We start from the raw sequence: 57,671 nt of genomic DNA on the forward strand, positions 1-57,671 counted from the left end.
CTTACACCACCAGATTGATGCTCAACTTTATATTCTGCGTAATTATGGATATCACTAAAGCCTAATGTACCTGTATCTAACTGATTATTTTTTGCATCAGCTTTACTGCTGATCACCGCGCCATCAAGTTGGGTATGTTTACCCACGGTAAGATCAAATCCTTGATTGCCTGCAAATAAGCCGGTTTGTTCTTCCACTGAACGGTATTTACTGTCCATTTTATCGCGACTAAACGAGATATTGGCTGAACCTCCCGGTGTGCCCATCACATTGACACTACCACCCACACTTTCGCTCGATTGCTTCGATTTGTAGTCATCAATGGATTGCTGGCTTTCAAGATGTAAATCCCCACCCACTTTCGCAATAACTTTATCACCTTGAGCTTGTGCACCTTTTAGGGTTGTATCTTGACCACTTTGTAAGGTGAGAGTTTGCCCTGCATTTAGCGTCGTATTGGTATAATAGGTGTGATCGCCCTCTTCAAATCCCTTACCTCGGCTACCATTGGCATTAATGTTAACGCCAACACCGCCAGAGCCTACCGTTACACCAACGCCAACAGACGCACTTTTACTTTCGTTTTTGCTGTCTGTTGTTTCTTGGTTTTGTGCTGACTGTAAAGTGATATCGCGGGTAGCTATCAACGAGAGATCGTTGCCAGCTTGCAGTTCACTGCCCGTAACAGTGATATCGCCTGTTTCTTTACCTGTTGCGGTGATAGAGAGGTTTTCACCTGCACTTAAACTACTGCCTTGAGCAATATTTCGTTGGTGTATGGTTTCTGATTCAGACGAGCTTTTACCATAAGAAACATTAGCGCCAATTAACGTTGTGCTTTCATTATCTGTACCTGATTGGGCATTATCTAACGCCACAGCCCCCACTGCTTGAGCCCCCGAAAGCCCAGCTTTGATACTTTGTAAGGTACTAATTTGGCTATCGTCAGTTTCTTTGGCAGCTTTGTATCCCGCAATAGCGCCATTGATAGCACTTCCTGCCGTACCGCTTAGGGCAACCGTCACACCACTTTGTTTACTTTTAGTTCGACTTAATTCGGTATAGCTATTTTCAGAAGAAGAAATATCAACAGAATCCCCAGTAAGAGATATCTCCTTTTTGGCAATCATTTCGCTGCCATCTATAGTGAGATTATCACCCGAATTTATGCGAATATTGCCCTCGGTACTGCCGATTACACTGCCTTTATAAGTAATCGCATCACTGTTATTCAGTTGTTCAAAAGTTGATTTTCCGACGGTAAAACCAATACCGCCAGTACCACCAATCCCTGATTTTTTGATCTTTTCTTCATAAGATTGGAACTCTAATTCTTGTGCCGTTGTTAGTGATAATTGATTACCTGCATCAAGATTAATATCTTGTGTTGCTATAATTTCACTGCCTTGTGCCGTTAAATTATTGCCTGCAGAAACCGAAATTTCATTCCCTTTTAATAGAGAGCCTGTTGCTTGTTTATTATGAATTTCAGCATGTGTCGTGCGTGTTTCCGATGAACCAAACGATTTGTCTTTTGTGACACTATGGGCAATTTGATCAATTGAGGAGTAACCACTATTTAGAGAAATATCATTACCTGCATGTAATCCTAACAGTCCTGTGGCTTGAATATCTGTTGCTGTAAGATGAATATCCTTACCCGATTGCAATGTAATATCACCCGCATAAAGGCGAGAGCCTATCTCTTCTTGCGTCGTTTTATGCAGATAGTTTTTACTATCCCAATCTATATTTTCTTGGCGAACCGTATTGATAGTTCCTAACTCAATATTTTCACCTGCATTTAATAAAACTCGACTATTACCACCGGCTAAAATATCTGTTGCCGTCAGTTCTAAGTTACGTGTTGCCTTTAATGCAATTTCGCCATCAGGCTCAGTTAAATAAATGGCAGCACCACGATTTATCCATTGATTAGTCTCATCACCCTTTGTTGTTGCAGTACTAATAAGAGAATCACCGGCTTGCAAATTAACGCGACTCTGCCCTGCAATTTGGCCACCCTCATTTTTAATATCATGCAACGCTGTTAAATCAACGGTCTTTCCTTTTATAAGACCTTGGTTTATTAAATTATCTGTTGATACTTGTAATCCATTTTTACTTAAAATAGTACCTTGGTTTTTCAGCTCTGGAATATTATTTAAAATAACTTCACTACCTGAAAGCAATGCGCCACTATTTTGCAAATCACCAGGTAATACTCTGGCATAAACTTGTGGCACCAACACTTTTTCAACGGAACCATTAGGTAAAGTGATTTCCCTGCTGGTTAATAGCACCATATCAGCCGTGATCATTGCCATTTGTTCTGGTGTTAGTGTTACACCCGGTTTAATACCAAACTCTTCACTAAAACGAATACCTGCATCCATCAATGCATGATATTGCTGCTCATTATCATTATGCCCATCTAAATATTGATTACCCGTTAATTGGATAATTTGATCGCGTACTATGCGTTGTTCATAGAAACCATCACCAATACGTTTATGTGTATTATTGTGATCAACAGATAATGCATTCTGCATATAATCTGAGCTTAACCACTCTCTTTTATTGGTAAAACGAGAGTCTGTTTCAACAATATATTGACTATCCGTTCCTTTATTTAAGTTAAATAAACGATTCTCAGGTAATTTCAATATTGGTGCTACTGTTTGAATATTAACCTCAATAGTTTTATTTTCTGTTGGTTTATCTAATTGAGGTACTGTAATAATTTTACCGATAGGCTGTTGCACTAAAGGCTGTTTATCTACATGTTTTATTTCAGGTAGGATTAAATTTGGCTGATTAATTTCAGTCTGTTTAATTTCAGTAATAGAGACTTCATCACCTACTTTTAAAGCTTTATTTTCAGCTGTTTTTTGCTCAATAGTTCCATCAAGTTTTTTTGTCTCTATCTTCCCTGATAAGATAAAATCATTTTGTTCAGTCAATAAATTATCTTGATGTTGTGTTAACGACAATTCATTAGCTAATTTCTCGGTACTTTTATCTAAGGTAATAGAAGCAATATTTTCAGTATGAACATCAATACTCTTTTCTTTAATAGTTAGAAGACCAAGCCTTGGCTTAGCTGATATAATAACTTCATCAGTTTTACTTGCTTCTGGACGTTTATCTGACGTTTGATTACTGTTTTCTTTATATTCTAATAAGCCCAATGGCAAATCAGTAACCACTTCAAACGGCCCATATTGAGAATGTGAAGTAGAGCTACTTTTTTTCTTACCTCCTCTACGCTTACCTGGGCGTTTATGCTTTATTGCTGTACCTTCATGGTATTCAATATGTTGCCCAGCAGTTTCTTGATTATTAATATGCATTCCATCAATAATCAGTTTTCCGCCAGCAATAATATGGCTATCTATATTATTTAAATTATCACCTTTTAGTATAATATCTTTGCCCGCTAATATTAATGCGGGATCACGGTGTAATAATTTAGATTCTTCTGTAACGATATTATATTTAAATTCATAAAAATCTTTATATTGTCTACCATTAACATGTAATAAATGTTCACGCGTATTGATGTTGTACCAAATTTTTTCATCATCAGCGTCAAATTTATCACTACTGTAATCAACACCAAATTGATACATTGGAATTTCAGACACTTTTTCAGGATCACTTATTTTTAAATAGAGATCACGATTATTAATTTCTGAAATATGGGCAAACAAATTCCCATTTGCTTCAATTGATGCACTTTCATTATTAAGGACATCAGCAGCGATACTTTCTGGCAGATTTTCGGTATCAAAACCAGCAATTGCCATATCATCGCCACTATAAATCAGGGCATGATTACGATTATTTATCGTATTACTGAAAAGTTGTAAATTTTCACGAGATGCTAATACTGGCGCAATCTCATCAAGTTTCGCACTATTATCAAATTGCTGACTTTTTATATAAATATTATCGCCATATATACGACCACCAACTTGGTTATAGATTGTCGTTGCAATTAAGGAAAGTTTTCCCCCGAAGGCATCAATCAATCCTGTATTGTGCAGATTGTCTGATACTGTAATCGCTAGATTTTTAGCACTCACTTCACCATTACGTTTTTCATACTCATCAACACTTCTTGCAATACGTGCTGTAATGAGCTCATTATTTTTTACAGGTTCATAATTAGTAAAGCTTGTTGCTTTCAGTGAAAGTTGCTCACCTGCATAAATAAATCCACGATTATCAATTCGTTGTTCTGAAGAAAATATTAATGAATCTTGGGCTTTAATTGTGGCATTTTCATCTAATACAAAAGCATTCTTGAGCTGAATTTCACTGTTACCTCCCGAGATAACGTCACCATCGCCGGTTAAATTTTCAGCCCATAAACGAAGCAGTGACGTTGTAGCTAACAGCCCTTTTTTATTATCAATGGCTAAGTTATTTTTTGGTGATCCACCTATAGTTAATTCATTTGCAGAAATCAAACCACTTTGATTATTTAGTTTTTCTGCTGGTATTAATTTTAATAATTCACTCGCCTGAATAACACCTTGATGGTTAAGAAGTTCATTAGTTGAAATATGAATATTACTTGCCTTTAGTCCTAATTCATCATTTTGAGTTTGTTGGTTATCTAGTTTCTGAGCATTGAGGACTAACAAACCTTGAGATTGAACTTGCCCTAATTGGTTATTAAAACCTTGCTCCAACGTAATATTGGTATTATTTCCGCTAACAATACTTCCGTCTTTATTATTTACACTATTTCCTTGAATAAAAAGATCTTTTTTAGATAACAACGTTCCTTGTTGATTATCTAATACTTGTTTATTTAATTGAATATTAAGCTTTTCAATTGCTTGAATATGGCCTTTTTGATTATTTAAGCTACCAATATTTAATTGTGTTTCCGTACCACTAATTACGTTACCTTTAGTATTAATTAGTATTTTTTTATTTGTATTTACTGATAGCTGATTATCGGACTGTAATAATCCTTCTGTATTATCTAATTTTTGAGCACTAATTTTTAAAGTCGATTTTGCATATAATGTACCTTGATTATTCTGTAAATCAGCACTATTAATCGTTACCGCATTATTTGCAGTAATGCTACCGTATTGATTATCTAATATGCCGCTTTTTAGCCAAATATTATTAGAAGAAACTAAATTACCTTCACGATTATTGAATAGAGAATCACCATGATTTATTTTTAATAAACCCAAAGATGAGACTTTTCCTTGAAAATTATTTAGTTGGGAAGTTGTTAAATCTGTTTTTCCCCCAACAGTGACTACCCCCTGTTGGTTATTGATTTTTTCAAGGCTAGTTAGATCTAAATTTCCGACTACTGAAATTAATCCTTCCTGATTATTAAGTTGTTTAACTTTCAGGTTAAGATCATCTTTAGCAACAATACCTGAAGTTGCTTTATTATCAGTATTCTTTAATTCGCCATCAGCATAAATTGTTAATGCTTTTTCCGCATAAATCAGACCTTGATTATTATTAACATCTTTTGTTTGTAATTTCAGCTTATCACTATTACTTGCAATAGTGCCTTTTGTGTTATCGAGTTGTTTTGCTGTAATATCAGCATATTGATCAGATGCAATCTTTCCAAAGTGATTAATCAAATCACCACTATTTATAACCAGTTTAGCTAAGGTACTTATTGTTCCATTTTGGTTATTAATTTTTTGTTGTTGTGCTTTAATGATTAAGTCATTTTTCGCAGTAATTACACCTTTCTTGTTTTCAATTTCTGCTGTGGTCAGATTTAACTTACCATATTGACTACCAAGCTGTGCTTGGTTATTAATCAATTTACCACTTGTGATATTAACGTTATCGTCCGAAACTAATCGTCCTTGAGTATTAATTATATCACCCGTTTTTAGTATCAACGGACCTTTACTAATAATACCTTTAGTCAAGGTTTGGCTATTATCTAATTGATTACTTTGAGTATCTAACGAGAAAGAGCCTGCCGAATAAAGTGTCCCTTTTTGATTGTTTAGTGCTTGTGTTACTAATTTAAGGCCATTAGATTGACTGGCAATTTCGCCATTTTGATTATTTAATCCAAAACTATTAAGTAATAGTGATTTTGCAGAAAATAGATATCCAGACTGGTTATTTAATTTTCCCGTATATAAATTAAGTGTACCTTGGCTAATCACACCTGCATTAGATAAAGAGTTACTATTATCAAATTCATTATCATGAGTGGTAATAGTTAGATTATTATTAGCACTAATTAATCCATTTTGATTATTAATAGCCAGACTTTCAATAGAAACACTCTCTTGCAAGCTCCCTATTTTTCCTTTTTTATTATTAATATCTTGAGTAAAAAGGGATTGCTTTGCTGTCGATATTATTTTTCCATCTTCATTAATAAGATCACCTACATGGATCGTTAACTCTCCTTTGCTAACAATACCGCCATTCTCTTTTGTGTGACTATTATCAAAATGTTGATCATGGGTGTTAATTTCTACATTTTTTATTCCCGTGATTAAGCCTGAATTATTGATTATTTCACCACTATTGATAGTGATATTGTCAGACTGGCTAACTATTACACCCTGCTGATTATCTATTTTCTGTTTGTGGGTATTAATATCCAATAAGGAAAAAGCACTTATTAATCCTGAAGAATTAAATAATGATTGACTGTTTACTATTAATTTTTCAGCTTGGCTTGCTATTGTGCCTTGCTGATTATTAATTTCATTCAAAGATAGCTGATTATCTTTTTTGGCAATCAAACGACCCTGTTGATTATCAAAATTTTTCGCTGTAATTTCAATATTACCATGGCTAATAATACCTAGCTCATCAACTGTTTCATTATTACTGAGTGACTCTTTTAGTATTATTTTGAGTTCTTCTGATGCGTAAACTAATCCTTTGTTATTATTAAGCTGATTTCCTGTTAAGGTTAGATTATTTTGTAAACTAGCAAGTTTTCCTTGTTCACTATTTAATATATTAAAAGTTATCTTTGCTAAGCCTTCAGCACTTAAGTTACCTTGCACATTAAAAATATTACCTGCATTTAATAATAAATTTCCTTTGGTCAAGATCCCCTTATTATTCTTAGTATCGCTGTTATCAATATCATGATCTTGAGTATTAATAAGCATATTATTAAGAGAATAAATCAACCCAGATATATTATTTATAGCAGTTGAGTCTACCGTTAACATGCCATTATCAGCAGATATAATTCCATTATTATTAATTATTTTTTGCTGATGAGTATCAATATTCAGGTCAGTTTTAGCAATTAAATGACCTTTTTCATTATTTAATTCACCACTTTTTAAAATGATATTTTTTTGACTAACAATACCACCACTTTGGCTAGTATCAGTATTATTAATACCATATTTATTGGTATCTAATTCTAAAGTACTTTGTGCTGATATAACACCATAACGGTTATCAATTTTATAGGTATTTAGTGTTACTGATGATTTTTCACTCCCTAAACGCCCTTTGTAGTTAATTAAATCACCCTGAGATAAAATACCGACACTATTTTTCCCAATAATTTCGCCTAATGTATTATTAAATTGGCCATCATTTTCAATCCTAACACTATCACGTCCTTCTATTTTTCCTTCTGTATTATCTATATTATTATCGGAGGTTACCGTGATAGCTTTATTTGAGGAAATCTGCCCCCGAGCATTATTTAAGCTGTTTGTCGTTATATCTAAAGAATGAGTGCTGGATATTTGACCTTGTTGGTTATTTAAATCTCCATCACTCGTAATATTAATTGTATTTTTACCAACTAATTTACCTTTAGTATTATCTATTGCACCGCTTTCAATCGTAAGGTTATGCTTACTAAAAATTTGGCTACTATTTTGTTGGCTTTGATTACTTAAATGTTCACCTTGTGTATTAATAGTAATATCATAAGCACTGATTGAGCCATCATCATTATTTATTGCTTTACTAGTAATAGATAAATTATTATTTAGACTACCTAAAATTCCTTGTTTATTAATAAGATCATTACTTTCTAATATTAATTTTTCACCAGAAACAATACGCCCTTTGGTGCTATCAATATTTCCACTAGTAATAGTTAATAACCCTTGTGCTTCAATACCTTGGTCGTTCTCTTTCGTAAAGTGATTGGTCAATTTATCACTTAACGTTAATAGCAAATTTTTAGAAGAAAAGAGATGGCCTTGAGTGTTATCTAACGATAATCCTTTAAATGTTAAACTCGATAATTCACTAACAATTTTACCTGTATTGTTTTTTACAGTTTGGGTTGTTAAATTTATAGCTTGCTTAGCAAGCATTTGTCCTTGTTGATTATCAAGCTCTCCACTCTCTAGTGTTAATTTTCCTTGACTAACAATACCACCACTCTTTTTTGTCTCACGATTATTGATTATTTGCTGATGGCTATTAATTGTTAAATCTTTACCTGTAATAATTAACCCTTGTTGATTATTAATTTCACCCGTTTTTAAATCTGCACCTTCAGTTAAACTTATTTTCCCTAATTGGTTAATCAAGGTAAATTTACCTGTGTTCAGATCTAACGTTTGTCCATCAATAATACCTTGCCCGTTATCTAGCCCTTCTGTTGTTAACAATACGGTTTTTCCGCCAATATCACCTTTATAGTTATCTAAAACACCCGTATTTAATTTTAGTTTTTGACTGGCCTGAATACCTTGATTATCTTGTGTATCCCGATTAATAAGCTTTTGTTTATTAGTATTTATTGTAATATTTAATGCGTGTATTAATCCTGAAGTATTATTCCAGCCTTGAGTCTCAGCAGTAAAATTCGCCTTAGTTGCTATTTGACCTTTTAGGTTATTGACTGTTTTTCCTTGTAAGTCAATTGTTTTTCTGGCATTAATAACGCCTTGAATATTATTAATATTTCCTGTTAGTAAATTTAATGCAATACGGCTAATTATGCCGCCTGAATGCTGGGTATTTTGATTATTTAATGTATATCCTTTGGTATCAATCCACATGTTACTTTCAGATTGGATACTACCTTCACTATTATCGATACCTTTTGCTGTAAAATGGAGCGTATCTTGAGCAAGAATAATGCCTTTTTTATTATTCGCCTCGTTACTCAACATTATATTTAATGTATTCGCACCAATTTCACCTTGCTGATTGTTCAATCGACCTGCTTGGATTTGACTATCTTCAGACGTAATAATCTTACCTGAATGATTATTCAGCTCATTCATTAAGGTAAGTGAAATATTTTTTTCAGCCTGTACAAGACCTTTTGAATTATCTAATTGACCTGCATCGATTTTATTCTGAGCAGTTGCAATTAATTTACCTTCAGTATTGATCAAGTCTTGTTGCGTTGTTATAGCAAGATCATTATTTAATGTTCTGATTTCGCCTTGATTATTATTAATTATACTTGCTTTAAGCGTTAACTGATCTTGAGTCTGGATTTTACCTTGTTGATTACTGAGTGTTTGTTTAACTGTAATAAATGTTGTCTTATCTCCTGTTTGCTTTAAGGTCGCATTATCATGATTCAGATTAGTTGCAGTAATAGTTATATTATCAGCCTGCGTTGTTGCTTTTTCTAAATCAAGCAGTTGACCTTGTAAAGATAAGTCTCCTGCTGATAATAATGTTCCCTCTCTTCCAGAAAGATGCTGGGTTTCTATAGCTAATAACCCTTGTTTGGGTAAAGAAATAATACCTTGCTGGTTATTCAGTTCGGTTGTTTTTACTATTAATTGATTACCTAAACTTTGAATATTTCCTTTTTGGTTTTTTAATATTTGGTTGTTAAAAGTCAGCACACCTCGTGCGTTAATTTCACCTTGTTGATTATTTAACTCATTTGCATTGAAAGATAATTCACGAGAGCCTGTTTGTGTAATTTTCCCCTTGGTATTATCAATCAATTGAGGTGCTGTAAGTGAAACCGTCTCACCTTTAATTTCACCGTGGCGATTTGAGATATAAGTACCCGCATCAAGCACTATATTTTCAGCATTAACCTGAGCTGAGTCAGAAGTTACGTGGCCTTCTGCCGCTTTTACTTGCAGTGATTTACCCTGAGTATGACTATTTGAAAGATCAATACTCTTAGCATTAAAAGCAATATTACTACTACTTAAATGTTGGCCCGCAGAATTTAATTCGTCCTTTATATTTAATGTCAACGTTGCAGGTTTTGAGATATTACTTTTATTATCAACGCCAGCACCTAACTGGCTTTTTTTCTCTGCTAAATAATTTTTAGCATCAATCTGAATATTTTCTTGTGCAAGAAATTTACCTGCTTCCGCTTGAGAAACAGTTCCTTTTGCATCAACTTGAATATTATTTTTAGCTTGTAACGTACCACTATTTGCTAAATGGTTTTCAACAGTAACATTTAGGTTTTGCTTACCAACGATAGATCCCTGATTGTTAAGGCTCGTTGTTTTTATATCTAATTCTGAATAAGATTGGATTTTACCACTATTAACTAACTGCCCATTTTCATTAAGAGTTAAACCACCAATATCAGCACCAATTTCTCCAGCATTATGTACACCTACACCATGCTCAGTACCAACAAGCTTTATTTTATTGGCATACATACCCCCAACCAGTGCAACATCGATTGCATAGTCAGTTTGTTTTTCAGCTTTATCATCTTGATTTACAATATTACCTTCGTTATCTAATATATTTTTCCCTGTCGTAATTTCTAATTTATTAGCTTGAAGACGTGAGTTTACTTCTACTGCTCGCGCTAAAATACGCGTGTAATCACTCGCTGTATCATTTAATCCATTTCCTGAAATAACAATTTTACCATTGTTAATTTCATATCCAGTGATTGCACCATCTTGCGTTAGTGCATTACCTGCAACTAATGTGGTATTTACTGCATTAATAAAGCCACAACCTTGGCAACTGATCCCTGCTGGGTTTGCAATAATAATTTCAGCACGTTGGCCTGCAACCTCAATAAAACCATTTAATTGGCTCGGATTTTGGCTATTAATTTCATTTAAAATAACTTTAGCTTCACCATTAACGAGCCAAGGATTGCCTGTTATCATTCCTGCTAACTGAGTTTGCGTATCTTGCAAACTGTTATTTAAAATTGCGCCCTTATTATCGACATCAAATTGTGTAAATTGGTTACGAGAAACACCATGTTGATTCGGTTGCTGAATGTTAACTTGAGCAAGCCCATTACTTGTTTGTAATACCGTTGCTTGTTGATTTTGGGGCGCATGTTGATCAGCAATAATTTGACTTGCTTGTGCTGAAAAACTCACTAATCCCTGCATTAACAGTAAAATAAAGGCCACACTATTAAGTGATGTACGAATAGGCGATGAAATAATATTATTTCGTTTATTATTTTCACCACTTGATTTAGTTAATTCAGAAACGACAACCATTAACTGTCGTGTACGATTATAAATAACGCGATAACATAATTTATTCATGTGTTAGATCCTTGCCATCAAGACAACAAAATTTTATTTGATTATTATTTTTTATTTAATATTTGAGTTAATTCTGTATTTAATAATTAAAATTAATACTAAATCCCAAATTAACATGATCCGTTTTAAAGCCATCAGGTTTAGATAATGGCGTGCCAATAAATGAATCATATTTTATTGTGGATGAAAATAACGAACCTTTTATACCCACAACACCACCAGCAAGATGTTTACCTAATAATCGAGGATTATCCGTATTTGTTTTTAACTCACCATAGTCCGCACCAAGGTAAATAAACTGTTCTGTTGCAGGATATCGCCAACTCAATGTATTTTGTAAAAACCAACCTTCATTTGCACTTAGCGTTCTTTCACCATCAAATCCACGAATAGACCAACGATTACCAATTGCAAATTGATCAATGGGGGTTAATGCATCGTGAGTCATTTGTTTGCGATAGCTTGCTTGGTATTTAAATTGCTGTTGGGCAATAGATATTGGAATATCTAATTCAGCTCGCCACGTTAAAATATTCGCTTTATCTGTTGCATAGTAATTATCAAGATACTTTTCTTCGTAAGCCGCCATTGAACCAAACCAGCGAGTTCCTTTTTGGTAATTTATACTACCGTCCAAAGTCCCAAAGCTAAAATATTGACGATGAGAGAGATTCACTAGCCAATGGCTCACTCGTCGGCGTTGTATTTCAATTTCGGTATTATCAATATAATTTCGTAATACTTTGGCTTGAACACCATAACGTAATGTTGTTTTACTATTTTGATTACGAAAGAGAATGTATGACACACCTGCATTAACGCTATCACTTTCTCCTGAATAGAGAATATCTTTAATGTGACCAGCTACTGTCTGAGAGTAATCATATTTAGAGACGTTAATATCGAATAACCAATAGCCCAAAGGCACTGAATAATGCGCCATAATATTTTGATTATTCTTACTACCAACAAAGTCTAAATCACGTTCTGTTGATAAATAGAACAAATCACTCAGCGCTAAAGGATTATCTAGTGCGAACATTAAACCACCTTGATAACGCCCTGTTGCAGGTGATCCGGCATCATTTATCCACAATGAAGTATGCCAGAAACGAGATTGTTTTCGTTTTATCACAATGTCGCTTTCGCCTGCATTTTCACCTGGCTTAATTTCCATTTCTGCACTAACAACCGGTAATCGTTGCAGATTTTCTAACCCTTGTTCAATATCTCGTAAATCAAGTAGTTGTTTTTTATGTGCAGGCATACTGGTATACAGCAAGGCGTATTTATCAGAGTCATCTGTAAACTTAACATTGCGAATAATGCCGGGAACTATTGTTAGATATAAAGTTCCGCGACTAATATCTTGTTCAGGTACAACAATACGCGTGGTGATCCACCCATGCATTAATAGCCGATTTTGCATACGAGTCACTAAAGCGTTTATTCCTTTTACCCCCAAACATTGTCCTATAAATTCAGTTTTTAAAAGGGATAAATTAACCCAATGGGGAATAACTTCGGCATTTGTTATTTCAATGTGCTCTATTTGGAAACAAAGCTTTTCTTCTGTCTTATTCTCTGTTTCTTCATATTTGCCAATATCAAAATATATATTAGGTATTTCAGGTGTTAATTGTTGGTAAAGCGCTTCTTGTTGGCTTTGATTATGCTGTTGTTGCTGATTAAAGATTTCAGTCGCTTTTTCAGAAGCATCTGCTGAAGATATGGGAATATTAAATAGCGTAAAAAACACCCATAAATTTAAAAAGAGTATAATTTTTTTCATATTGCGCAATAAATAGAGTGTGTGATTTTAATTGTATTTAAGATACATCTAATCTTTAGCATTATTAATATTAAAATATATAAAGTAAATATCAAAAAACGAATAACAAATAAAATACCGCAACTTTGACAATATAAAGATTAAAAAAATCAACTTATGTTAAAAAATTAGCCTTATATAATCAAAGAAATCACTTAATAAATTAATTAATATTAATCTTAATTAATTATAAAAATTAAAATAAATTGCACTTTAAATTAAATCATAGCCTTTTATTTAGTTTAAATAACTTGAATTGAAATAATTTATTTATTATTGAAATGTCTATTCGAGTTAAAATAAACTCTTAGCTTAAATCAATAGAAATAAAAACATCTTCCATAAAAAAGTGGACCTTAAGGTCCACTTTTATTTTTCTTTTCTAACTTTGTGATTTTTATCCACGGACAAAAATATTCACATCTACTTTTCCGCGGTATTCACCTGCTTTTGTCCCATCTGGTTTGCAAAGAGCCCATTTGATACCAAATATATCAGGTTGATTATTCCCCATATTGGTTCCACTTAGCTCAATATCAGTATTATTGAACTTTAATAAGTTGTTATTATTTTCATCAGCACATTTTAAGTTCGGTGTTGAAGTTTGCTTATAAGGTAATCCTATAACCCAAGGCTTTTTGTTAGATACAGTACCATTAATAGGAGCTAAGACTAATTTATTTACATTACTTGGATCTAAACTTCCCTCTTTAATCACCGCTGACATATTTACAGGGTTACCTGTACCACCACAGGATAATGTAAATACAGAGTCTTTAATGACTTCATTTGTAAATGTCATATTTTCATTAATTTGTTGATTAGATACCCCAGTAACAGCACAAGAACGTTTTACTGTTACATCTGCAATTACGTTAACTTGTGCAAAAAAGTCACCATTAGCACTCCGACCAAAACTACCTACATAAAAAGGAGTGCCTTTATACGTTAACTTACCTGGCGTTAAATTAGCATCAATATAAACAGGAAATGAACTTGGTGTTGTGACACTAACAACTTTTGAGCCACCACCAGGAACTGCTGTCGTTGCATAATTATGTGGCACAAAACATACATTAATGCTAGATGATTCTTCATCAACAAGATTAGTGTTCACCTGAAAAAATTGTCCAGAATAAGCACTTTGATAATTAGAACTAAAATTAGATAAACTGACATTGAAGTTAAATTGTGGTGTTACATAAACTGCCGTATTTGTATTATTGGCATGCGTTAATTTTAGACCGTATTTATTAGTTTGCCCTGGAATTTTAGAGACAAATGTAGCATCACATCTCGTTTTTGACTGACTTAAAGAAATAATCGCATACTTAGTATCCCAAGAAGAGTTACTGCTAGTATCATAAACAGGACTCCCAGGAAAACTACTAGTCCCAGTCAATGTACCATTTATATATTGAACTTGAGTGGGGCTAATATTCATATCAATTACCCCAGTTAAGTTTAATGTCATAGCACCCCTATCTGTTCCAGCTAAAACATTAAATGACGAAGTCATTAATACTGAAGTTAGTGATGCCATCATTAAATTACGCATTTTCATTGTTATGCATCCACCTATAAAATAAGGATTATTTTTTATTGGCAAGAAAGAGATAAAATTCTTATTGGTTGCTTACTATTGACTTCAATATCGCTTAAGCCATTATATGAAACGTTGCAACTTTGCTGGTTTTTATTACCCCATTTCACTAACAGTGTGCCATTATCAGGAAGTCCACTCATATAAAGCTGGCCATTTTCACCAACAATACCTGTATTCAAATCATTAGGATTATCAGCATCAATTAACGTAGCAATAGCGCCAAATGGGACAACACTTTTATTCTGAGAAAGATTTAAAATAGCCTGGAAACCAATCTTTGTTTTAAAGGTAACCTTAACAATAGCGCCTTTTGTCGGAACTACATTTTGAGATGTGGATTGTAGAGTCGTATTATCAGGCAATGTATTTACATTTAATGCAATTGTGTTTTGGCGATATTCTGTAAGATACGGTGATAACGCATATCCCTGTCCATTAATCGCACCATTTCCTGAACTTAATTCAGTGCCTTTTGCTCCAGGTGCTTCAACAATGGCCATACTATTGCCCATACTTCTACCTAGCAATAAACCACCTGAATGTAAAAGTAAACCACCATTCATGCTGCCATTAACATTATAATAGTCACTTGAATAATTATAATTTAGAGAGGATGTACCGTAGTTACCTGAATAATTAGCATATGCTGAGCCATTATTAGATTGGCCTTGGTTAGCCCAAGATTGAGAAATACCATAAGATAAGGAGTTATCAAATGCACTACCAGATAATCCGACTTGCTGGTTAGTTCTTCCATTATTATCATGGTTTATCATGTAAGTACTATTAAAATTGCTGAGCGCAGGCGAATTACTAAACACACTAAATGGAACGCTCACATTAAAACTAATTTGCCTATTTTCAGGCCAGCTATCATCTGATTTTATTCTATCAATACTGTAATTAACGCCAAAGTTAATACCACGAATATTGCCATTATATCCTGTCGTAAGTTGAGTAACATTCTTATCTTGTTCCCAATAATTATAACGGCTACCAGATAAATAAATACTACCGTACTGACCTAATGATTGTGATAATGACGTTGTAAAACGACTTTTTTCTCGTTCACCTAACCACGGTGAAGTACCTTCTTTTAACCGATAATCTTCCGTATTAAATTGATTAAAATCGTAATAATCTTTAGTTGAAAAACGTAATGCCGTTAAGTCAACAGAGGTTCCTGTCGTGGTCATATTCTTAGAATAGCGAAATCGATAAGATTGCCCATTTTGGGAGCCAATTGTATTAAAGTCAGCATGAGCATGTGTGATATCTGTAGACAGAGCCCCCCAATTACCTAATGAAATTCCTATCCCAGAAGAAATAGCGTAATAATCTTTCGCACCTAATAACCCACCATAAAGAGTAACATCATGAGGTAAACCATAAATACCACTGGCAAGTAGAAAATCTGCTTTTTTAGAACCAACCGTTGTGCCACCATCAAATCGTCCAGTACTAATTTCATATTTCCAACCACCCGGTCTTAGCATTACGGGTAATGATGAAAAAGCAACTGTAAATGTCCTTTCTGAACCATCTTCTTCTTTCACTGTGACATCCAAGTTCCCTCCTGAGCCACTCGCGTAAAGATCAGTTATTTTAAATGCGCCGGGTGCAACATAAGTTTGATAAATAACATTCCCATTTTGTCGGATAGTAATTTGGGCATTAGATTGAGCAATCCCACTCACATCTGGAGCAAAACCTTGTTGACTCGCTGGCAACATCTGTTCGTTAGAAACTAAACGCATACCTTTCATTGGTATACTATCAAAGACATCATTTCCGGTTGTAGTTTCACCAATAATAAATTCCGATCGTAAAGAATAAAGATTACGAGAAAGATATGTATTAGAAAATTTATTACTATTATTACTTTGAGTCTCTACATTATTTGAATTTCGGGTATACGTCTGTGTCATTGTCGAACGTAAACGCCAATCATAAAGATTAAAACCAGCTCTTAGTTGAGCAAAGAAATTATCATTTTTTTGTTTTCCATTATTATTAACTTTATCAAAATGGCTATCGTTAGAAGAATGTCCTCCACTAAACATATAATTGATAAACATGGCAGAAACACCACTATCAAAAGAGGCGGGATCAATATAGCCAACAACATCATTGGACATAACAATTTGAGGAAAACTAGTGATTAGTTTTAATTCTGCTAAATTTACTTTTATTAATGCATCAGGAATATATTCATTAATATCATAAATCACTTGATCGCTTTTTAACATATTTAACTTAGGTATCACCTTCGTATTAACACCTAATTCATCTAATAACTCTCGTGTTATTTCAGGCACTACTTTATTATTAGGCCCTTTTACCAAATTAATAATGAACTCACCATTATTATTACTATTGACATAAACTAATAAAGATATTTTACCTTCAGGTAACGCATCTTTTTGTGAAAATTGGCTTAAATCAATTTCATTTGCAGATGCACCTAATTGCCCATCAAGTAATGCAGGATCAAAATAATCCTCTGCAAAAGAATTAAATGAGAACAAAATAAGTGATGTAAAAAAACTGTATCTAAACATTGTCATTGATTTATTCATTTTTACACTCTTAACCTTTAGCTTTATAAAAACATATATTTTTATAAATTTATTAATTTACTGTTTTCATTTTTTCATCTAATGGGAACATAAACTCATCTAATACTTGCCAATGAATAGATGTAACATTTTTTTTATTAAAAAATAAGTATTCTTGTGTACCAAATGGAGGTACATTTTTCGATAACTCTTGCAGCTCGATCTCTTTTCCATTTATTTTTATTGTGTTAAAAGCCAAATAAATAGGTGAATCATTTTTAGCAATTATCTTATTACCATCAATTGATAATGATAATTTTTTTTCTGCATCTTTTATTTTTATACCTTCAAGAGATTTTGGCCGATAATAGACTTTAAAGTTTAATGCTCTAATAAAGTTCATCTGCACATTTGGAGTTTCTTCAGATGTGGATGGTATTAATCGAAATTGAGAAATATAAACACTCTCTCTATCTGTTGGTAATGCACTTTCTGAGCCAGTAAACTTAATTACCCACTCATAGTATTCTTCAGGTTCTATTTTTTGTAACAGAGGAGTTAAAATAAAAGGAGGGTTTTCTTTTTTATCAATTAATTGTAAACCCGTGGATTCATCTAACCATCTCATACTCGCTTGAACGAGATACGCTTTTTTTTCATTATTTCTTAAGCCGATAGAAATGCTTTTACTACCTTCATTATATGTCATTCTTTGTAATGAAAATTCAAATGCATTATTAGCAGACCATGCTAATTGGCAATAAAAAAAACCTAATATCAAAGTAGTAATAGAAAAAACACGACTATTTAAAACATTCATTTCATTAGTCCTTATATTTGAATTCTTTTGATAATTCACCATAGTCGTTAATTACATGCCAACTAGCTTCTTTTATTGATAACTCTACCAATTCAGCTTTGCTATAAGGTGCTAACAAGAGAGTTTTATTATATTTTTCATTATTAACTTTAATTGATGTTAATGTCATATAATATGGCGTTGGGTTATCTAAAAACCACTTTCCTTCCTTTTTTTTAATAAAAATTTTTTTGTAATCTTGTTCTGAAGGCCTTGTTATATTTTCAGGTCGATAAATTACTTTAATCACAAAATTAGTTATTAATACTAATTTTGATTCCTGTGATTCACTTTCATTAGGTCGTTTAGTAGAAGGGATAATTTTTGTATTCAAATAAAAGAGTGACTCTTTTTCATTGGGTAAATCTTGAGTATCTTTTAATAAAATACGTAAAGATGATACGCTCCTATTTTCTAAACGAAACACAGGAGGAGTAACGATAAAATTAGATGACAAATTTCCATCAATTTTTTCAGTAACGCCAGCTTGTATTAAATAAGGTTGATTATCATCATTAGAAATATATATACTTTCACTTGAACTACCTTCAGAAAAAATAACGCGTGTTTTTCCTAAACTAACCCCTTGAGCGTTAGCGTTAAAATAACTAAAGGCTAATATTAAAATCATGGAAATTTTTATAATAAAATTATTCATATAATATCTTAATCAACGATATACGAAAAAGTTAACGTTGCCGAAAACTCTCCAGATTCGGGATCACAAACTGTGGGATCTTTGCATTTGACATAGGTATAGAGTGTTTTTTCTAATTTATCTTTACTTATGTTATTCCAAACCGTATCTTCAGATTTAAAAAAATCCGTATTAATATTAGATTGAGCAACATTATTTTTACTTGATACTCTGATACCAAAACTTTTATTGAGATCATCATTAAAAGTAATCGTATTTAAAGTACTTTTTGCCTTCATCGTCACATAAGTATCAAAAAAGTCATTCGTTTTACAGTCACTCAATAATACCTTTATTGGAATAGGTTCTATAAGATTATTTTTAATTTTATTCGATTGAATACTACCAAAATCAACTTCATTGTTACTTGTTCCTGAAACTGAGAGCTTACAGGTCTGTTTATCAATCGTCACTTTAAAATCAAATTCAACACTTTGAGCACTGAAACTAATAAAGAGTGCTGGTGTAATAAATAAACTTAACAAACTCCTTTTCAATAGAAATATATTCATATTTACTTTCTCAAGGTTGTATAAGTGTTAATGCTAATATTGCTTTTAGCGTACCGGGATTAACCGCTGAACTGTCTTTCTTAACGAGCTCGACTTCAAAATCTTTATTTTTATTACCATTTCCCGTTGTAATATAAACAGAACTTGTTCCAGAGTTAAAATTAATTAAAGAACAATGATCACCTTTACAGTCGTATAGAGCAAAACTCGCATTAGTTGGATTATTCATCGGCGATATTTTGTTATTTGCAATTTGTGTTCCAGATCCCGCTTTTATAACAACTTCCATATCTGGTGTTTCATTAACATAATCTTGACAAAGATAGTTAACAGAAAAAGGTATTTTGTTTTCTTCTTTTACACCTATTTCATCAACATTTTGCATTAATGTTGATTGAGAAAATTTCACTGTTTGGTCTGATAAAGTAAAAGCACATGTACCTTTTGTTACTGAGCCTTTTACGATGACAACCGCAGAATCATCAACAGCGCTATATCCATAAAAAGAGATACAAGTTAATAATGCGCCCAATACAATTGGTTTAAAATGTGGCTTTATGTTCATTAAATCCACCTAAATCATCTATTGTACGCCATTGAACACTTCCTTTATTTACACCTGTAGGTAAGGCATATTTTATCGAGCTATAAGGTGCGATCATGGCATTGTTATTAGCCAAACTAACATCTAGCTTTATATTGTTGACAGAGAACCCAGCAAAATTGATGTAATAAGGGGAATTATTGACTACCTTTAATTGTTTTCCTTCCACACTGAATCCTAATTTCTTTTGCGCATCTTCTGATGTCATCGGTAAGTTTTTAGGTCGGTAGAAAAACTTTATGACATTATCAAATCCTACACTTAGGCCTGCTGTATCAGAATTATTGCTTTGTCCAGGGATCATCTTTGCATGAAAATAAAAGATACTTTCTCTATCTTTCGGTAAAGAATTACTCATGGCATAAATTTTCACTTCATGCCTTGATAAACTATTAATTCTAAAAAGAGGAGGAGTGACTTGAAATACAATTGGGTTTTCATCAGAGGAAATATAGGCTTGTACCAAATAATTTATTTTTGGTTCTTCATTACGAACGATGACACCTACACTATTCTCACCTTCAGGATAAATAATACGTGTAGCGTTTAAACCCACTCCTTTAGAATAAGCAAATGGAGATATAATCATTAGTAAAATAACAAAAAATTTTCTTATTCTATTTGTAATTTTAATCATTATATTTCTTCTTTAATGAGAGGCTCTATTAGATAGAGCCTCTAAAAATTAAGTAATATTAGTTATAAGCAACAGTAAAAGTAACTGGTACTTTTAATTCATCACTTGTTACTGCACCATTTGTTAAATACAGACCAGCAGTCATCGGAATACGACCAGTGCCGTCTTTAATGATCTCTTGTCCTAATTTCAGACCTGTTTCAACATTTGGTTTAACTAAAGTATTACTTGCTGTTGCTAACAATTTTACAGCTAAAGAAGCTGCTGTTGCGTTAGCAAACATTTCAGAATCAAAGTTTGATTTATTACCACGAGCATAAAGATTGATTGTTCCATCAGCTGCTAATGCTGCTGTACAATTAGAAAGCTCTAAATTAAACGTCTTGTTATCTCCTAATTGATCACCGACGTTTTTGCCAGTCACTTCATCACTTGTGAAGGTTCCCCAATCAATTCTAGAACCTTCTGTTGTTGAAGAAACATCACAACTTGCGGCACGAATTAATGCTTCGAATGACACCGTTGTGCCCTGTGTTGCAGCAAAAGCATTACCTGCAACCATAAATCCAGACAACACGATAAACGGAGCAACTTTCTTAATTAAAGACATATTGTTACCTTTCGTTTTTAAATAAATCGCCTATTGGAATTAGTATTATTCCCTTAATCATCTTAATTAGATGTGAATTAAGAAAATATATTTTCTAATCCTAATTAAAGAGTAGCACAACAATCAAAATTTACTCATAGAGTAAGTTTAAATTACATAATGATAATTATTTAAAATACTTTATTTATAAAGTGTTTTCTTTATTTTCAGGATATTTAACTAATCTTTAATTGAGTATCAATATAATACTTAAAAAATAAAAAAATATATTTATATATATATAAAGTTTGTTTTTCATATATATAGATATGTTCAAACTAATATAAAAAATTATTTAATTTAACTTAAATAAGTAAATACACCTAACTATAAATACTTAAGAAAAACCCTAGATACCACATAAAATTATTTTTAATTTTTTTATTTAAATGAGTAAATACACTTAATTTTACTGTATGCAAATAAATCAATTGATTATTTATTATACTGATCGATTCTAGCACTGTTTATTCAATGCCAAAAAAAATGGCCTCATTGCTGAGGCCATTTTATTTATCATTATGACAATTCTTAGAATATTACTTTTCTGGCATTTGTGGCATTGGTCGACGGAATCGACGTGTGATCCACACCATATAAAGTATACCAATTGCACCCCAGACAAGGCCTAATTCCATAGAACCTGGTTCAAGGTTTATCCACAAGACACCCATTGTCGCAGCACCAATGATAGGTAATATCAGGTAATTAATGTGATCCATTAATCCTTTATTACGGCGTTCGCGAATATAGAACTGTGAAATAACAGACAGATTCACGAAAGTAAACGCAACTAACGCACCAAAGTTAATTAATGCAGTTGCAGTCACTAAGTCAAAGAACACGGCACCTAACGCTAAGAACCCCACCAATAGCACGTTAAAAGCCGGTGTACGCCATTTAGGATGTACGTAACCAAATGTCTTCTCTGGGAATACGCCATCGCGCCCCATAACATAAAGTAAACGTGCAACACCTGCGTGAGCCGCCATACCGGATGCTAATACAGTCACACATGAGAACACTAAAATAATGGACTGGAATAAAGCACCAGCAACATACAGCATTATTTCAGGTTGTGACTCTTCTGGGTTCTTGAATCGTGAAATATCTGGGAAATACAATTGTAAAAAGTAAGAAACAGCAATAAAGATAATCCCACCAATCAGCGCAGTTAAGAAAATCGCTTTAGGGATAACTTTACCTGCATTTGGTGTCTCTTCTGATAATGTACTGATACCGTCAAAACCTAAGAATGAGAAACAGAGTATCGTTGCTCCGGTTATCATAGGTATAACTTCAGCATCAACAGACGCAAACGGTCTAAAGGTCCATAACTCCCCTGCACCTTCTCCGTTATATACACCGTGAATAAGTAGTCCAACAAACACAACCATTACTGCAACTTGTACAATAACAATTGCTGTATTTAAGTTAGCAACAACGTTAATACCACGTAGGTTAAAGAACGTCATTAAAGCCACTAAACCAAATACAAAGATCCACGGTTCAACGCCCGGGAATATTGCTTGTAAGTAGATTTTCGCCAATAAGATATTGATCATTGGCATAAATAAATAGTCGAGTAAAGATGACCAACCTACCATAAAGCCAACATAAGGACTCATGGATTTTTGAGCATAAGTATACGCAGAGCCAGCTGAAGGAAAACGCTTAACTAATTTTCCATAGCTTACAGCTGTAAACAAAATTGCAATCAATGCAATCGCATACGATGTTGCTACGTGACCATTGGTAATGCCAGAAACGATACCAAATGTATCGAAAATAGTCATAGGCTGTAAAAAAGCAAGCCCCATCATGACTACCTGCATTAGTGTCAAGGTTTTACGTAGTTGAACTCGATTGTTAGCACCAGTTTGGTTAGTGCCGATAGAGGAGATGACGTTATCTGACATTAGCGAACCCTCCCATAACCTCGGCTTGAGTATTAGATAAACTCAACCGACAGTTACTGGGAAGACTTCGCATCTGCCTATAAACAGAATAGAATGAAGTTTTTAAGGATGTGTATGTGTTTAGGAGACGCCGTGCTCCGTAGTCATCGTTGCCCGCAGTGCCGTTAGGCCCAACTGCGAAAGAGAATAAATGTACCATATTAGCATTCCTCTATCATGACAACCCTTTCTCTAAGGGGCTGGCTGCTAATCAAATTATGTTATCTATTCAGACTCAAATGAATCTGACCTCTTGGTGTAGTAATAAGTAAAAATGCAAAAAAAAACCGATGCACTTTAAACGCATCAGTCATATTTTTAGTGGGCGCATTTTGCACGTCTCAGACTTAAATAGCAATACATTTTCATCAAAAAGCCCCCTTTTTTTACGATCTTTTCAATTCGCAAACTAAGTCAACATATAACGCCACATTTTATTAACAACAATTGTAATTTTATCACAATTATTAAGCTTTAAATATTTCGAAAGTCTTTGCTATACCGAAAGGAAGAAAAACATAATGCATTGATAAATAAGAATTAAACTTTATAACAAAATTTATATCATCAATAGAATATCAAAATAAAGCATTTAAAATACATTAATAAGATTAATGCTAAGAAATTGTTAACTCATACTACTTTTTACCCTAAAAATTAGACTTTTAATAAAAAATGTCTATTTTTTAACAGCCTGTTTTATATAAATAAAAAGTAAGAGAATAAATTAAGAAAAAAACGGCAGATACTAAGTAGAAATAACAGCCTAATACTCAGAATAAAACGATGAATAAGATGAATTATTGAGCTAAATATAGATCTCAGTATTTAAATTTTCCAGTACTAATTTTGAGCAAATAAAAAATAAGAGATAAAAAAAGACTCCATAAATGGAGTCTTAATGACACAAACTGAGGGTGAAAAATTAGAAGTTATAGTTCAAACCAATATTATAACGACGACCTTCTAAAGTAGTATTAAAATGTTCTTGGTCAATACGGCGATCTAACACGTTATAAACACCACCAATAACATTTAGTTGCTTGGTTAAGCTGTAGCTGGTACCAATATCAACAAACGCATAAGAAGGCGTGCCATGTGACATAGAAGTACGTGATAAGTAATCAGAGGTTTTACCACGGAAGTTAATACGTGCCCACGTTTCCATTTCTGGCATTGTTTCCCAATTTAAGGTCGCGTTAGCCATATGACGTGGTTGTTTATTTAATGGCTTACCTTTGAAATCACCGCTTTTTTGTTCAGTGTCCGTAAAGGTGTAGTTAGCCGCAAAATTCCACTCTGGTGATATTGTCCAGTTAAAGGTCGCCTCAATACCACGCATATTCGCTTTATCTACGTTAGTTCTATCACTAACAAAGTCATAAGGTTTCCCATTATTGCCAACACCGTCTGCTAATGTACAGTCACGAAGATCCGTCATTTTAGAACCGTCTTTATTTGTACGGCTGTCACAACGGCGATCTTCCATAATCTTATCTTTAAAGTCGGTATTAAAAAGACCTAAACTTGCCGTCAGATTTTCACGGTTATCCCAGATAATTGAAATTTCTTCAGTGACTGACTTTTCAGGTTTCAAACTTGGGTTACCATAAATAACAGCATCATAATTACCGCCACCCGTACCTTGACCCCATGATGCCGTTGCTTGGCGTAGATCCGGTGAACGATAACCGGTAGATACTCCACCTTTTAATGTCCACTCATCAGCAAGATGCCATACACCGTATACTCTAGGTGTCCAGTGAGTACCAAAGTTCTCATCTTTATCCATACGTAAGCCACCCGTTAAGGCGAAATCGTTAGTCATTGCCCACTCATCTTCAGCAAATAACGCCCAACTATAACGATCTAGCTTATTACCACCTTTAATTTTATTACCTTCGTCTTTTAGCTCTTCATAACGATATTGTGCTCCCACACTTAATGTATGGTCACCTAACATAAAGACGGTTTGATTACGCACTGTTGTGTCGTCATAATCCATTTTACGAGATGGGTTACGGCTTTCATCACGCTGAACATACGTATTCATCGTACCAAAGTCATAAACACCATCATGAGTTAATGCATAGTGTGTTAATTCATAGTCGGTAAAACTGCTTTCAGGCGCTTTTCCTCGGCTAGGTAAACCTGACTTAGAATGCCAAACACGAGAATCACGATGTTGATTATCTTTTTTAAATTCAAAATCAATCGTATTTTGCTCATCTGGTGTCCAACTTAATGTACCACCGCCTGATGCCGTAATTTGACGGTTATAACCATTCACAATTTTGTCTTCACTACGATGTGAATATTGACCTTGAATTTTCAAGCCTAAGACATTATCAATTAATGGACCTGCTGCATAAAAACTACCTTGGTTAGTATTACCTGAGTCTTTACGCTCTGTAATAGTACTATCTCCACGTAAGCTAAAGTTCCACTCTTTTTGCGCTTTACGAGTAATAATATTGATAACCCCACCCATTGCATCTGAACCATATAGAGAAGACATTGGGCCACGTACAACTTCAATACGTTCAATAGCAGGTAAAGGCGGTAACCAACCTTGTTCAATACCAGAGTTATCACTATTAGGGCGCGTTTCACGCGATGCAACACGCTTACCATCAACCAAGATCATGGTATATTTTGGATCCATACCACGAATACTGATATCAGAACTACTTCCACCGCCTGTTACTAATACGCCGGGTACATCTTTTAATGCGTCAGTCACATCACGGTAAGATTTGGTTTCTAATTGTTCACGAGTGAGAACAGAAACCGATGCAGGTGCATCTTCAACGGTTTGTTTAAACCCTGAAGCGGTTGTTACAAGCAGTTTTTCTACATTTTCTGCTGATGCAGTCATAACAAAACTTGATGCAATAGCAGCAACAACGCCAAGTACGATTTTATTTTTATTTAACACTACCATTCCCGATTCTCCAAGAACATATATTCTTTAAGTTTTATATAGATGGATATATCGACAATTGCTCAGAAATTAGGGTAATAAATAAATTTAATTACCCTTAGTTATTTTAATATTATTTTTATATCCCTATTTACTGCATCCCTATATTTATTTCTTTTCTCTTTCTCGTTTACTTCTCTATATTTTATCCACTAAACCATCAATAATAATTTGAGGTATTCCTTGTGAACAATATTCCAATCTACCTTGAACACCATAAACATCAGCAAGGCTTTGTGCCGTGATAACCTTATCTGGCGCACCCTGTGCAATTAATTGTCCTTGTTTTAACATTAATACATGTTCCCCATGTCGCAAGGCGATATTAATATCGTGAACAACGACAACAGTAATAATATTTCTACGGTGCGTTTCTTTAGCGACTAAATCCATTACATGGTATTGGTAATTAAGATCTAATGCGCTTAATGGCTCATCCAATAATAATAAAGAAGGTTGTCTAATTAATGATTGAGCAAGCCCAACTAATTGTTTTTGACCACCCGATAATTCATCTAAATATCGTAATGCTAAATGCTCGATACCTAATTGGCGTAATAAGTGCATTACCTGAGCTTCACTATGTTCATTATGTAATCCACCTGAAGCTCGCTGTGCCACAATAATGGATTCTAAAACATGCAAATGAACACCCGCGGGTAATGTTTGTGGTAAATAGACCACATTTTGAGCACGTTGTGCAAAATTCATCGACGCAAGATCGTTGCCATCTAAACTGACAACACCTGATGATTTATTTAATCCCGCCAACGCCCTTAATAACGTTGATTTTCCGCTACCATTTGGTCCCAATAATACAGTAACCTTTCCTTTTGGTAATGGCTCTACATCCAGTGCCTTAATGATAAGATGTTTAGCATATCCAGCACTAAAATCTTGGATCTTTAATCCTTCCATCATTAGATATTTCCCCTATGACGTAAAATCATACTGAGGAAAAATGGCACGCCCACCAGCGATGTCACAATACCCACAGGAATAATGACACCAGGTATTAAATTTTTAGAAGCAATTGATGCCAATGATAAAATTAAAGCGCCAATTAATGCACTTGCTGGTAAATAGAATCGATGATCTTCACCAAACATCATGCGAGCAATGTGAGGTGCAACCAAACCAATAAAGGCAATGGGCCCAACAAAGGCAACTGCAAGCGCTGTTAAAATACTAATACGCAGTAATGAACCTAATCTTAAACGCTTTACATCAATACCAAAGCTAATCGCTCTATCTTCACCTAATCGCAATGCAGTTAATTTCCATGAGCTCATCCATGAAATCACCATAATGACCGCAAAAGCACCCGCCATAACACCGAGTTTTACCCATGTTGCACGCGCTAAACTTCCCATAGTCCAGAAAACTAGACCTTGGAGCGTATCTTCTGTCGCAATAAATTGCATCATTGAGACTAATGCATTAAAGGTAAACACCATGGCTATACCAAACAGTACAACGCCAGATGTTGGAACACGTGTCCAGCGAGTTATTCCGTCTAATAATAAGGCTGATAATAATGCAAAGAGAAACGCATTCGCCGAAATAAACCATTGGTCAGGAATGCCGGGAATACCAACACCTAAAACAATCGCCAATGCAGCACCAAATGAAGCGGCATTTGATAAACCCAATGTGAATGGACTTGCTAACGGGTTATTTAAGATCGTTTGCATTTCTGCACCAGCTAATCCTAGCGACATCCCTACCACAACCGCCATTAAGGCATAAGGTAAGCGGATATCCCATACAATCACTCGAGAACCCGCATCAACAAGTTCAGGCTGAAAAAGGGTTGTTAATAGTTTATCAAGCGATAAACCAGAAGGCCCCATGGTGAAATCTAACACCACTGAACCACAAATAATTAAAACGATAACTCCTAACCATAGCATGCGTTTATTCATCATTCTTCGATAATGGGCTTTCACATTATCTGATGCATTCTTTTCATGCTCTTGTGTGGCGAGTCTCTCTGACATAATGCTCATATCAATTGTTGTACCTAGTTTTTTTTCTGCGTTGTTCTGTTCTTACCAACCCATTAAGTAAGCAAAAACATACCGTACAACCCATCAACTGTTTTTTATGTACAAAAAACCAATTATTAATTTGAGACCAATTATTCAACAAAGAAGTAAGTCGCCAAATTATTATACGGTGAATCATATTCGCTGTGTAATTTATTATATGGCGATAAACTGTTGGTTGGCTATATTGAGCACTAGAAGGGCTAATTATTATCAGACTCATTACATTAAGCATATTATTTACAACTAATAGCGCCATTATTTTATTTTTCAGCAAATAAACCATGTGCTAACAATAAGGCAAATAATAATAATTATCAATGCGATTGACGATATAATTAAAGTTTTTGCATGTCTTTTATAATTGACAGGTCAAAAAATAAAAAAACGCCCGTTTTACAGTGATCTCAATCACAAAAACGGACGTTTTAATAGCTTGATTTATAGGTTATTTTTTATTCGCAATATGTGTTGGAAATTCCATTTCGTTATAACGAATAAAGCGGGTTTTCTTCACAATCTTATAAGTAAACCAAATTAATAAGAATAATGGGATACCAATATAGGTTGCAATTGCACCATACCAATCAATCGTATCTTCTAAGAAAGCTTGGTAATTTTGACCTAATGTAATAATTAAACACAATATAAAGGCAAAAATAGGGCCAATTGGGAAGAAGCCGGAGCGATAAGGTAAGTCATTTAAATCACGACCTTGTGCAATATAACCTTTACGGAAACGATAGTGGCTAATCGCAATACCTAACCATGCAATAAAACCAGTCATTCCTGAAGTATTCAATAACCACAAGTAAACAGTTTGGTTTCCGTACATTGAACTTAGAAAACATAGGCCAGCAACAACCGTTGTTGCATAAAGCGCATTGCGTGGCACACCATTTTTAGACAATTTACCAAAGCATTTTGGTGCTTTGCCTTCTCTTGCTAATGTAAACAGCATACGCGTTGATGCATACATGCCTGAGTTACCAGCAGAAAGTACTGCCGTTAAGATAACTGCATTCATGATAGCTGCTGCAGATAATAATCCCGCATTTTTAAAGACTAATGTAAATGGACTAACGCTAATATCACCTACATCATTACGCAGTAAATTAGGATCAGTGTAAGGGATAATTAAGCTAATAATTAAAATCGCGAAGATATAAAACAGTAAGATACGCCAGAACACTTTACGTACAGCTTTGGGAATATTTTTAGCCGGATCTTTAGATTCACCCGCCGCAATACCAATTAATTCTGTACCTTGGAATGAGAAACCAACAATCATGGCAACACCAATCATGGCAGCAAATCCACCCGCAAAAGGTGCATCACCAATTTCCCAATTATGCCAACCTGCGTTTTCGGCACCTTTCATAATGCCAGTGATCATCGCAATACCCACAATAATAAAGATAATTACTGTGGAAACTTTGATCAAAGAGAACCAATATTCTGCCTCACCAAACCCTTTTACAGAGATATAGTTGAGTAAGAAAATAACACCAAGGAATAAAGCACTCCAGATCCAACCATCAACATCAGGGAACCAATAGAGCATCACTAATTGTGCAGCAACAAGGTCAACAGCAATTGTAACTGCCCAGTTATACCAATAGTTCCAGCCTAATGCGAAACCAAAACCTTCTTCTACATACTTAGAGCCGTATGTTGAGAATGAGCCGGAAACAGGCATAAATGCGGCTAATTCCCCAAGGCTTGTCATTAGAAAATAGACCATTAGTCCAATTAATGCATAAGAGAGTAATGCCCCACCCGGCCCTGCTTGAGCAACAGTTGCACCAGATGCGACAAAAAGTCCTGTACCAATTGAACCACCAATAGCGATCATCGCTAAATGTCGCGCTTTTAACTCTCGGCGCAAAGTGCGTACTGCGCCCGAACCAGCAGTACTATTTTGTTGTTCTGACATAACATTCCACTTTTATATTCACTTTTCTAACGAGGATTGTAGCAAATCTGTCGTTCGTGAATAGCAAGGATCTAGGATTATAAGATACCTTCATGATCGGGCGTCAATTATTAGCAATTTATGAAAAATTGCCGATTAAGTGTTCAGCATTACAATATGTCAGGAGTTTTTTCAGTGCATCAGAGACATGTTTTTGGCGATGATAAACCAGATATAGGGTACGTTGTAATGCCAACCCTTCTACTTTTATCTCTTTTAATGAGCCATTATTAATCTGCTCTTCAATCACTCGGCGAGATAAACAGCTGATCCCCATTTCATACATAACGGCATGTTTTATTGCTTCTGAGTTACCTAATTCCATTTCAATGCGATAACCTGGTAAAGAAGCAAATAGAAGATGGTTAAGCACATCTCGAGTTCCTGAACCATTTTCTCGTAAAATCCAAGGGGCTGACTGCAAATCAGTTAAAGTCACTTTTGATGCTTTAGCTAACGGATGATCGGGTGAGCAAAAAATAACCATTTCATCTAAAAGCCATTTCTGGCTAATCAGTTCGGAACTTTGACAAGCACCTTCAATTAGCCCTAAATCAACACGGAATTCGCTCACTAACTTAACGACTTCTTCGGTATTTCCAATACTCATTTCTAGCGGAATATCAGGATAATTACGATGAAAATTCCCCAGCATTTGAGGAAGAATATAATTACCTATTGTTGTACTTGCAGCGATGCGCAAAGCACCATTCCCAGCTTGAAATAATTGCTCAACTTCAGTTGCTCGTTCGAGTAAAGATAATGCTCTGGGATAAAGTAATCGTCCATGTTCATTTGTGACAAGCCGTTTTCCCACTCTATCAAAAAGCTGCACACCTAGTTGGCTTTCGAGATCAGTTAAAGAAGCACTGACAGCAGATTGAGATAAAGCAAGCTGTTGTGATGCTTGCGTTGTAGAACCACTCTTGAGAACTTCAGTAAAGACTTCCAGTTGCCGCAACGTAATTCGCATATCCATTCCACCTTTGAGCTGTCATTGTAATAACATACTATCCACAAACCAGTAACATACCAAGTACATTTAAGAAAATACACATATATTAGTTTTACTGGTTATTATTATAAAAATAATGAGTTTAATAAATAAGATTACTTGTTATATGCTTATGCAAAATTCATATAAGCAAGGTTTTTCTATGTCAGAACAAAGTCAACCTATTACATTGGCGAAAAAATATTTCACTCCAGTCTATCGCTGGCTTCCTGGTTTATTACTAACAGGCGTATTAACTGCGCTTGCTATTTATATTGGTGATATTCCTTGGTTTTCGAGCATGGGTTTAGGCGCATTAACGCTGGCGATCCTATTCGGTATTATTGTAGGTAATACCTTTTATCCTGTTGCAAAGCCTTATAGTGATGAAGGTGTCAAATTCGCTAAACACTATTTATTACGTACAGGTATTATTTTGTACGGTTTTAGGCTGACTTTTCAGCAAATTGCAGATGTAGGTGCAACAGGTTTAATTATAGATGCCATTATGCTGACATCGACTTTTCTTATCGCTATGTGGATTGGACGCAAATATTTCGGCTTAGATGAACAAACTGTTATCTTGATTGGTGCGGGTAGTAGTATTTGTGGTGCTGCGGCTGTTATGGCGACAGAGCCTGTTGTTAAAGCACAAGCAAGCCAAGTTGCCGTTGCGGTTTCTACTGTTGTGATTTTCGGAACTATCGGTATTTTCCTTTACCCTTGGTTCTATCATTTAAATGCATTTGCAGGCTGGTTACCCTTTACCGAAGAAACCTTTGGTATTTTCTCCGGCTCAACTATTCACGAAGTCGCTCAAGTCGTCGCTGTAGGACACTCAATTAGCCCTGATGCTGAAAATGCTGCGGTTATTAGTAAAATGATCCGCGTAATGATGCTAGCACCATTCTTAATTATTCTTTCAACTTATTTAAGTAAGAAGAAAAGTAAGGCAAACAATGGTGCACAAGCGACTGAGAAAAGCCCAATTACTATTCCTTGGTTTGCCGTATTCTTTATTTTAATGGCGGGTTTTAACTCTTTAAATTTAATTCCAGCGTCTATTGTTAGTTACATTGTGACTATTGATACCATTCTCTTAGCAATGGCAATGGTGGCATTAGGTTTAACAACACATATTAGCGCTATCCGACAAGCAGGCGTCAAACCATTATTATTAGCGTTATTCTTATTTTTCTGGTTAACCCTTGGTGGTGCGATAATTAATATCTTTATTCAGACTGTGTTGATGTCTTAATAGGAATATCGATATAAATAATCCCCCTTAAAATTTCGCCTTGAGAAATACTTTTCATTATTGCGCAACTATTTTTAGTTGCGCTTTTTTGCTTTTATCACCTCAATATGATGTTATACGCTGTATGTTTGTTATCATGGTGTGAAATAAATCTAAGGAGAGAAATAATGAAATTTGTTGGCGCACATGTCAGTGCTGCTGGTGGCGTCGATCAGGCGGTATTACGCGCACATGAAATAAAAGCCACGGCGTTTGCCCTTTTTACTAAGAATCAGCGCCAGTGGAAAGCGACACCATTATCCGCAGAAGTCATTGATAAATTTAAAAAGAACTGTGAACTTTATGGTTATAGCCCTTCTCAAATTTTACCCCATGACAGTTATCTCATTAATTTAGGTCACCCTGAAGAAGATGCTCTTGAAAAATCAAGAGACGCATTTCTAGATGAAATGCAGCGTTGTGAACAACTGGGTATTGAGTTACTTAATTTCCATCCGGGAAGCCATTTAAATAAGATTGATGTTGATAAGTGCCTACAAAAAATAGCACAATCAATTAACATCACTTTAGAAAAAACTAAAAATGTCACTGCCGTGATTGAAAATACCGCAGGCCAAGGTACAAATTTAGGTTATCGTTTCGAACATCTAGCTGCCATTATTGATGGGGTAGAAGATAAATCTCGTGTAGGCGTTTGTATTGATACTTGCCACACTTTCGCCGCCGGTTATGATCTAAGAACAATTGAAGATTGCGAAAAAACATTTGCTGAATTTGAAAAAATTGTCGGTTTTCAATACTTAAAAGCGATGCACCTTAATGATGCAAAAAGCGAATTCGCCAGTCGAGTAGACCGTCACCACAGTTTAGGTGAAGGGAATATTGGTAAAGTCCCTTTTAGCTATATTATGCAAGATAAGCGTTTTGATGGTATTCCGCTGATTTTAGAAACCATTAATCCAGATATTTGGCCTGACGAAATTGCTTGGCTAAAGTCACAACAACACTAGAAACAGTAGCAACATTAATAAGATTTGCGGTTTATACAATTTTCGTTTTTTACAGTTTTCGTTTTATATTGTTTTTGTATTATAGTAATAAACCGCAAATTATCTTATTTAATCGGTGTTAGCTCTATCTTAGTCATCATTTCAGCAAGTTGACTCCTGTCTTTTATTCCTACATCAGGCTGACTAACTGATAACGCAGAAATCGCCGTTGCAAGACGCAAAGTATGCTCACTCGTTTGACTCATTAATAAACCATACACTAATCCAGCAACCATCGAATCCCCAGCACCAACGGTACTTATCACATCACAATGTGGTGGATTTGCCAGCCATGCGCCAGATGCATTTACCCATAAAGCCCCTCTTTCACCCAGTGAAATAACGACATGTGCTATGCCTTTATCGCGTAGTTGATGAGCGGCTTTAATAATATCTGCCATTTCAGTTAGTGAATGCCCTACCCACGCTTCTAATTCACGATGGTTAGGTTTTATTAGCCAAGGTGCTGCTTTTAGCCCTGCGACTAAAGCATCACGACTGCTGTCGAAAATAATGCACGGACATAATCTTCTTAGCTTAATCATCCATTGAGTAAAGGCTTCAGGATCAACGCCATTCGGTAAACTGCCACTGACAACGACCATATCGAAATGACTAAGCCAATTAAGTGAATCCGTTGCAAAACGCTGCCAATCTTGCTCTGATACGGTGAATCCTGAAAAATTAAAGTCAGTGACTTGCCCTTTTCCTTCGGTTAACTTCACATTAATGCGTGTTCGTCCTGACACAAGATAAAAACGGTTAGCCATCCCATTTTCACTAAAAAAATGCTGAAATTCTTCTTGATTCTCACGTCCCATAAACCCGCTAACAGTAATATCGATTCCCAAATCACGTAAGACTTTCGCGACATTATTGCCTTTACCCGCAGGATTAAGCCCAGCAGTTCGGACTAAATTAACACCACCTACATCAATAGCTGGACAAGCACCAACAAGATCATAAGCAGGGTTTAAGGTGATCGTAGCGACGCGGCGACTCATGCCTTCACTCCCCAATCATTTTTATTATGAATATTTAGGGTGCTATATATAGCATTAATTAACCTTTTATTCAGTGAAATTGGTTTTTTTCTCCTTGCACTCGATCCCTCCACAAAGGAGAATATTGCCCGTAAAAAGCGACTTATTTTATACATTAACTATAACTATATAAAAAAGAAAAAGGAGTCTTAAATGTCGGTCGTAGTTGGCGTTGGCGTAATTATCATTAATGAAAATGGTGAAGTATTATTAGGAAAACGTTGTGGAAAACATGCCCCTTATTGGTCAATTTTTGGTGGGCATGTTGATGAAGGGGAAACTTTTGAGCAATGTGCTATTCGCGAAATAGAAGAAGAAATTGGGATTGTGATCACTGCGCCACAAGTGATTGGTATTAGCAATAATCTAGAAACTTACCAGTTAGAAGGTAAACACACTGTCTCTATTTGTATGATTGCACAACACCAAGGTGATGAGCCTAAATTGATGGAACCAGATAAATGCTCTGAAATCCGCTGGTGTTCTCCAGATGATTTACCTGAGCCACACTTCGAAGCTAGTCGCAATTCTATTGCATTATGGAAAAGTAAGCAGTTTTATCAAGGTTAATTAAAAACACCCTATCACGTTCATTATTCTGGATCTTTTTTGTTCAGAATAATGTTCGAATTATCTATTTCTGCGTAAATTTTCACTTATTTATCGCTGTGTTTCTTTATTATTTCTGATAATCCTCACACTAATCTATTGATTTATATAACCACCTTTTCCTACTGTATTATTTTTACTCACTTTTTTCTTTTATAAAGCACAATAACCTCTATTTACACCTTTATAGCAAACGTGTATTCTTTACACCATCAAGCTAGTACATTGAGTCAATTTTATAAGGACATCTTATGTCAGAAGTCACATCAATAACAAAGCGCCCATCTGTACTTGGTGGCGCAATGATCATTGCAGGTACCGCTGTGGGTGCAGGCATGTTTTCCATTCCTATTGTGACTTCCGGTGTCTGGTTTACCGGTTCTATTTTTCTTCTGATCTACACCTGGTTTTGTTTATTTATGTCTGGGTTAATGATTTTAGAAGTAAACCTTCATTATCCTTTAGGCTCAAGCTTTCATACCATTACCAAAGATTTATTAGGAAAGGGTTGGAGTACGATTAATGGACTATCGATTGCGTTTGTTCTTTATATTTTAACTTACGCTTATATTTCTGCGGGTAGTTCCATTATCGTGCAAAACTTTGCAGGTATGATCAGCGTACCACAAGCTATTGCCGGCTTAGTCTTTGCCTTAATTGTTGCTTTTTTTGTTTGGTTATCAACACGTGCAGTAGATAGACTAAGCACTATTTTAATTGGCGGTATGGTAATCGCCTTTGTGTTAGCCATTGGTGGCTTATTTACGGAAGTAAAAATGCCTGTGTTATTTAATACCAATGAAAGCAATGCGAGTTACTTACCTTATGCTTTAGCAGCATTACCTTATTTACTAACCTCGTTTGGTTATCATGGTAATATTCCAGGCTTAGTAACGTATTATCGTAAAGATGGCAAAGCCGTCATGAAAAGCTTGCTTATTGGCACATTGATTTCACTGGCGATTTATATTTTATGGCAGTTTGTTGTACAAGGTAATATTCCTCGCGAGGGTTTCAAGCAGGTAATTGCTGATGGTGGAAATATTGGTAACTTATTAGCACAGATGCGTTCAACAACCGCCAATGCCACTGTATCAATGTTATTAGACTTGTTCTCTTATATGGCATTAGCAAGTTCATTCTTAGGCGTGTCATTAGGATTATTTGATTACTTAGCGGACTTCTTTAAGTTTTCAAATACAGGAAGCGGTCGACTTAAATCTGCATTAGTCACATTTATACCACCGACTATTTTAGCAATCATTTTTCCTGATGGTTTCTTATATGCCATTGGTTTTGCAGGACTTGCAGCAACGATTTGGGCTGCGATTATCCCTGCATTAATGGCAAAAGCAAGTCGTGAGCGTAATCAAAGTCAAAGTTTTAAAGCTCCCGGTGGTATGTTTATGATTGGTTTTGTTATTTTATTTGGTGTTATCAATGCCAGTGCACATATTTTAGCGAACTTTAATCTTCTTCCTATCTACCGTTAATTTCTTTTCTAAAAACTAAGATCTAAAGCCAGCCCATACTTGAGCTGGCTTTATTTTTTCATCAAATCTTATAAAAAAATGAGCGAATAACTTGCCAAGTTTCTGCACTGCGAGTAATTTTGTCGCCATTATCGTCAATGTTATTTAATGGAAGGTTTTATATGGCAAAAGCCAATGAAATTAAACGTGGTATGGCTGTTAGTTATAACAACAAATTATTACTGGTAAAAGATATCGACATCCAAGCACCAAGTGCTCGTGGCGCAAGTACGCTGTACAAAATGCGTTTTACGGATATCCGTACAGGCCAGAAAGTAGAAGAGCGTTTTAAAGGCGATGATATGATTGATACCATCAGCTTAACACGTCGCGCTGTTAGCTTTTCTTATATTGATGGTGATGAGTATATCTTTATGGATAATGAAGATTACACACCATATACCTTCAAAAAAGATCAAATTGAAGATGAATTACTGTTTATTCCTGAGGAAGGCTTAGCGGGAATGCAAGTATTAACAATGGATGGTCAAGTTTTAGCATTAGAACTGCCACAAACTGTTGATATGGAAATTGTTGAAACTGTTCCAGGTATTAAAGGCGCATCTGCAAGTGCTCGTACTAAACCTGCAACATTACCAACAGGGTTAGTTATTCAGGTTCCTGAATATCTTTCTACTGGCGATAAAATTCGTATTCATATTGCTGAACGTCGCTATATGGGCCGTGCTGACTAATCAACAGTCAAAAGCCCTACTCATTAGCGCATAGCTAATGTTGCTTTAAATAGGTCAGATAATCGTAAAGAAACCCAATGTGACAAACGATTATTTGACTTGTTTATCTTTACTATCTACCTCTATTTCCCCACAGATGCCTTAAAAATACTGAACGTCAATAACACCATTCTTTTGGGTATCATCCATCCAACGGATCTCAGCCTTACCCATATCTTGAGGCAAAATAATAGTTTGTTGGGATTTATCAAAAGACGCTGGAATGATGGGTTGAGTAGATGTAAACACTTTGTTGTGTTTGTAACATTGGTATTCAGCTTTATCAAATGTAAAATTCATTTCACATGCAGGATCCACAATCGCACCCCGCAGATAAATCTGCCCTGTTGTTTGCATGGGATCAGACGCCCAAACCAATGATATCGAACTGGAAACGAGAAGACTGCATACTACGGTCAGATATTTTCTCATAACGACCTCACTTCTTGTTTGCGCTAGCAGGTATGGGGATCACACCTACCCGACATATTTTCATCATAGCAATAAAATATGACATTCATATAGACATAAGAAGAATATTTGATGTCTATCAAATATAAACGCTCGATATTTATAAATAAGAAATCAACGTTGATTAAACTTAAGCCAAATATTTAAAATAATAAATAACACTATAGAGAAGCATTAAAAAATATTTAATTAACTCTATAATTTTTATTATTTAATAATGAAAATTTAGTTATAAACAACATTCATTATAGCTAAATGATCATTTATCCATTTAATATTCATAGAACCTTTATTGTTAATCAGTTTAGAGCTAAAGTGCTTATTCCTTTCTAACTGATATTGAGATTCTTGCATTTCACTACCGTTCCAACAGCTTGTTTTAAAAGTATTTTTATCTGCATCCATTAAACAATTGCCCTCAACAATTGCACCAACAAAAGTGATAGTTCCAGAGCCGATAACTTTATTTTCTTTACTAAAAGATGGAATGCTAAATAATAAAGATATGCATATAGCTGTAATATATATCTTTTTCATTTTGAATCTCCTTTGTTATTGGAGTGTAAGGAGTCACAAGCCAATATGTTATTAAAGACATAACTAATATCGGCCTGTAACTTTTTTTATTTAACTTTTATCTTTAATTAAAGAATAGAAAACAATTATAAATTACTCAAATTACGACTATCGAAAAAAAACACCTAAAATTTAGGTTAAGTAGAGATTAATGAGGCGCAACAAAAAAGAAACAAAAAAATAACATCCAATTAAGCGATAAATTGCAAAGATATATTTTTTTATTTTGACTATAGTCCTATCATTAAACTTTGAATTTTTGTGATATACATCACAAAGAAATACTTAAAACTTGCCATTTGATTACTATGAAACTTTCTAATTTTCGCCAAAAAGCACTTGTTATTTTTTTACTTAATCTCACAGGATTAATTATTTTTCTCTCTTGGTATCTTCCTGCACAACATGGAATCTGGCTATCAATTGATACCCATATTTTTTATTTTTTTAATCAGCACCTGTTACCTGATAGTTTTTTTGCGACTTTTGTTGCTTATATCAATAACAGAAAGTTTGATTTAGTTATTTTATTGGCAATGGGCGCACTTTATTACCATACATTCCGTAAAAAAGATTATATGGGCAAACGCCATCTTATAATTGTGGGATTAGTGATGGTAATAAGTGCTGTGCTCATCAATCAAATTGGGCAAAATATTCCAATTGAAAGACCAAGCCCGACACTTCATTTTCAAGATGTACATAGAGTGGGCGTTGTGACAGGCATTCCAACAAAAGATGCCTCTGGCGATAGCTTCCCTGGTGATCATGGTTTAATGCTACTTATCTTCTGTAGCTTTATATTACGTTATCTCTCGTTTCGTTCTTTCTTATGTGCTCTTCTTATTACAGTCGTATTTTCATTACCACGAGTTATGGCTGGCGCACACTGGGCATCAGATATCTTAGTGGGTTCTATTTCTTTAACTTTAATTACGACGAGTTGGTTATTAATCACACCATTATCGGATATAATTATTAGACAATTAGAAAAATATCTTCCTTTTAAAAAATAAAAGAGAAAACACATCTAATTAATAAAAAAAGAATGAGTGTAATATTGCACTTATTCTTTTGGTCATTTTTTGACAGTTAAATGATACTATTATGACAAAATGAGATCTATTTTAAGTATTAGCACTTTATTATCTAATGTTTTGTAAATTAAGCTCCTTTTCTCTCGCCATTTAGTTCCTCTTTCTGTACACTTTTCTGGTTTCCTCATTATTTATTGTTTAATGTGGATATTTACGTGCTTTAGAGCACGTTTTTCGCGAAATGAGGTTGCCAGAGTTAAATTACACTATATTCTCTGGTTATTTAGTGAATAATTCATGTGCGCTTCTGCACGTAAGGATGTAAGGGAAATCTGTCACAATGAGAACAAAACCGTATATGAGAATGCTTAAGCTCATACCGGCGTTCATTGTTGTAGCTACGCTATCGGCATGTAGCTCACAGAACGCAAATTCACGCTTAGCGAATTCAAGCACTACCCCACTTAATACATCATCAAGCACATCTATTTCCCAAGCATCACAAGATGAATTTGAATCATTGGTGAAGAATCTCGATATAAAATCTAAGATACTTGACCAATATGCAGACTGGAAAGGCGTCGCTTATCGTTTAGGCGGAGACACTAAAAAAGGCATCGATTGTTCTGCCTTTGTTCAAAGAACCTTTATTGACCAATTTGGTGTAGAACTCCCTCGCTCAACCTCAGACCAACAGTTCTCCGGTACTCAGGTTAATAAATCAAAATTACAAGCAGGCGATCTTGTTCTATTCAAAACAGGCCGTACTATGCGCCATGTTGGAATTTACATCGGTAATGATAAATTTGTACATGCATCCACCAGCAATGGTGTAACAGTGTCAGAAATGTCTAATACCTACTGGAATAAACGTTTTTATGCAGCAAGACGTGTTATAGAAAATAATGATGCCGCACTTGTTGAAAACAACCTTTCGCAAAATGTATTAAGATAATTAATTCCCTTATATCTTATTGCAATAAAAAAGCCTCATTAATTAATGAGGCTTTTTTTATATTCTTTATCATGCTTAAACCACACAGTGGCTTCGTTGGTTTTATAACATTAAGCAAGTGTTATAAATAAGAATATGCCGTTGGGAATGGCTCAGCAATAGCGACACCAGCATTTTTTAAGCAACATAAAGCAGCGCACTCATCGTCACTATGAAGGAAAAGGCAAGGAGAGCCATCCCATTCAATCACAACGCTATCAATATGAAGATTACTCAGATACTGACGCAAATTCTGTATTGCTTCATCCAGTGTCATACCATCATGACTTAACAATTTTAAGCCAATTAGCGTATTTTGCTTTCCAGCATCATTTTCAGGCAGTATTTCTACTCTTGTGCCCGCAAAGCCTGCTAGCCACCGATAACTCAGCGGCAGCTTATGAACTACCGAAAGTTGTACATTATCCACAAATCAATCCTGTTTCATCAACACGTTAATTTAATACATCATCAATACGAGTTTGAACTGACTTGCTCACACGCATATTAGAACCTTGTTAATCATAGAACACGATTGTTACAATTGTTTTACAATAAAAGCGAAGAGACGTATCAAACCATTCATTTAGTTTAGTATTTACAGGTATTCATACCTGTGATGCTTAATCTCTTCAATTATTCTTTCATTTATTTAACATTTTATCAACCATATAAAATAATCGTATAAAATATTACGTATTCAAGTAAAACAATCCATCAATTTTTATCACGATACTTCATATCAACAAAACAATAATAGATGATTATTAAAATAAATTTTACTTAATTTAACAAAATAACAACATCAGGTATTGATTCAAATCAAAAAATCACACTAATCTGAAACGATTCATGAAATACAGCAGAGAGAAATGTGGTGTTTTTAGAGGAAACAGAGGCAGAAAAAGAGGAGCACGCTATAAATTTCTGTTATTTATAGCGTGATATTCTTATTTATAACGACGTGCAAGCAAGATAAAACCCATAGCAAACAGTACACAAAATGCCATAGAGCTTACCATTGGCCATTCTGATTTTGCTGGTAACATAGCAATAGCTGTTCCCACTAAAGCACCAACACCAAAACGCACTGTTCCTGCAAGAGAAGAAACCGTCCCCGCCATATGAGGATAGTCATCAAGAATAACAGCCATCGCATTCGATGTGATCATCGCAATCCCACCCACATACATTGCTACACCCACAACAAGGAAATAGAAATGTAAATTAAGGGCGACCACTAGCAATAAAAAGATCCCCATAACACATTGGATCGTTAATCCTAGGCGCAACATCTTCAATGCACCGAATCGGCGAACATATCGCCCATTGATACTTGTCATTACAATTAAGAAGATGATATTAAAGCCAAAATATAATCCAAACTGATCAAATGGAATGCCATGTAATTCGATATAGACAAAAGGGCCAGCACTAAGGAATGAAAACATGCCAGCAAAAGAAAAACCTGAAGCCAAAATATAACAAAGGACACGACGTGTTCTAAACAGACTAATAAATTGGCTAAATGTCACTCTTAAGCTAAAGCGTTGGCGACGCTCTTTTGGTAATGTTTCTGGAATATAAAAAGCAATTAATGCAGATGCAATCACAGCAGCTATCGCAATACTCCAGAAAATAGCATGCCATGAAAACCAGTTCATCACCCAAGCACCTAATAGTGGCGCTAATAAAGGTGCGATGGTCATAACAAGTGCAACAAAAGACATACTTCTAGAGAAATCATCTCTAGAGAACATATCTCTCATCAATGCGTTAATCACAACACTTGCCGCAGCTGCCGCAAAGCCATGTAAAAAACGCATACCAATTAGCACATCTATTGATTCAGATAATGCACATGCACTAGAGGCAAAAGCAAAAACAATTACGCCGCCCAAAATGACAGGCTTACGTCCCAAACTATCAGCCATAGGACCATAGACTAATTGCCCAATAGCAAAGCCAAAAATATAGATACTTAATGTCATTTGTACTTTACCACTAGGCACACCAAAATCTTGCGCGATAGTAGGTAAACTTGGCAAATACATATCTATAGCCAATGGCATAAGCATGGAAATAAGTCCCAGTATTAAAATGAGACTAAGGTACGACGAACGTTGCTGTTGCACGCAGATAAACTCCCAAAAACGACAGGATAAATAATAATTATTGAGGTAGGTGAATGCTGTTGATCTCTTCTTCTGTTAATGGACGATATTCGCCCTCAGCTAAAGTCTCATCTAATGTGATATCCCCAATACGCTCACGATGTAAAGCACTTACATGATTACCCACTGCTGCAAACATACGTTTTACTTGGTGGTATTTACCTTCACTAATAGTGAGCTTGACTTCTGTTGGTGTAATAATTTCTAACATGGCTGGTTTTGTTAGATCTTTTTCACCGTTAAGTTGAACACCTTTTTGGAATTGTTCAGCGACACCTTCTGCAATTGGCTCTTCTAGCGTAACCAGATAGGTTTTCTCACAGTGATGTTTTGGCGCCGTAATACGGTGTGACCATTGACCATTATCTGTTAATAAAACAAGCCCGGTTGTATCAATATCTAAACGCCCAGCAGCATGTAATTTATGAGCCAAAGGTTCATCAATAAAATAAAGGATAGTTGGATTAACCGGATCGTCTGTTGAACACACATAGCCGATTGGCTTATTCAACATAAAGTAACGAGGCCCTAAAATTTGAGTTAAAACATTACCGTCGTAAGCTACTTCTTGCTCTGGCGCAATTTTGATTGAACCGCTTTTCACCATTTCGCCATCAATTGTTACAAGCCCTGCTCTTAATTCACGAAGGATCAAGCTACGGCTAATACCCAATTGCTGGGACAAAAATTTATCTAATCGCATGAATTTCTCTGAAAAATGGAAGAATACCATCTGATATGAGGTATCTATTAAAAATGAATATTAACAATAAAACAACTAATTAATTTATAAATAAACTATCACGTCCTTTACTCCCCCTTATTCGCGCTACTTATAAAAAAATGTTACGCTGACGCCCTGTTTGATTTCTTATGTAGAGTTATGGCTTTTACACTCAGACCTTATCAACTTGACGCTGTTAACGCGACAATCTCTTATTTTCGTCAACACAATACACCTGCGGTAATTGTATTACCTACTGGCGCAGGAAAAAGTTTAGTGATTGCAGAACTGGCTAAAAGAGCGCGCGGGCGTGTCTTGGTTTTAGCACACGTAAAAGAATTAGTAGAACAGAACCATAGCAAATATGAGGCTTATGGTCTATCTGCGGATATTTTTGCTGCGGGTTTACAACAAAAAGAGAGTAGCGGAAAAGTGGTTTTCGGCAGTGTTCAATCTGTTGCCCGTAATTTATCGCAATTTAGTGATACTTTTTCCCTTCTTATTATTGATGAATGTCATCGCATTAGTTTGTCTGAAGATAGCCAATATCAGCAAGTCATTAAACAATTACAATCCATTAATCCACAATTACGGATCTTAGGATTAACTGCAACACCTTATCGCTTACCTACAGGCTGGATTTATCAATATCATTATCACGGTATGATCAGAGGCAATGAAGATTGCTTTTTCCGTGATTGCATTTATGAATTGCCTTTGCGCTATATGATAAGCAATCATTTTTTAGTTCCGCCAACTCGCCTAGATATGCCTATTTTGCAATACGATTTTAGCCAAGTAAGAACAAGTCAAAATGGGATATTTAATGAAGAAGATCTAAACCGAGAAATAAAGAGACAAAAACGCATCACACCTCATATTGTTGCTCAAATTATTGAATATGCACAAAATTGCCGAGGTGTAATGATATTTGCGGCAACGGTTGAACATGCAAAAGAGATCCTTTCTCTTTTACCACAGGATGAAGCTGCATTAGTCAGTGCTGATACCCCCTCTTCTGAACGTGACCATCTTATTTCCTGTTTTAAACAGCAACAATTACGTTATATGGTTAATGTTGCCGTACTAACAACAGGTTTCGATGCACCTCATGTTGATTTAATCGCTATCTTACGCCCCACTGAGTCTGTGAGTTTATACCAGCAAATTGTAGGACGAGGATTAAGATTATTTGCAGGAAAAACCGAATGCCTGATTTTAGATTATGCAGGTAATCCTCATGATCTCTATCTACCCGAAGTCGGTACTAAAAAACCCAATCCGAATAGTAAGCCGGTACAAATTTTCTGTCCTATTTGCCAATTTGCCAATACCTTTTGGGGCATTGTAGATGCTGATGGCGATATCATTGAACACTATGGTCGCCGTTGCCAAGGTTGGGAGCTCAATGAACAAGAGCAAAAACAACAGTGTGAATTTCGTTTTCGCTTTAAATTGTGTCCTCATTGCAATGAGGAAAATGATATTGCAGCACGTCGCTGTGTTCATTGTGATGAGATCTTAGTTGATCCTGATGATATGCTCAAAGCAGCATTAAAACTCAAAGGAGCATTAGTCTTACGCTGTGGTGGAATGCAATTTAAATCAGGAAATGATGTTAAAGGTGAATGGTTAGAAATTAATTATTACGATGAAGAAGGCACCTCCGTCTCTGAACGTTTTCGACTAACAACCCCCGCTCAACGAAAAGTATTTGAATTAAAATTTTTACGTGAACATCAACGCGCACCAGGCGTTCCTTTTGTTTGGCATAATGCCAACGACATTATTAAGCAATTTGATTTGTTGCGTCACCCTGACTTTATTGTGGCTCATAAAGGTAAAAAAGAGAACTTCTGGAAGATAAGAAATAAGATTTTTGACTATGCAGGACGCTATCGAAAAGCAGATACCTTGTATTAATCTGGATTTATATTTGCTGTTAGGGGACTTTTTCGTTAAAATGCGCCCCGCTTTATCTATTTTTAGATAAACCAAATCTCGAGCTTGTTGCTGGGTCGCCTGTAACAAGTATGTATTTTCTTTCTTTTTTATAAGAGAAAAAAGATGTTAACTATCAAAGCAACTGTACGTAAAGAGCAGGGTAAGGGTGCGAGCCGCCGCCTGCGTGTGGCTAACCGTTTCCCTGCTATCGTTTATGGCGGAAATGAAGAGCCAATCGCTATCGATTTAGATCACAACGAAGTTATCAACCAAGAGCACAAATCAGAATTCTATTCAGATTTCGTAAACCTGGTTATCGATGGCAAAGAAACTAAAGTTAAAGTTAAAGCAGTGCAACGTCACGAGTATAAACCAAAAATTACTCATATCGACTTCCTGCGCGCTTAATAAGCCACCCTTCGAGCTTTATTTTTCGGGACGCCGAGCATATAACGCCACTTAATGTGGCGTTATTTGTTTCTACTACTTAATTATTTTTCTGATGCTCTACGTTGTAGCTGGTCACGTAAATTAGGTGGTGTGCCTTTAATGGTGAGCGTATCTGTTGCTGGATCCCAGAATATTCTCTCCCCTAATAATTTCGCATCAAAATTCACAGTTAATCCACCACCGCTTCCTGAATACTTCATCAGTTGACGTAACGTACTGCGATCTGCTGGGAATGTTTCAGCTAATTCATAGCCTTTTTCTTCAGTAAATTGAGCAAAGTTTTGGTCGCCTAAAGACGGTAATTCTTCAGCAAGCTCCATTAAGGCAATTTCTTCGCCAGATTGTAATTGCTCATTACAGTAGCTATATACTTGCTCACGACAAGTTTGACGCTCTTGTTTGCCCATTTCTGAAGCTTCGCAGAAATCATCAACTGCTTGTAATAAGCCTTTATTTTGAACTTTGGTGTTTAAACCTTCTTGCGCACCTAAAAAGTCCATAAAGAAATCAGAGACTTTACGTCCAACTCGACCTTTTAAAAACGTTAAATAACGTAAAGAGTCGGGTGCGGTCTCCCACTCAGTTAAATCGATACGAGCAATAATATCTGCATGAGGAATATCTAAATAACGTGTTGATGACACATCTAGGCTGTCGTTTACCCACATACTGTTACAACTGCTCAGTACAGCGATTAAAAGGTAATCTACCGCTAAATAGCGATAATGACAAAATAGAACGGTACCACCTTCTGCAAAAGGATATTTTGCTAATTCGTCTTTCAGTCTCACCGTTGCTGCTCGTGAAAAACCTAAAAAGTTCTCTTCACCTTTACGTTGTAAACGCAGCGCTTCTGCTAATTCACTTTCTTCATTAAACAGACCATAAGCTTTATTTTTTGCACTGTATACACGATGTAACTCCTCAATCATTTCCTGAACAACAGGTTCAATTTCTAAGAGTGAATCACGTAGCACAACTTCTAATGTCTGCTCATCTCGCTTAATAAGTTGATGCAAAACTAATTGGTTAATATCTAGACTCATGGTAGTCCTCTTCTATTGCGTCTCTTTCTCGTGCGCGTATTCAAACACTCCCTACTTTCAGTATCAAGGGAAAATTAATTAATTTAATAGCGGAAAAAGCCCTAGTAATACGGTAATATATAGCGTTTTATTCATTTAGTAGGAATTCAGATTTTATGCCACAAAAATCCCGTTATAGTGATGAACAAGTTGAGCAATTACTTGCAGAACTTGTCAGCGTTCTTGAAAAACATCATACTCCTACAGATCTTTCTTTGATGGTGTTGGGGAACATGGTGACAAACTTAATTAATACAAGTATTGCCCCTGCTCAACGAATGCTGATTGCTGACTCTTTTGTTCACGCATTGCGTGCTTCAATTGATGAAGGCAATATTCACTAATAAACATAGAAAAATTATTTATAGACATGGTAACGAGACCTCAGTCCTATCGTGAAAAAGTATCCCAAATGATCAGTTGGGGTCACTGGTTTGCGCTATTTAATATTATTCTAAGCTTATTGCTTGGAAGCCGTTACCTGTTTATTTCTGATTGGCCTGCAACCTTTGCTGGTCGTTTTTACGCTATTGTGAGTTGGATGGGACATTTTAGTTTTATTGTCTTTGCTATCTATATACTCATCCTTTTCCCCCTCACCTTTGTCGCTGTTTCTCAACGGCTACTTAGAGTTATTTCCTGTGCCCTTGCCAGTGCAGGATTAACTATCCTTATTTTTGATATCGCCGTTTACCAGCAATTTCAACTCCATTTGACTCAACTTGTTTGGGATCTCGTGATTAACCCAGATGAAGGTGAAATGGCGCGTGAATGGCAACTTATTTTCATTGGCATCCCCATCATCTTTCTGATTGAAATGCTTTTTGCAACATGGAGTTGGCAAAAATTGCGCAGTTTAAACCGCCAACGCTGGGGTAAACCATTGGCGGGTGTCTTTATTACTTGTTTTATAGTATCTCACTCTATGTCAATTTGGGCTGACGCTAACTTTTATCGCCCAATCACCATGCAACGTGCTAATTTGCCGTTATCCTACCCAATGACGGCACGTAAATTCCTTGAGCGCCACGGTTTTATTAATCAATCAGAATATGAGCAACGTGTTATCAGTGAAGGTAATCCAGCGGCACAAGGTATTACCTATCCTCTTGCTCCATTAATCTATGCCAAGGATACCTATTCTTATAACTTGCTGGTGGTTGTTGTTGATGGTTTAGGGACTGAAGAAGTGCCTGAATTGCCAAGCTTGCAACAATTTGCACAAAATAACCTTTATTTTTCGCGTCATTATTCATCAGGTATTAATAATGATACTGCATTATTTGGGCTATTTTATGGTATTTCACCTTCTTATTTAGACAGTGTATTAAGTAGCAGAAAAAACTCTGCGCTTTTCGATGCGTTAAGTTATCGAAACTATCAATTAGCCATGTTTTCAACGAATGGTTTCCAAACACCACTGTTTAAACAAGCTGTGCTATCAGATTTCTCCCTCCCAACATCACGTAGTGGTAATAACAATGCCACTATTGATAGTTGGAGTAATTGGTTAGTCAAAAACAAACAAACAACTCCTTGGTTCTCTTTCTTACAAATTAATGGTCATACCAATAATGCGTCTCAACGTGCCACATTAAATGATCAACTAGAGACAATATTTAAGACATTACAAGAAACCAAAGTACTAGATAATACTGTTGTGGTTGTCACTTCTAGCTATCATCAAGACAACGATAAGAAGCAAATTAATCAATGGCTGTCAGATAAAACCACCTTTAATTTAAGCCAGTCACAGGTGCCATTAATGATACATTGGCCAAATATGACTCCACAGGTTATTGAGCGAATGACAAGCCATCAAGATATTATGACAACCTTGATGCAACATGTGTTACATGTCATTAGTCCAGCAGACAACTATTCACAAGGTGAAGATTTATTTGCAAGCACTCGTAATCATCCATGGATTTTCACAGGCGATGAAGAGGCATTTGTGGTCTTTTTACAAGATAATACCTTGTTGATAGATAAGCATGGCCGATACGCTTTATTTGATAAATCAGGACAAGAGATCAGTTCGGCAAAACCTGATTTAAAATTGTTACTGCAAGTTCTGGCTGAACAGAAGCGTTTTATTGAACGCTAACGCTATTAAGTGACGCACAAAATTACGTCACTTAATTAGCAAAGGGTTGCTTTAGCACTCAAAAACAGTAATATACAGGGCACAAACGGCATGTAGCGCAGCCTGGTAGCGCACCGTCATGGGGTGTCGGGGGTCGTAGGTTCAAATCCTATCATGCCGACCAAAATTCTTTAGAAAAACCAACCGCTTAAGGTTGGTTTTTTTATACCTAAAATTTGCTACTGGTAAAACTATGGTAAAACTCTGGTAAAACTCCCATCAGATTTACCCGAGTTACAGCTCAATTCTCGCCCTGTTTCTATGTTATAATTTCGCTTTAATCATTAATAGAGTTTATCAAATGAAAAATCTAGCTGAGCTAACTCAGGAAAAAAAAGACAAGATTAACGCTGATCTATCTGCAAGTGGTATTGCATATAAAGAACGTTTAAATATGCCAGTTGTTGCGTCGGAAGTTGAACGACAACAACCAGCACATTTGCGCGAGTATTTTAATGAACGGCTAGCTTTTTATCGTGAGAGAAGTAAGAGATTGCCGGACGGGAATTCAGTACAGTATTTGAAAGCGAAGTAGTATTAATAAGATTATAAAACTTATTCTTGCTCATCAATAAATAATTCAATCTTGGTAACGCCAGACTCCCTTTACCACTTACGTTGTTTCACTTTACGTTCTACTACTATTTTTGCCATTGGTCTTGCTTCTCTTAGCAGTACAACTGCTGACAAATAATTTAATCACTAAAGTTAAATTCAAATAAAAGAGAACCATGCTTGGAATGAATCACAAAATTATCCCAGCGTATTGCGTACCAAATTGGCGGGATCATATTCACCCTATATATTGAAGAACCTATAGTGTATGGCTGAATTAAATCTCTAAAACCAACGACTAAATTCTTTAGTAACTCCGAATGCCTTGCAGCAATACCAAGCTGAAAAAACCATTCTTCCACTATTTTAATCATATCGTTTTCACTGAGTTGCTCTAACGAAACGTTCCAATGCTCAATGGAATGTTTATCGCTATGAGGAATAATCACTGACTGAACCGAACTAAGTAACGTCGTTTTTTCTTCCACATAAGTGCATTCATAGTCAGGAGCAACATTTGGCTCTCTGTTCAGTGACTCAACAGCACATAAGTAGCCATTGATTTTCTCAACATCCAACAAAACAAGTTCTTTCGGCATCGGTTTATATTTCATTTTTCATCACTTTCATTTGGTTTAGATATCAATTATATACAATGAATTCAGCTAATTTAGGAACTGTATTCAACTACATAAAATGTATTATTTAAATTTATAATCAAAGTGTTAGATACCTTAAAGTCAGTTTTATGGGGTATCAAGAGTTGTAGGTTCAAATCCTATCATGCCGACCAAAATTCTTTAGAAAAACCAACCTCTTAAGGTTGGTTTTTCTATGCCTGAAAATTGCTTGGTGTAAAACTCCCATCAGATTTACCCTAGTTAAAATCCAATTCTCACCTATTTCTATACTATATATAACAGTGACGGAAATTTGGAACCAACGGTGAATGGACAGATAATTAAATTTAAAAGCACAAATGAACATATTGAAGCTGATATTTTACTCTGTTTTGATCCCATTTTTTATATATAAAATCAGACGGTATTCCTCCTTCAACAAGGTGGAACTCATAGCTGATAGATACCTTATATAAAATATTAAAAAATAGCATAAAGTCTAAATTTCAAGATATTCCTATCTCTTTTATATTAAACAAGTGAGTTAATTAACAAAAACAGCTCCACAATCGCGGAGCTCTGATAAAATTAAGTGTGGTAAAGAATAAATCGCTCACTATTTAAAAATAGAGATCCAATTATATTCAAAAATTAACGGTTACACTGTTTATAAAAGAGTCTTTCCCATATTGTGGTGGATAGTACATAATTAATTTGTTTTCAAACACTACACCCCCTTATAATTTCTCTATTTTAATGAGATGGAATTCCTTATGAGCGTACCACAAACAAAAGTTGAATTACTCTTAGCTATTGATAAAAATTTCAATAAATTAATTAGTTATCTTAATGTGATACCGGCAGAAATCACCTCAGAATATTCAATGGATGGGCACGCCAAAGGAACAGAGATGAGTGTTCGTGATCTTGTTTCATATTTACTCGGATGGAATTCTCTTGTTGTAAAATGGATCACATCTGATGCTAAAGGTCTACCTGTCGATTTTCCAGACACGGGTTATAAGTGGAACCAACTTGGTCTTCTTGCTCAAAAATTTTACTCAGATTACAGTGAATTAAATTATGACTCGTTAGTAGCTGAACTTCAGACTACAAAAAATGAAATTGTGAAGCTTATTAATGAGAGAACTGATGATATTTTATATGGCAAACCATGGTACACAAAATGGACGATGGGTAGGATGATATCATTTAACACATCTTCACCGTATGCTAACGCTAATGGGAGATTAAGGAAGTGGGCAAAAAATAATAATATCAATTTAAAATAAGTATCAGCGTCAAAATTATACGTGGTATTTAAAAACAGAATAGTGCCGATGATCGATAGGACTGACCGACTTATATAATCACTCTGTTATCAATTTCTAATATCTAATTGGTATCTTGTTGTTTTTATAATGGATAGGAATATGAACGACAAACAAAAAAAGAAAAAGTTGCTAACATTTATATCCCCAGTATTATCTTTGGTGATATCGTTCTATCTCAGTATATCTACATTTGGTTATGATAATATTATTTGGTTAGCTACTTCTTCTGCCATTTTCTTTATCAGTATTATCGTGTTGGTGTCTTCTTTAGAAATTTCAATAAAAGTTATTTATTTTAAGCAACTATCATTTTTATATACTAATAAATTTGTCACTTTAATCTTTACTTTAATGAGTTTTATAGCAACCGCCATCGTGCTGATAATGATATTCCACGAAGAAGAAATACCTGCTAATTTTTTTAACAGCCTAGAGTTTGTTGCTTTACTTATCGCCTATTTTACTTTTCTATTAATATCTATTTTTGTTTCTTACATATATTGCATGATTAATAGTAATAAAAAATTCTTTTTATTTTTTCTATTTATTTCATTAATAATGATGATCTTTAAAGAGAGTGATGCTAATTTTTTAATATTTTATTTACTTATTTTTTTCATTATATTTTTTGGAGGAATAACTATTATTACAATAAGGAAGGCTTTTTCTAATTATGATTAAGTCGTGATTCTTCAACAACCTATCATTCGATTATAAATTATCAGAAACGGTTAGAGGATTGAGCATAAAACGAATAAATACCATTTAAATGAAGCTTATTGTGAGAATAGCAAAAAATTTTTTTATCATTGCTGTGGTTAGCTTACTGCTTATGCTTGTTATTTTTTATCTGGATACTATTTTTTTATCTTAAATAGATTAGATACCTGGAGTACATGTTCTTATTTTTTTCGCCTCATTTATTTTTTCATTATTAATAAGTATATTAGCTATTACAATAACTTTTATAAAAATAAATTAAAATAATTATTTTAGGTTTGAAGATCCCTTACGTTAACAGAAGCTAACCTCGCTAGTGCGAGGTTTTAAATTTATAAACTATATCTATTCAAGCATATTTTTAAAAATATCAAGTAATATTGGTAATTCAGTATATCCTTCTCTATCAAGAAAGTGCCCTGCATTATCTTCAATGATAATTTCTGTTTGTAGACTATTAGCCAAATCTTTAGAAGCTTGAGGATCTACAACCCAGTCATTAGATGAAATTACCGATACTCTTTTATCTGATATCTTAATCAACTTGTTATAATCTAATTGCTCATAAATATGAGAATTTAATTCAGGCAAGGTATCCTGCTTACGGTCAAAACCAGAAACTAAAATATATCCACCGATCTTTACATTCTCAGAAGATTGCTCAGAAAGAAAACGTAAAAGTGTGATACAGCCAAGGCTGTGCCCAATAAGAATGGTATCTTTATCGAGCTTGATATTTGCGTCAGTAAGCTGTTGTTGCCACCTTTTAGGTTCCGGTGAATTAGATTCGGGCATAGTTGGAACAGCAACATCACATCCTAAAGCTTCAAGCTTTTCTTTTAACCATGGAAACCAGTTATCTTCCGGAGATGCCGTATATCCATGAATAATAAAAATTCTTTTACCTTTCACCTATCACCTCTAAATACAAATAGGTTATTAATATAAAAATTATAATGAACGTAAGTATCAAAAAACCCCGCTAAAGCGAGGTTTTGTTTAAATTCAGTGCACTAAGCAATAGATCACTTATTATTTAAAGATAATAAGCTTATCTTGAATAAAATGCAATTTTATACTGTTTATCTGAACAGCTGTTTTGCGATTTATTAATCGTATTTAATCTCAAGGCAAATTATCTCACGTAGGTGATTTAATTTATGACCATCCTATTAGTTGTTTAAATTATGCACATCCATCCCTTTGCGATATAAATAGCGATGAAGTTCATCGCCGCATACCTAAAATAACTAACAACAGTAATTACGGCTCAGTTTACGTGGTGTTTAACACATCCGATTTTAATGCTAACTCTAAATGGACAATTCATTTAGATGAGATAACTGTCAATGGTGAAAAAATAACGAGCTCACCATTAGAATTTTGCTATCACCCCACAAAAAACTGAATAGGAATAGAGCCGTTAATGCGCCCATAAAACGAGTGATAGTTCCCTCATATTTTCATGCTTATAATTCTATCTATCGCTTCATTTTACACTTGCGCCAAAAATGGCTATATAATAAATTACATAACGATAACAAAATAAAAAATTGGAGACACAATGAAGTTATTTATGTTCTACATTGGTGGCAATGCTGGTAAATCAAATATTGAAGTTCACGATATCCAATTTGTTGTAGCAGAAAAACCCACAGATGCTTGGCCTGCGTTAAGAGAAGCATGGTTTGGAGATAAAGACAAAATACATATTGATGGTTATGCAGAAATCACTTGGGTTGATGGATTTAATATTACTCTTAGTAATAAACCTAGCGATAGTAGCAGTAACTTATATTTTGTTAATGTGGGAGGCTATCATCCATCAAATCTAGCTGAATTACATGAGTTTGATTTATTTGTTGCTAAATCAGCGAACGAAGCTAAAGAGAGAGCTATTGCAACACTTTTAGTAGATAGCCAGCAACAACATAAAGACAATCTGAAAGATGTTGATGATTGCGTTTTATTGAGCAAAATCGGTGATTTTTACATTCATCTAATACCAAATAATTCAGGTGAACATTTCAAACCGTTATGGCAAGGTTATCAAACTATTGGTATTGAAAAGATTTAATAATAAATTTTGCTGCGCTGTTATTTTTCAGCGTAGTAAATTGTATTAATTACGCAATCATCAATTTATTTTTAAATAAATATCAGTTTAAACCACATTGTATCTCTATTTAAAATAACTTTATCGTATTTGCTTGTTATTTTTATTATTTAAAATTCATTAATTTTTTAAAATAAAAACCTTTCTTAGTTTTTGGGAATTTATTCCCATAATATATTTTCCGCTCGTAATCTCGACCAGCATAGTGATCATCACCATAAAATTGACCATATAATGCAGTTTTAGGGCACACATCGTCAGAAAAAAATCTATGATTATTATCCACTTCAATTTTCCTTATTTAAATTAAATTTTCAACCTTTTTAAATTAATTATAAATATTTTCAATTTTCATTAATTATTTAACACCATACCACTCTTATAAAATAGATCCAGTATTGAACTATTTTATTATTTAAAACGAATTAAAAACATAATTAGACAAAATAAAAATCGAGTGTATGCTATATATACCAGACACTCAATTTATTAAAAACATCTTACTTATTATCAATACTCTTATTAGCTATTCCAAAAGGAATATGCACCGAAGGTAATTCAGATGATGATTTTAAATGCAACTTTTGGTCATCAAAGAATATATGCGGTTTTAAAATTCTCAGAACATTAGCTTTCTCTACCCCACCCATAAAAAAAGCTTCATTGATAGAAATTCCCCATGCTCTCATCGTGTTAATAACACGTTTATGAGATGGTGCATTGCGCGCGGTAACAATAGAGATCTTAAGTAATGGAATATAAGTAGGATCTTGTTTTACTTTCTCTAACTCCAATTTTTGAATGTCAGAAATACGCAGTAAGAATTTTTTTAATGGCCCAGGGTTATGAGGTACATCAACCATTTTGGCTTCATGATTATGAAATTGAGACAACTCGCCTGAAGTTTTATAAATAACTTCCGCTTCATCATCAGCAATCACACCATCAAAGTCGAAAGCAATTCTTAATTCATCAGCATCATCATCATTAACATGACCGGCTAATATCTGCCCTGCTGGATAATTTGCATAAATCGCTTGTAAAACATCATCATGATCAGCAGATAAAAATAACTCAATATCAAATGCTGGAATATAAATATGAGGCGATTTTCCTTGAAGAAATACAGCTCGAGTGATCCCTAAGTTATAATGTTCAATAGAATTCATCACTCTTAATCCAGTGTCGGGATCATTTCTGGATAACAAAATAACTTCAACTAGAGGATCGTCAGGCCTAATGTTATTTAATTTCAAAAGGCGACTAATAAAAGGAAATGCAACACCTCTATCTAAAGGCATATCCTGCATTTTATGTTGATACTTTCGATAAGCTTCCTCCCCTTGTGTGCGAAAAATATTATCTGATTCTTGTAAATCAAATAATGCACTAGAAGAAAGCCCTATGACTAATCTCTTCGTCAAATCATACGCCATCGCAAAAGTTCCCTATTAGTTCCTTTTATTCTTCATAATATCACTCTTTCAAGAGACTGAAGATAAGAAAACTTGTACACAAAAGTGCAGACAAAATAATGCTGTTTACCTACTTATGAGCATCTATCATCAAATTATATATCGCATCAAATAATAGTGATTATCATTTGCATTTAATGAATATCCTTATTATTGTTATAACTATCATCAATAAGGAGAAAACTCATGGTTAAGAAAACGATACATTTACGCTCTAAACACTTTAAAGATTTAGTCAATAAAATGAAAAAAATGCATGCTGTTAAAAATACAATAAGCCCTCAATCAGAAAATAGTGATCTTATTGTTATTAATAATAAAATTCCTACTTTGGTTTCTGTAAAGTAAGAGGACTTATTGACTTTTAGTGTGAATAAATAGTGACCATAATCTTCATAGGGTTGACATATCAAATGATAATGATTATCTTTTAAATTGTGAATAGTTGAGTATTTTACTTGGTTTTTCACAACGACATTGCTCACATTGCTTCTAGTATTTATTGACCAACTCTCCTAGCGTTGGTCTTTTTTTTATCTGCATAAAACCATACGCCACTTAACACTAAATGAAGGATAAGCTTTCATACAAAATACTATTATCTTATTGAAGCTAAAATAGTTTATAGTAAAAATTAAGTAAGATAATAATATTGTATTTGGTTATCACTATCTAAAAGGATTATGAAATAACCACTTTATAATTAAACCATACATCGATAGGGATTTTAAATTATGGGTTTTATTTCCTCGAGGATTAGAAAAAACAAAGAGCTAACACCAGAGCAGCAATGGGAACAACTTAATAAAAAATATGCAGATAATCCTATTGAACGTATCCGTGAGAAATTAGCACTAGTTACTAGTATTGATCATGAATATAAAGAGTTTGGTGCTGATAATCATAAATATCAGCTAAATTCTCCGCTATCAAAAGAGAAAGTTAATCAGCTACAAGCAAAAATAGAATGTGAATTTCCTGAAGATTATATCGCTTTTGTAACTCAAATTGGCAACGGCGGCACAGGCTCTTATGGTGGCGCTGGTCCTTACTATGGCCTATATGCTTTTGATGATGCAATCGATAGGAATGGCATACAAAATTGTGCCCTACCTTGCTTACTTAGCCCTAAAATGGATATCGATGAATGGAAAGCATTATGTCATGTACCCGAAGACTGTAGTGATGAAGACTTTGATACTATTTGCGGTAGAGTTCATCAAGGTACGCTTTATTTAGGTACTTGTGGTTGCGAATACGATCTATTATTAGTAGTTAATGGAGATTATAAAGGGCATATTTTATATACCTCCGATTGGGTTAATTCAGATACTCCTTACACATTTTCCTATGAAACTTCATTTACACAATGGTATGAACGTTGGTTAGATGAAGTAATTTTAGGCTATGACACAAGCTGGTTTGGTCATCGAATGGGAGGTAATGAAGAAACGTTACTTCAATTTGCCCAAAATAATGAAGATATTACGAAAAAAATTAGTGCGATCAACTCACTAACTAAACTACCTGAATTATCCAACAATAGTTTGGATTTTTTAGAGCAACAACTACAAACTGAATATATTGAATTATATAAAGTTTCATTAAATGTTTTAGCCACCTATTTTAAAGAACAA

Annotated in this window: 44 protein-coding genes and 1 tRNA gene (1 of these 45 running past the window's edge); 18 read left to right on the plus strand and 27 right to left on the minus strand. The window is 34.7% G+C overall.

Annotation, left to right across the window (positions count from 1 at the left end; all coding sequences use genetic code 11):
- The 16 genes from C0T34_RS16090 to yieE form a co-directional block, all read right to left on the minus strand.
- Window positions 1-11,477 (minus strand): hemagglutinin repeat-containing protein (locus tag C0T34_RS16090; protein ID WP_109850460.1); only part of this gene is annotated, 11,477 nt, incomplete at its 3' end.
- A 79-nt stretch (window positions 11,478-11,556) separates the two neighbouring features.
- Window positions 11,557-13,269, minus strand: coding sequence for a ShlB/FhaC/HecB family hemolysin secretion/activation protein (locus tag C0T34_RS16095; protein ID WP_098943417.1), 1,713 nt, complete (start codon window positions 13,267-13,269; stop codon window positions 11,557-11,559).
- 436 nt (window positions 13,270-13,705) lie between these two features.
- Window positions 13,706-14,872, minus strand: coding sequence for a hypothetical protein (locus C0T34_RS16100; protein WP_109850461.1), 1,167 nt, complete (start codon window positions 14,870-14,872; stop codon window positions 13,706-13,708).
- 35 nt (window positions 14,873-14,907) lie between these two features.
- The gene (locus C0T34_RS16105; RefSeq protein WP_233063843.1) at window positions 14,908-17,493 is read right to left on the minus strand and encodes a fimbria/pilus outer membrane usher protein; all 2,586 of its coding nucleotides are present in this window, start codon (window positions 17,491-17,493) and stop codon (window positions 14,908-14,910) included.
- A gap of 52 nt (window positions 17,494-17,545) precedes the next feature.
- A complete protein-coding gene (locus tag C0T34_RS16110; protein ID WP_162556839.1) occupies window positions 17,546-18,292 on the minus strand; it encodes a molecular chaperone in 747 nt (248 codons plus the stop codon).
- A 4-nt stretch (window positions 18,293-18,296) separates the two neighbouring features.
- On the minus strand, window positions 18,297-18,989 hold the full coding sequence (locus C0T34_RS16115; protein ID WP_098943423.1) for a molecular chaperone: 693 nt from the start codon (window positions 18,987-18,989) through the stop codon (window positions 18,297-18,299).
- A gap of 8 nt (window positions 18,990-18,997) precedes the next feature.
- Window positions 18,998-19,540 carry a fimbrial protein gene (locus tag C0T34_RS16120; RefSeq protein WP_098943425.1) on the minus strand — a complete coding sequence of 181 codons (543 nt, stop codon included), beginning with the start codon at window positions 19,538-19,540 and terminating at the stop codon, window positions 18,998-19,000.
- Window positions 19,541-19,550: 10 nt separating this feature from the next.
- Window positions 19,551-20,105 (minus strand): fimbrial protein, encoded by a 555-nt coding sequence (locus C0T34_RS16125; protein WP_109850462.1) that lies wholly within the window; start codon window positions 20,103-20,105, stop codon window positions 19,551-19,553.
- Entirely contained in the window at window positions 20,083-20,781 is a 699-nt protein-coding gene (locus C0T34_RS16130) for a molecular chaperone (RefSeq protein WP_109850463.1), read from the minus strand. The genes C0T34_RS16125 and C0T34_RS16130 overlap by 23 nt, the downstream gene beginning before the upstream one ends.
- Before the next feature lie 58 nt (window positions 20,782-20,839).
- Window positions 20,840-21,391 (minus strand): type 1 fimbrial protein, encoded by a 552-nt coding sequence (locus tag C0T34_RS16135; protein ID WP_098943431.1) that lies wholly within the window; start codon window positions 21,389-21,391, stop codon window positions 20,840-20,842.
- A gap of 578 nt (window positions 21,392-21,969) precedes the next feature.
- Window positions 21,970-23,349: an APC family permease gene (locus C0T34_RS16140; protein ID WP_109372867.1), complete on the minus strand. Its 1,380-nt coding sequence runs from the start codon at window positions 23,347-23,349 to the stop codon at window positions 21,970-21,972.
- A 964-nt stretch (window positions 23,350-24,313) separates the two neighbouring features.
- Entirely contained in the window at window positions 24,314-26,332 is a 2,019-nt protein-coding gene (locus C0T34_RS16150; RefSeq protein WP_109850464.1) for a ligand-gated channel protein, read from the minus strand.
- A gap of 177 nt (window positions 26,333-26,509) precedes the next feature.
- The gene (locus C0T34_RS16155) at window positions 26,510-27,292 is read right to left on the minus strand and encodes an ABC transporter ATP-binding protein (RefSeq protein ID WP_098943438.1); all 783 of its coding nucleotides are present in this window, start codon (window positions 27,290-27,292) and stop codon (window positions 26,510-26,512) included.
- Complete coding sequence (locus C0T34_RS16160; protein WP_109850465.1) at window positions 27,292-28,380, minus strand: iron ABC transporter permease; 1,089 nt, start codon at window positions 28,378-28,380, stop codon at window positions 27,292-27,294. Before C0T34_RS16160 ends, C0T34_RS16155 begins: the two co-directional genes overlap by 1 nt.
- 487 nt (window positions 28,381-28,867) lie before the next feature.
- A complete protein-coding gene (locus tag C0T34_RS16165) occupies window positions 28,868-30,355 on the minus strand; it encodes an amino acid permease (RefSeq protein WP_098943441.1) in 1,488 nt (495 codons plus the stop codon).
- Between the two features lie 118 nt (window positions 30,356-30,473).
- Window positions 30,474-31,367 (minus strand): DNA-binding transcriptional regulator YeiE, encoded by an 894-nt coding sequence (yieE, locus tag C0T34_RS16170; RefSeq protein ID WP_075673572.1) that lies wholly within the window; start codon window positions 31,365-31,367, stop codon window positions 30,474-30,476.
- 184 nt (window positions 31,368-31,551) lie between these two features.
- Here yieE and C0T34_RS16175 point away from each other — a divergent pair, with 184 nt between their 5' ends.
- Together C0T34_RS16175 and nfo are read left to right on the plus strand one after the other, a co-directional pair.
- On the plus strand, window positions 31,552-32,646 hold the full coding sequence (locus C0T34_RS16175) for a YeiH family protein (RefSeq protein WP_192940881.1): 1,095 nt from the start codon (window positions 31,552-31,554) through the stop codon (window positions 32,644-32,646).
- Window positions 32,647-32,813: 167 nt separating this feature from the next.
- Window positions 32,814-33,656: a deoxyribonuclease IV gene (gene nfo, locus C0T34_RS16180; RefSeq protein ID WP_098943447.1), complete on the plus strand. Its 843-nt coding sequence runs from the start codon at window positions 32,814-32,816 to the stop codon at window positions 33,654-33,656.
- A 104-nt stretch (window positions 33,657-33,760) separates the two neighbouring features.
- Here the strand turns inward: nfo and fruK are convergent, their stop codons facing one another.
- Window positions 33,761-34,699 carry a 1-phosphofructokinase gene (gene fruK, locus C0T34_RS16185; RefSeq protein WP_098943449.1) on the minus strand — a complete coding sequence of 313 codons (939 nt, stop codon included), beginning with the start codon at window positions 34,697-34,699 and terminating at the stop codon, window positions 33,761-33,763.
- Window positions 34,700-34,891: 192 nt separating this feature from the next.
- Here fruK and C0T34_RS16190 point away from each other — a divergent pair, with 192 nt between their 5' ends.
- From C0T34_RS16190 to yeiP, 3 genes are all read left to right on the plus strand, one after another.
- Window positions 34,892-35,308, plus strand: coding sequence for an NUDIX domain-containing protein (locus tag C0T34_RS16190; protein ID WP_098943451.1), 417 nt, complete (start codon window positions 34,892-34,894; stop codon window positions 35,306-35,308).
- A 290-nt stretch (window positions 35,309-35,598) separates the two neighbouring features.
- A complete protein-coding gene (gene mtr, locus C0T34_RS16195) occupies window positions 35,599-36,840 on the plus strand; it encodes a tryptophan permease (RefSeq protein ID WP_098943453.1) in 1,242 nt (413 codons plus the stop codon).
- A 161-nt stretch (window positions 36,841-37,001) separates the two neighbouring features.
- On the plus strand, window positions 37,002-37,574 hold the full coding sequence (gene yeiP / locus C0T34_RS16200; RefSeq protein WP_098943455.1) for an elongation factor P-like protein YeiP: 573 nt from the start codon (window positions 37,002-37,004) through the stop codon (window positions 37,572-37,574).
- Between the two features lie 141 nt (window positions 37,575-37,715).
- On the opposite strand, the gene C0T34_RS16205 is transcribed toward yeiP, so the two are convergent.
- Window positions 37,716-37,970: a hypothetical protein gene (locus C0T34_RS16205; protein ID WP_226892311.1), complete on the minus strand. Its 255-nt coding sequence runs from the start codon at window positions 37,968-37,970 to the stop codon at window positions 37,716-37,718.
- A 339-nt stretch (window positions 37,971-38,309) separates the two neighbouring features.
- Window positions 38,310-38,621, minus strand: coding sequence for a hypothetical protein (locus tag C0T34_RS16210; protein WP_098943459.1), 312 nt, complete (start codon window positions 38,619-38,621; stop codon window positions 38,310-38,312).
- Window positions 38,622-38,968: 347 nt separating this feature from the next.
- On the opposite strand from C0T34_RS16210, the gene C0T34_RS16215 reads away from it, so the two are divergent.
- Together C0T34_RS16215 and mepS are read left to right on the plus strand one after the other, a co-directional pair.
- On the plus strand, window positions 38,969-39,676 hold the full coding sequence (locus C0T34_RS16215) for a phosphatase PAP2 family protein (RefSeq protein WP_098943461.1): 708 nt from the start codon (window positions 38,969-38,971) through the stop codon (window positions 39,674-39,676).
- A 361-nt stretch (window positions 39,677-40,037) separates the two neighbouring features.
- Window positions 40,038-40,652: a bifunctional murein DD-endopeptidase/murein LD-carboxypeptidase gene (mepS, locus tag C0T34_RS16220; RefSeq protein ID WP_098943463.1), complete on the plus strand. Its 615-nt coding sequence runs from the start codon at window positions 40,038-40,040 to the stop codon at window positions 40,650-40,652.
- Between the two features lie 121 nt (window positions 40,653-40,773).
- Here the strand turns inward: mepS and C0T34_RS16225 are convergent, their stop codons facing one another.
- From C0T34_RS16225 to rsuA, 3 genes are all read right to left on the minus strand, one after another.
- Window positions 40,774-41,121, minus strand: a complete 348-nt coding sequence (locus tag C0T34_RS16225; protein ID WP_036912246.1) for a YejG family protein — start codon at window positions 41,119-41,121, stop codon at window positions 40,774-40,776.
- A gap of 520 nt (window positions 41,122-41,641) precedes the next feature.
- Window positions 41,642-42,826: a Bcr/CflA family multidrug efflux MFS transporter gene (locus C0T34_RS16230; RefSeq protein ID WP_239450338.1), complete on the minus strand. Its 1,185-nt coding sequence runs from the start codon at window positions 42,824-42,826 to the stop codon at window positions 41,642-41,644.
- A 37-nt stretch (window positions 42,827-42,863) separates the two neighbouring features.
- Window positions 42,864-43,568 carry a 16S rRNA pseudouridine(516) synthase RsuA gene (gene rsuA / locus C0T34_RS16235; protein ID WP_098943467.1) on the minus strand — a complete coding sequence of 235 codons (705 nt, stop codon included), beginning with the start codon at window positions 43,566-43,568 and terminating at the stop codon, window positions 42,864-42,866.
- Between the two features lie 180 nt (window positions 43,569-43,748).
- Between rsuA and C0T34_RS16240 the strand changes: the two genes are divergently transcribed.
- Together C0T34_RS16240 and rplY are read left to right on the plus strand one after the other, a co-directional pair.
- The gene (locus C0T34_RS16240) at window positions 43,749-45,512 is read left to right on the plus strand and encodes a DEAD/DEAH box helicase (protein WP_109850467.1); all 1,764 of its coding nucleotides are present in this window, start codon (window positions 43,749-43,751) and stop codon (window positions 45,510-45,512) included.
- 144 nt (window positions 45,513-45,656) lie between these two features.
- Window positions 45,657-45,941: a 50S ribosomal protein L25 gene (gene rplY, locus C0T34_RS16245; RefSeq protein ID WP_023581385.1), complete on the plus strand. Its 285-nt coding sequence runs from the start codon at window positions 45,657-45,659 to the stop codon at window positions 45,939-45,941.
- Between the two features lie 83 nt (window positions 45,942-46,024).
- On the opposite strand, the gene yejK is transcribed toward rplY, so the two are convergent.
- Complete coding sequence (gene yejK / locus C0T34_RS16250) at window positions 46,025-47,029, minus strand: nucleoid-associated protein YejK (RefSeq protein ID WP_109850468.1); 1,005 nt, start codon at window positions 47,027-47,029, stop codon at window positions 46,025-46,027.
- 155 nt (window positions 47,030-47,184) lie between these two features.
- Between yejK and C0T34_RS16255 the strand changes: the two genes are divergently transcribed.
- From C0T34_RS16255 to C0T34_RS16270, 4 genes are all read left to right on the plus strand, one after another.
- The gene (locus tag C0T34_RS16255) at window positions 47,185-47,412 is read left to right on the plus strand and encodes a YejL family protein (RefSeq protein WP_004247042.1); all 228 of its coding nucleotides are present in this window, start codon (window positions 47,185-47,187) and stop codon (window positions 47,410-47,412) included.
- A gap of 26 nt (window positions 47,413-47,438) precedes the next feature.
- Window positions 47,439-49,175: an LPS biosynthesis-modulating metalloenzyme YejM gene (gene yejM / locus C0T34_RS16260; protein WP_109850469.1), complete on the plus strand. Its 1,737-nt coding sequence runs from the start codon at window positions 47,439-47,441 to the stop codon at window positions 49,173-49,175.
- Window positions 49,176-49,261: 86 nt separating this feature from the next.
- A tRNA-Pro gene (locus C0T34_RS16265) sits at window positions 49,262-49,338 on the plus strand.
- Between the two features lie 177 nt (window positions 49,339-49,515).
- A complete protein-coding gene (locus C0T34_RS16270; RefSeq protein WP_109850470.1) occupies window positions 49,516-49,749 on the plus strand; it encodes a DNA polymerase III subunit theta in 234 nt (77 codons plus the stop codon).
- Between the two features lie 160 nt (window positions 49,750-49,909).
- On the opposite strand, the gene C0T34_RS16275 is transcribed toward C0T34_RS16270, so the two are convergent.
- Entirely contained in the window at window positions 49,910-50,383 is a 474-nt protein-coding gene (locus C0T34_RS16275; RefSeq protein ID WP_075673590.1) for a hypothetical protein, read from the minus strand.
- A 779-nt stretch (window positions 50,384-51,162) separates the two neighbouring features.
- Between C0T34_RS16275 and C0T34_RS16280 the strand changes: the two genes are divergently transcribed.
- A complete protein-coding gene (locus C0T34_RS16280) occupies window positions 51,163-51,681 on the plus strand; it encodes a ClbS/DfsB family four-helix bundle protein (RefSeq protein ID WP_098943567.1) in 519 nt (172 codons plus the stop codon).
- Window positions 51,682-51,822: 141 nt separating this feature from the next.
- Window positions 51,823-52,404 carry a hypothetical protein gene (locus tag C0T34_RS16285; protein WP_109850471.1) on the plus strand — a complete coding sequence of 194 codons (582 nt, stop codon included), beginning with the start codon at window positions 51,823-51,825 and terminating at the stop codon, window positions 52,402-52,404.
- Window positions 52,405-52,788: 384 nt separating this feature from the next.
- Here the strand turns inward: C0T34_RS16285 and C0T34_RS16290 are convergent, their stop codons facing one another.
- Complete coding sequence (locus tag C0T34_RS16290; protein ID WP_098943571.1) at window positions 52,789-53,355, minus strand: alpha/beta hydrolase; 567 nt, start codon at window positions 53,353-53,355, stop codon at window positions 52,789-52,791.
- Between the two features lie 652 nt (window positions 53,356-54,007).
- Here C0T34_RS16290 and C0T34_RS16295 point away from each other — a divergent pair.
- Window positions 54,008-54,520: a DUF1543 domain-containing protein gene (locus C0T34_RS16295; protein WP_109850472.1), complete on the plus strand. Its 513-nt coding sequence runs from the start codon at window positions 54,008-54,010 to the stop codon at window positions 54,518-54,520.
- Window positions 54,521-54,665: 145 nt separating this feature from the next.
- Here C0T34_RS16295 and C0T34_RS16300 read toward each other — a convergent pair whose 3' ends face one another.
- Together C0T34_RS16300 and C0T34_RS16305 are read right to left on the minus strand one after the other, a co-directional pair.
- On the minus strand, window positions 54,666-54,845 hold the full coding sequence (locus C0T34_RS16300) for a hypothetical protein (protein ID WP_098943575.1): 180 nt from the start codon (window positions 54,843-54,845) through the stop codon (window positions 54,666-54,668).
- 214 nt (window positions 54,846-55,059) lie between these two features.
- Window positions 55,060-55,995 (minus strand): 5'-nucleotidase, encoded by a 936-nt coding sequence (locus C0T34_RS16305; protein ID WP_109850473.1) that lies wholly within the window; start codon window positions 55,993-55,995, stop codon window positions 55,060-55,062.
- Window positions 55,996-56,220: 225 nt separating this feature from the next.
- On the opposite strand from C0T34_RS16305, the gene C0T34_RS18240 reads away from it, so the two are divergent.
- A complete protein-coding gene (locus tag C0T34_RS18240) occupies window positions 56,221-56,382 on the plus strand; it encodes a hypothetical protein (RefSeq protein ID WP_192940883.1) in 162 nt (53 codons plus the stop codon).
- A 386-nt stretch (window positions 56,383-56,768) separates the two neighbouring features.
- A protein-coding gene (locus C0T34_RS16310; RefSeq protein WP_109850474.1) for an SMI1/KNR4 family protein crosses the window boundary here: on the plus strand, window positions 56,769-57,671 show its 5' portion. 519 nt of this gene lie beyond the right edge of the window; only the first 903 of its 1,422 coding nucleotides appear in the window; the start codon lies at window positions 56,769-56,771; its stop codon lies off the right edge, out of view.

The organism is Proteus sp. CA142267 (assembly GCF_003336825.1).
Classification (GTDB): domain Bacteria; phylum Pseudomonadota; class Gammaproteobacteria; order Enterobacterales; family Enterobacteriaceae; genus Proteus; species Proteus terrae.

Excerpts from the sequence above, each read along its gene's own strand:
- C0T34_RS16095 (WP_098943417.1), bottom strand. The coding sequence starts at position 13,269 with ATGAAAAAAATTATACTCTTTTTAAATTTATGGGTGTTTTTTACGCTA.
- C0T34_RS16100 (WP_109850461.1), bottom strand. The coding sequence starts at position 14,872 with ATGAAAATGCGTAATTTAATGATGGCATCACTAACTTCAGTATTAATG.
- C0T34_RS16105 (WP_233063843.1), bottom strand. The coding sequence starts at position 17,493 with ATGAATAAATCAATGACAATGTTTAGATACAGTTTTTTTACATCACTT.
- C0T34_RS16110 (WP_162556839.1), bottom strand. The coding sequence starts at position 18,292 with ATGAATGTTTTAAATAGTCGTGTTTTTTCTATTACTACTTTGATATTA.
- C0T34_RS16115 (WP_098943423.1), bottom strand. The coding sequence starts at position 18,989 with ATGAATAATTTTATTATAAAAATTTCCATGATTTTAATATTAGCCTTT.
- C0T34_RS16120 (WP_098943425.1), bottom strand. The coding sequence starts at position 19,540 with ATGAATATATTTCTATTGAAAAGGAGTTTGTTAAGTTTATTTATTACA.
- C0T34_RS16125 (WP_109850462.1), bottom strand. The coding sequence starts at position 20,105 with ATGAACATAAAGCCACATTTTAAACCAATTGTATTGGGCGCATTATTA.
- C0T34_RS16130 (WP_109850463.1), bottom strand. The coding sequence starts at position 20,781 with ATGATTAAAATTACAAATAGAATAAGAAAATTTTTTGTTATTTTACTA.
- C0T34_RS16135 (WP_098943431.1), bottom strand. The coding sequence starts at position 21,391 with ATGTCTTTAATTAAGAAAGTTGCTCCGTTTATCGTGTTGTCTGGATTT.
- C0T34_RS16140 (WP_109372867.1), bottom strand. The coding sequence starts at position 23,349 with ATGTCAGATAACGTCATCTCCTCTATCGGCACTAACCAAACTGGTGCT.
- C0T34_RS16150 (WP_109850464.1), bottom strand. The coding sequence starts at position 26,332 with ATGGTAGTGTTAAATAAAAATAAAATCGTACTTGGCGTTGTTGCTGCT.
- C0T34_RS16155 (WP_098943438.1), bottom strand. The coding sequence starts at position 27,292 with ATGATGGAAGGATTAAAGATCCAAGATTTTAGTGCTGGATATGCTAAA.
- C0T34_RS16160 (WP_109850465.1), bottom strand. The coding sequence starts at position 28,380 with ATGAGCATTATGTCAGAGAGACTCGCCACACAAGAGCATGAAAAGAAT.
- C0T34_RS16165 (WP_098943441.1), bottom strand. The coding sequence starts at position 30,355 with ATGTCAGAACAACAAAATAGTACTGCTGGTTCGGGCGCAGTACGCACT.
- yieE (WP_075673572.1), bottom strand. The coding sequence starts at position 31,367 with ATGCGAATTACGTTGCGGCAACTGGAAGTCTTTACTGAAGTTCTCAAG.
- C0T34_RS16175 (WP_192940881.1), top strand. The coding sequence starts at position 31,552 with ATGTCAGAACAAAGTCAACCTATTACATTGGCGAAAAAATATTTCACT.
- nfo (WP_098943447.1), top strand. The coding sequence starts at position 32,814 with ATGAAATTTGTTGGCGCACATGTCAGTGCTGCTGGTGGCGTCGATCAG.
- fruK (WP_098943449.1), bottom strand. The coding sequence starts at position 34,699 with ATGAGTCGCCGCGTCGCTACGATCACCTTAAACCCTGCTTATGATCTT.
- C0T34_RS16190 (WP_098943451.1), top strand. The coding sequence starts at position 34,892 with ATGTCGGTCGTAGTTGGCGTTGGCGTAATTATCATTAATGAAAATGGT.
- mtr (WP_098943453.1), top strand. The coding sequence starts at position 35,599 with ATGTCAGAAGTCACATCAATAACAAAGCGCCCATCTGTACTTGGTGGC.
- yeiP (WP_098943455.1), top strand. The coding sequence starts at position 37,002 with ATGGCAAAAGCCAATGAAATTAAACGTGGTATGGCTGTTAGTTATAAC.
- C0T34_RS16205 (WP_226892311.1), bottom strand. The coding sequence starts at position 37,970 with ATGCAAACAACAGGGCAGATTTATCTGCGGGGTGCGATTGTGGATCCT.
- C0T34_RS16210 (WP_098943459.1), bottom strand. The coding sequence starts at position 38,621 with ATGAAAAAGATATATATTACAGCTATATGCATATCTTTATTATTTAGC.
- C0T34_RS16215 (WP_098943461.1), top strand. The coding sequence starts at position 38,969 with ATGAAACTTTCTAATTTTCGCCAAAAAGCACTTGTTATTTTTTTACTT.
- mepS (WP_098943463.1), top strand. The coding sequence starts at position 40,038 with ATGAGAACAAAACCGTATATGAGAATGCTTAAGCTCATACCGGCGTTC.
- rsuA (WP_098943467.1), bottom strand. The coding sequence starts at position 43,568 with ATGCGATTAGATAAATTTTTGTCCCAGCAATTGGGTATTAGCCGTAGC.
- C0T34_RS16240 (WP_109850467.1), top strand. The coding sequence starts at position 43,749 with ATGGCTTTTACACTCAGACCTTATCAACTTGACGCTGTTAACGCGACA.
- rplY (WP_023581385.1), top strand. The coding sequence starts at position 45,657 with ATGTTAACTATCAAAGCAACTGTACGTAAAGAGCAGGGTAAGGGTGCG.
- yejK (WP_109850468.1), bottom strand. The coding sequence starts at position 47,029 with ATGAGTCTAGATATTAACCAATTAGTTTTGCATCAACTTATTAAGCGA.
- C0T34_RS16255 (WP_004247042.1), top strand. The coding sequence starts at position 47,185 with ATGCCACAAAAATCCCGTTATAGTGATGAACAAGTTGAGCAATTACTT.
- yejM (WP_109850469.1), top strand. The coding sequence starts at position 47,439 with ATGGTAACGAGACCTCAGTCCTATCGTGAAAAAGTATCCCAAATGATC.
- C0T34_RS16270 (WP_109850470.1), top strand. The coding sequence starts at position 49,516 with ATGAAAAATCTAGCTGAGCTAACTCAGGAAAAAAAAGACAAGATTAAC.
- C0T34_RS16275 (WP_075673590.1), bottom strand. The coding sequence starts at position 50,383 with ATGAAATATAAACCGATGCCGAAAGAACTTGTTTTGTTGGATGTTGAG.
- C0T34_RS16280 (WP_098943567.1), top strand. The coding sequence starts at position 51,163 with ATGAGCGTACCACAAACAAAAGTTGAATTACTCTTAGCTATTGATAAA.
- C0T34_RS16285 (WP_109850471.1), top strand. The coding sequence starts at position 51,823 with ATGAACGACAAACAAAAAAAGAAAAAGTTGCTAACATTTATATCCCCA.
- C0T34_RS16295 (WP_109850472.1), top strand. The coding sequence starts at position 54,008 with ATGAAGTTATTTATGTTCTACATTGGTGGCAATGCTGGTAAATCAAAT.
- C0T34_RS16305 (WP_109850473.1), bottom strand. The coding sequence starts at position 55,995 with ATGGCGTATGATTTGACGAAGAGATTAGTCATAGGGCTTTCTTCTAGT.
- C0T34_RS18240 (WP_192940883.1), top strand. The coding sequence starts at position 56,221 with ATGGTTAAGAAAACGATACATTTACGCTCTAAACACTTTAAAGATTTA.